The following is a 46,780-nucleotide window of genomic DNA, read 5'->3' as shown; positions in this document are numbered from 1 at the left end:
GCCCCCGAACCGCCCGCGCCAACGCCTCGTCCTCCACCGCCGCGGTGAACTCGATCCCGCCCTTGGCCGGATAGCAGAAGTCCACAGTGGACCGACGAACGGTCACGTGAGAGCACAGCAACGTAGCCACGCCGTGCGTGCCGTTGTCCGCCGCGTAAGTCTCACCCCCGACCCGGAACACCCCGCGCTCCAACACCGCCAACGCCACCGCCAGCACCCGCCGCCGTGACCGGCCCCGCCCGCCGAGCTCCCGCGCCACCTCCGCCCGGAACCCCGGCAGCAACGGCGCCAGCGCCAGCACCCGGTCGTGCTTCTCCTCGTCCCGGTCCTGCCGCCACCGCTCGTGGTACAGGTACTGCCGCCGCCCGGCCGCGTCCGTGCCCACGGCCTGGATGTGGCCGTTCGGGTGCGGGCACACCCACACGTCGCGCCACGCGGGCGGGATGACCAGCGACTTGATCCGCGCCACCGACTCGGCGTCGAGCGGCTCGCCGTCGGCGTCGGTGTAGCTGAACCCCCGACCGCGGGCACGGCGGCGCCAGCCGGGCCCGGACGGATCACTGCGGCGCAACCTCACAGCGGGCAGGTTCCCGCCCACGACCCCGTGAAACGCCACGACAGCGCCGTCGAACCGCCGAGAGAAACGCGCAAGAACCACCGCGAGGACGCACGCCCGGCAAACGATCGGCAACACCGTGGTTGAACCGGCGCCCGAGTGGGTATGGGACCGACATGACCAAGCCGTGGACCGTGGGCGTCGAACAGGAGTTCCTCCTCGTCGACCCCGAGACGCGCCGACCCGTGCCGCTGGCCGACTCGGTCGCGCAGCACGCCGGCGCGGGCCACGACGTGCAACGCGAGCTGACGCCGTTCCAGATCGAGGTCGCCACGCCGGTGTGCGCGACGGCCGAGGAGTTGGCGGAGCAGGTCCTCGGCGGTCGCGTCCACCTGGCGAAGGCCGCGCACGCGGCGGGCTGCCGGCTGCTGGCCTCGGCGATACCTCCGATCGGCACGCTGGGGCCGCCGCCGGGCACGGACGACCGCCGCTACCGGATGATGGAGCACTCGCACCGCGCGATCATCGGAGGTCAGGGCGTGTGCGGGATGCACGTCCACGTGGGCGTGCCGGACCGGGACGTCGCGGTCCGCGTCTCGAACGCCCTGCGGCCGTGGCTGCCGACGTTGCTGGCGCTGAGCGTGAACTCGCCGATCGAGCAAGCCGAGGACACGGGGTACGCGAGTTGGCGCACGATCGTGTGGTCGCGGTGGCCGATCAGCGGCCCGCCGCCGCACCTGGGGTCGGCCGCGGAGTACGACCGGCTGGTCGGCGCGCTGGAGTCGACCGAGGTGCTGCTCGACACCGGGATGGTCTACTGGGACGTGCGGCCGTCCGCGCAGCACCCCACCGTCGAGGTGCGGGTGGCGGACATCCCGATGACGGCGCGGGAGGCGGTCGTCATCGCCGAGATCATCCGGGCGTTCGCCCGCACGGCCGCCGAATCGGGTGAACCCGAACGAGTGGACGACGTGATGTTGCGCGCCGCGTACTGGCGGGCCGCGCGCGACGGTGTGGACGGCCTGGCGGTCGACCCGCGCACGGGCAACCTGGTGCCCGCCCGGGACCGGGCGGCGGAACTGGTGTCGTGGTGCGCGGACGCGCTCGAAGACGCCTCCGCGTTGTCCACTGTGGAGGATCACCTGGCGTGGCTCGGGGCGCACGGCAGCGGCGCCGCACGTCAGCGCCGCGCGTTCGGCGGTTCGCCCGACGCCCGCGGCCTGGTCGATCTGGTCTTGGCCGAAACGGTCGACGACGCCCGTTGAGGTCTACCGTGAGGATTTCGACGCCGCGCCGGCGTCGCTGAGTGAGAGGAGTACCGGCGTGCCAGAACCCGCGGCGACGCTCGCTTCCGTACGGGTCGACAGACCCGCGGACGGCGTGGTGGTGCTGCACGTGTCGGGAGAGTTGGACACGAGCAGCGCGGACGAGTTGACCAGGCCGCTCACCGAGCACCTGGTCGAGAACGTGCGGGGTGTGGTGGTGGACCTCGGCGGGGTGCGCTTCCTCGGCTCGGCCGGGTTGGAGTCGTTGGTGGTCGGCAGTCAGCGGGCGAGCGGTCTCGGCGTCCCGCTGGTGCTGGTGGCGACCAGTCGGGCGACGCAGCGGCCGATCGAGGCGACCGGGCTGAGCTCCGTGTTCACCGTCGTCGGTTCCGTGGAAGAGGCGTTGAGCCGCTTCTGATGCTTCACCAGAACCGGCGGACCGTCCTGATGGCGCAGCGCACCGCCCCCACCGGGGGCAGTGCGCCCGCCGGGGGCACCACCCACCGCGATTCGGCCGCCGGGATGTGGCGCGGGCCGTGCCAGTAGCGGACGTCGGGCGGCGGCACGTGCCGCGCCTCGGGTCCGGGGTCGGGTCTGGCGAGGAACAGCCAGCGGAGCCGGGGACCGGGGATGGCGAGGATCGGCCCGAGCGGTCCGGCGGAGCGGAGGTGGGTGCTGACCTCGGCGCCCCAGCTGGCCGGGACTTCTACCGCCACCGCGCCCTCGGCCAGCACCAGGGACGCCAGTGATTCGTCGACGTGCCACGGTTCCATGCCCGCCGATGGTGGCGTCGGTCCGTGTCGGGATTGTGTCCGCGCGCGGCGCGGCGCGTTAATCCTGGCCGATGTCCTCGAACCACAGCTCGGGCTTGGCGGCGATGAAGTCGGTCATCATCCGGACGCACGTCTGGTCGTCCAGGAGGGTGATCCGGACACCGTGTTCGGCGAGCCAGTCGTGACCGCCGTGGAACGTCCGGGCCTCGCCGATCACCACGCGGGGGATCCCGAACTGGCGAACGAGTCCGCTGCAGTACCAGCACGGTGACAGCGTGGTGACCATGACGGTGTCGCGGTAGGTCGCCCGGCGGCCGGCGGCGCGGAACGCGGCGGTCTCGGCGTGGGTGGACGCGTCGTCGTCCTGCACCCGCCGGTTGTGGCCGCGGCCCAGGAGGGTGCCGTCGGCGGCGAACAGGGCCGCGCCGATCGGGATGCCGCCCTCTGCGAGCCCGGCGCGCGCTTCGGCCACGGCCACCGCCAACATGTCCCGTTCGTCCACGTGTGCCAACCTACTTGGGCGGCAGGGTCTCGACGAACTCCCGCGCCCGGCCGATCCAGTCGGCCAGGCCGGAGTCCTCGTCGAGCACCGAGCCGTCGACGACGACCCAGCCGCGCATCACCTTGCCGGTGAAGTCGAAGACCCTGGTCCCGGGCAGGGCCAGGCACTCCTCCGCCGCGTCGGGGCCGACGCGGGCGATCATGTCGTCGCCGGTCACGCCGACGAGCATGGTGCCGTGCAGCAGGAACGCGACGCCGCCGAACATCCGCTTGGCGCTGATGCCGGGCAGGTCGCCGACCTCGTCGCGGATCCGTTCGGCCAGGTGTTCGTCGAACGCCATCTCCGGTTCCTCCTCGAACTGGGGTTCACGCGCCGAAGCACAGGAAGCCGGCGCTCGCGGCGAACGCGGCGTCGCCGTTCTCCCGGTGCGCCTGCTGCGCGTCCGCCAACGCGACGGAGGGCGGCCGGCCCGCGCCGAGCCGGCGGTGCAGGTCGACCATGAGCGGTGTGGTCACCTCGGCGGGCACGGGGATGACCGGCGCGATCAGGGTCCGCGTGCCGAGGCCGAGCAGTGCCGCGGTGAAGCCCATCAGCTCGTCGCCGGGCCGCACCGCGGACAGCCCGGAGTCGCACGCGGACAGCACGACCCGGGCGGGTGGTGTGCGCAGCCGTTCGAGGTCGTAGACGGTCAGCGGCCCGTCGGCCAGTTCCAGCGCCGAGAACAGCGGGTTGTCCGCGCGGAACGAGCCGTGCGCGGCCACGTGGGCCAGCGGCGCGCCGTCCATCGCCGACGCCACCGCGTCGACCGTCGCCGCGCCGCCCACGAGCACGGAGGCCGTGTCCGGGTCCAGCGACGAGATCGCCGAGATCTCCGTCGGCGCGGCCGGCAACCGCGGCCCCGCCGCCAAGACCACCCGGTCGTGTGACACGAGGGTGGAGGTCGTCGCGCGCAGCCACACCGTCGCCGACGGCACCACGGTCACCGCACGGCCGCGGCACGCGGGCAGCGCCGACCACGGCAGGCCGCCGAGCCTGCCGGTGGGCGCGAGCACGAGCGGCCGGTCGTCGAGGCGCCGCCGCAGCGGTTCCAGCAGCCGGTTCTGCAGCAGCACGGCGGCGTGCTCCGCGCCCGCGCGCACCGCCGTGCGGTCGACGTGATCGGGCAGCGTGACGAGCCGGTGCAGGGCGAACCGCAGCAACCGCAGCTCGCGCAGCGCGCCGTCGAGCGGACCGAGCCGGTGCAGCGACGCCCGGCCGCCCGCGACCACCACGGCCAGCAACTCGCCGTCGTGGTCGATGTACTCCACCAGCGCCGACGCGCCCAACGCCCGTGCCAGCTCCCCCACCGCCGGAGGCTGGAACACCGCGCCGCCGCCACCGGTCCGCCGGGTCAGCTCGCGCACCCGCTGCTCGCCCCGCACCTGCCACTGCCGCAACGCCGACGTGGGCCGACCCGCCGTGGACGCCGCCTCCAGGTCCGCGGTCACGGCACGCAGCTCCGCCAGCGCGTCGGCGAGCCCGGAGTCCTCCGGCGGCCGGGCGGGCGTCATCCGCAGCGCGCCCGCGCGCCACGCCTCCGCCCAGCTCAGCACCCGTCCGGCCCGACCGCCGGCGACGGCCGTGCGCAGTCCTTCCGACGCCAGCGCCGCGCCCTGCGCCCCGCTCAACGCCCGCAGCTCCGTCGCGCCGAGCGACACGCGGTACTCGTCCAGCAGCGCCAACCCGCGCCGCAACGCGATCTGCGCGCCGCGCGTGTTGCCGAGCAGGTCGCGCCGCAACGCCTCGGCGTACCAGCCCTGCACGCGGTGCGCCGCCGGTCCGCCGCGCCTGGCCGCGCCCGCCGCGGTCAGCTCGGCCACCGCGCGCGTGCGGTCGCCGAGGTCGCGGGCGACGAGCGCCGCGTCGACCCGCGCCTCCAGGCCCGCCATCCGCCAGCCCAGCGCGTCCAACCGGGTCGCGACCCGCGTCAACGCCGTCACGAGCGCCTTGGTCCGCCGCCCGCTCAGGTACGCGGCGCGCAGCTCCACGTGCCGCGCGCCTTCGGCCCACACCTCGCGCTTCTCGCGCCGGAAACCCTTGCGCGCCGCCACCGCCATCTCGACGGCCCGGTCCAGGTCGCCTTCCAGCAGCGCGATCCTGGCCCGGTAGAACAACGCCTCGGACCGGGCGAGCACCAGGTCGCCGCCCAGCTCCGCCAACGCCCGGTCGGCCGCCGCGCGCGCCTCCTCCAGCAGCGGCACGGACACCAGCAGCTCCAGCCGGTTGATCAGCAGCGCGGGCCGGGGCACCTCCAGCCGCCGGTACTCCCGCTCGGCCTCGGCGAACATCGTCAACGCCCGCGGCACGTCGCCCGCGCGCGACGCGGAGATGCCCGCGTTCCACCGCACGTCCGCCACGGCCAGCGACTGGTCCAGGTCCCGGTAGAGCACGGCCGCGCGGTCGAAGTCCTCGTCCGCCGCGCGCAGGCCGCCGGTGTAGGCGCGCAGCAGCCCGCGGTTGTTCAGCGCCCGCGCCTCGACCAGCCGCTCGCCGAACCGGCGCACCACCTCGATCGCGCCGTTGTACTCGCGCAACGCCTCGTCGTACCGGCACAGGTAGTGCAGCACCAGGCCCCGTTGCATCCGGCCGCTGCCCGCGTCCACGCCGCGCAGGTTCGGCAGCGCCGCGTTGATCGCGCGCAACGCCTGCGCGTGCCGCCCGGTGGTGGACAGCACGAACGCGAGGCTCATCCGGGCGAGTGCCGCCGACCGCGCCGACCCCGCCCGTTCGGCGACGCGCACGGAACGCCGCAAGTGGCGCAGCGCCGCGTCGAAGTCGTGCAGCTCGCGGAACGCGAGACCGATCGCGCGTTCCGCGGCGGAGGCCTCTTCGCCGTCGCCCGACGCCCGCGCCGCCCGCAGCGCGGACCGACCGATCTCGATGGCCGCGCGCGGATCCCGTTGCCGGGCTTCCAGCGCTGCGGCGGCGGAAACCCCTGCCACGAACCCACCTTATTACCAAGTCGGCTGTGGTAGCTTGCTCACGCCCAGCACCCGTCGACGCTGCTGTGAGGCCTCGGTGTCCGAACCATCGAATCGCTCCGGGCTCTACCAGGAAGCCTTCCAACAGGCCATCCGCGATCACAAGAGCTACCGCCTCCACGCCGAACGCGGCCGGGAATTCATCTTCGTCTCCGGTGAGCTGCTGACCATTCCCGAGGACGCCGAGCGGGTCGGCCGCAAGCTCGCGCAGAACAACATCGACAACGGCCGCGGCCGGGATTTCGCCGGCATGGCCCGGTTGACGCTGTCCCGCAACGCGGACGACATCCCGGAGGTCGTCCGGCTGCTGCGCGACCCGCAGCAGTGGCCCGGCGAGCGCACGCCGTACGTGCAGCCGCACCACGTGCTCGTCGGCCACGGCGGCAACATGCACGGCAACCCGGGCCAGCCGCCGCGCGTCGGCACGCCGCTGGCGGACCCGGACCCGGCGACCGCCGACCTCGGCCGCGGCGTCGTCGTCGCGATCGTCGACACGGGCATCTCGGCGACCGCCTCGACCGACCACCCGCGGTGGCTGGGCGACGCGTTCATCGCCAAGACCGACGAGGTCGACGCCGCGTACAAGCACTCCGACGTGTTCGCGCTCGAAGGCGGCCACGGCACGTTCGTCGCGGGCGTGGTCCGGCAGGCCGCGCCGGGCGTGCGGTTCGACCCGGAGAGGGCGCTGGACCCGAACGGGCTCGGCACCGAGGAGCAGTTCGTCCGGGCGTTGTCGTCGTTCGACGAGAAGGTCCAGGTCGTCAACATCTCGATGGGCTGCTTCACCCAGGACGACACCGCCTCCGAACCGATCCGCCGTGCGCTGGCGGCCCTGCCGCGCGACGTCGTCGTGGTGGCCTCCGCGGGCAACCAGGGCACCACCCGGCCGAGCTGGCCCGCGGCGCTGCCGGGCGTGGTCGCCGTGTCGGCGGTCGCCGAGGAGCGCGACGGCAGCCGTGCGCCCGCCTGCTACGCCAACCACGGGCACTGGGTCGACGCGTGCGCGGTCGGCAACCGGACCAGCACGTTCCTCAAGGGCCGGTGGGAGCTGCCGGGTCTGCCGGTGGACGTCTACGACCGGTTCGCGTACTGGCTGGGCACGTCGTTCGCCGCACCGCACGTGGCCGGGCGGATCGCCGCGACGATGACCGAACGCGGCCTGACCGCCGTCGAGGCCCGCGACCACCTGCTCGTCGGCCAACCGGAGTTCTTCCCCGGCTACGGCGTCTTCGTGTGACGGCCGCTGCTGCGCGGACGGCGGCGAGGCCGCATCGACCTCCCGAAGACCCGGCTTGACGTGTATCTGCGGACGGCGTGGCGCCTCCGTAGTGTGTGGCAGCGAAGAATCCGAAGTCCGTGACCCGGCTGGGGTCCGCGCCGGCGCAGACCGGGGCGGAGGCGCAGCATCCCCTGGACAAGAGGAGGGGACGTGACCCCTGCATCCCCGATCGGCGCGCTCGTGAGCGCGGCGGCGGAGGGCGACCAGCGCGCGTGGAACGAGATCGTCGCGCGCTTCACGCCCCTGGTGCTGGCGGTGGTGCACCGGCACCGGTTGCGTCACGCGGATGCGGCGGACGTGCACCAGACCGTGTGGTTGCGGCTGGTGGAGCAGTTGGGGCGGCTGCGCGAGGCGGACGCGCTGCCCGGTTGGATCGCCACGACGACCCGCAACGAGTGCCTGCGGATGCTGCGGATCCAGCAGCGCACCCAGCCGTACGACCCGCAGTCCGAGGACGAGCCGACGAGCCCGGACGACGCGATCGCGGACCTGGACGAGGAGTTGGAGGCCGCCCAGCGGCGGCAGGCGCTGCGCGAGGGCTTCCGCTCGTTGTCCGAGCAGTGCCGGGTGTTGCTGGCCAGGCTCATGGCCGACCCGCCGCCGAGCTACGCGGCGGTCGCCGAGCAGCTGGTGATGCCGGTGGGCAGCATCGGGCCCACCCGGATCAGGTGCCTGGAGAAGTTGCGCAAGACTCCCGCGGTGCTGAAGCTGGTCGAGCCGCGGCCGGCGGGCGGAGGAGGTGTGGTCGGTGTTGAGGGACGATCCGGGGTGGGAAAGCGATGAGGTGCTGCTGCGGGAGCTGGGCGCGGCGCTCGCCGAGGAGCGCGACGTGCCCGAGCACCTGCTCCAAGCCGCGCGGGCCGCGTTCACCTGGCGCACGGTCGACGCCGAGCTGATCGCCCTGACCAGCTACGACTCCGTGCTGGACGCGGAGCTGGCGGTGCGGGCGCGGGCGACGCAGACCGCGCGGCAGCTCGTGTTCGACGCCGAGGGCGTGTCCGTGCAGGTCGAGGTGACCGAGGCGGGTGTCGCGGGCCAGGTGCTGCCGGCGGGGCCGGGCCGGGTCTCGCTCGTCACCGCGACCGGGCCGGTGGAGGAGGCGGAGCTGGACGAGCTGGGCCTGTTCCTGCTCGGCCCGCCGCCGTCGGGCCCCATCCGGTTCCGCTGCGAGGTCGGCGGCACGACGGTGATGACCGACTGGGTATGTGTTTAACCCGATCCGGTGAAGCCTTGACGGCGGTGGCCGGTGGTCCGGAAGATGCGCGGTGACCTGATCTTCACCCACCGCCGCACACCCACCCATGACCGAGCCAGTCCGCGCCGCCGACGCCGAGGGAAGCGCTCCCACGGCGGTCGAGGCATGGGCGCTGCCGGAGCTGTTCCGGCAGGTCTTCGTCGGCTCGACGGCGGGCATCGCGATCTTCGACGCGCACGGCGCGCTGGTGGGCGCCAACCCGGCGCTGGAGGCGATGCTGCCGCCCGCGGACCTGGCGACCCTCTTCGCGGACACCCCGTTCGCCGCGGACGAGACCTCGACCAAGGTCACCGCGCACCGGCAGTTCACCGACGCGGCCGGCGAACCGATGTGGACCGAAGTGTCGCTGTCGGTGGTGCGGGACGCCGACGGCAGGCCCCGGTGGCACGTCGCCGTGGTCGAGGACACCACCGAGCAGCGGGTGCTGCGCGACTACCTGCGCCACCAGGCCCTGCACGACGTGCTGACCGGCCTGCCGAACCGGCAGAGCTTCCTGCCCCGGCTGGAGCAGGCGCTGAGCCGGCCGGGCTCCATCACGTTGTGCTACCTGGACGTGGACAGCGTCGCCATCGTCAACGACGGCCTCGGCTACGAGGCGGGCGACGAGCTGCTGAAGGTGGTGGCACGGCGGCTGACCGCGGTGGTGGAGGGCGAGAACGCCACGGTCGCGCGCATCGGCGGCGACGAGTTCGTCGTGCTGATCGAGGACTCGCCCACCACGCCGGGGATCTCGGCGCTGGCCGAGGCGATCGAGGCCGCGCTGGTCGAGCCGGTGCGGCTGGCCGGGCACGGCGTCGGCGTGTCCGCGGGCATGGGTTTCGTCCGCACGTCCGCGCGCGGGTCGGACGCGATGGCGCTGCTGCGCCAAGCGCACAGCACGCTGCGCCGCGCGGAGAGCGGCGGCAAGGGCCAGTGGGGCATCTACGACGCCGGGCAGGACGCCCGCGACCGCACCCGGTCGTCGCTGATCGCGACCATGCCCGGCGCGCTGCAGAACGGCGACATCGCGCTGGACTACCTGCCGGTCGACCGGGACGGCGACCAGGTGGCGGTGGCGGCCCGGCTGCGGTGGCACGAGGCGGAGTACGGCCCGGTGTCGCACCAGGAGTGCCTGCGGTTCGCCGACGAGCTCGGGCTCAGCGGCCAGCTGGCCGAGTGGGTGCTGGACGAGGCGTGCGCCTTCGCCGCGGCCGAGAGCCTGCCGGTGCTGGTGCGGCTGTCGCCGGACCAGTCGCGCGACCCGGACCTGACCGCGCTGGTCGCCGAGGCGTTGCGCGCGTCCGGGCTGCCGCCGGAGCTGCTGTGGCTGAGCCTGTCCGCCCGGTCCCTGTCCGCGCCGGACTCGGACGCGGCGGAGGACAACCTGACCGCGTTGGGGGACATGGGAGTCCGCCGCCTGCTGCACGACGTCACGTTCGCGCTGCCGGAACTGTCCGCTGTGGAGCGTCACGGGCTGCACGGCGTGGAACCGGCCGTGCCGCCGGGGGAAGCGTTGGCGCACAAGGCCTTGTCCGCCGTGCTGCCGCTGGTGCGGGCGGCCGGCGCGCTGGTGGTCAGCGACGGCGCCCTGCCGGAGGCGGACCTGGTCGTGCGATCGTGATGATCTCGCGGCTGGTGCCGGTCAGCGGGGTGCGGTCCCAGAAGCCGTAGCGCTCGGCCACGTCCAGCCCGGTTTCCCGCAGCAGCGCGTCGAGGTGGTCGGCGTCGGTGAACCGCAGCGTGCCGCGGTCGACGCGGGGTTCCGGCCAGTCCGGGCTGCTGAACGTCTCGGTCATCGTGACGAGCCCGTCCTCGACGCTCTCCACGAAGTGCTCGACGCGCACCCGCTCGCCGTCGGGGCCGACGATGTCGGTGCCGTTCTCGGGCGTCCACCGCTCCCACGCCCGCGCGCCGGGGTTGCGGGTCTCGAACGCGAACCGGCCGTCCGGCTTGAGCGCCCGCCGGATCGCGGTGAACTGGGCGCGGGCCTCGTCGTCGGTGAGGAAGACCTGGAACGCGTGCCCGGTCATCACGACCAGGTCGAACTCGCCGTCGAACGCGACCGTGCCGAGGTCGCCGCGGATCCACTCCACGCCCGGGTCGCGCCGCGCCTGCAGCAGCATGCCCTCGGCCGGGTCGAGCCCGACCAGCCGACCGGTGTGCCCGCTCGCGCGGGCGGCTTTGAGCAGCATCCCCGTGCCGCAGCCCACGTCGAGCACGGCGTCCGCGGCCTGCACGAGCCCGAGGTAGAAGCGGTCGTCCTCGCCGAACTCGTTGATCAGGTCGTAGTAGGCGGCCAGGTCGGGGTCCTCGAAAGCGTCTGCCACCCGCCCGAGTGTGGCCCGCACGGCGACGGGCCGCGACCGGATTTCCGGCCACGGCCCGTCGCACGGGTGGGTCAGGCGAACGTCGGCTGCCGCATCGCGTGCTGCACCAACGTGATCAGCGTCTGCTTGGTCGACTGCCGGTTGCGCGCGTCGCAGGGCACGATCGGCACCGACTGGTCGATCGTCAGCGCCTCCCGGATGTCCTCGATGCGGTGGTGCAGCAGGCCGTCGAAGCAGTTCACGCCCACCACGTAGGGCAGCTCGCGGTCCTCGAAGAAGTCGATCGAGGCGAACGCGTCCGACAGCCGGCGGGTGTCGACCAGCACGACCGCGCCGATCGCGCCGCGCACCAGGTCGTCCCACATGAACCAGAACCGGTGCTGACCGGGCGTGCCGAACAGGTAGAGGATGAGGTCGCTGTCCAACGACACCCGGCCGAAGTCCATGGCCACCGTGGTGGTCATCTTGTTGGGCGTGGCCGAGAGGTCGTCCACGCCGACGCTGGCCTCGGTCATCACCGCCTCGGTGGTCAGCGGCACGATTTCCGACACCGACCCGACGAAGGTCGTCTTGCCGACACCGAACCCGCCGGCCACCACGATCTTCGTCGACGTGACGGTCAGGCTCGCCGCGGGTGACCCCGGCCGGCCGGGAGCGCCACCGCTCATGTTGCTCTGCTTTCCCTAGTAGTAGGACCTCGCCGGGTGGTGGGACCTCAGCCGCGCATGGCGACGTGCAGCTGCGAGCGGATCTCCGGGGTGAGCTGGACGCCGACCCGCTCGACCAGTCGGGTCATCGCGTAGCCGATGAGGCCGATGTCGCAGTTCGGCGCCGCCAGCACGGCCAGGCACGAGCCGTCGCTGATGGACATCAGGAACAGGTAGCCCCGCTCCATCTCCACCACGGTCTGCTTGACGTCGCCCGCCTCGAAGCAGCGCGCCGCGCCGAGGTTCAGGCTGACCAGGCCCGACGCGACGGCCGCGAGCTGCTCGGCGCGGTCGATCGGCAACCGCTCCGAGGACGCGAGCAACAAGCCGTCCGCGGAGACCACGATCGCGTGTGCGACGCCCGCGACCCGGGCGACGAAGTCATCGACCAGCCAACTGAAGTTTTCGAGTTCCTCGGTTGCGGTGGTCACTTCTGCTCCTTGGTCTGATTGCCGCCCCTGGCGGCGGTCGTCTGGTTCCCGCCTCCGGCGGTGGTGTCCTCGAACGACACACCGTCCCACGGCATGCCGGTGTCGTCGCCCGCTTGACGGCCGAGTTGCACCCCTCGCTGGTAGGTGGCGAAGCGCTGGCGCAACCGGTCGGCGGAGCGGCGCGGCGGCGCGGCGGTCGCCACACCGGCCGACGTGGCGCCGTTCGCCGACGGCTGGGGTGCCGGAGCCGCACCGCGCGGCGAGGGCGCGGAGAGCGAGCCCGGCATCAGGCGTGCCTTGGGCACGCGCTTGGGCAGGCCGGCGGTGGTCGTGTCGTCCACCGGAGCCTTGAGCGCGCTGGTCGCCGTCGTCCAGCCGTCGTCCGCCGCCGCGCCCCAGCCGGGCGCCGACGACGCGCCGGACGAGGGGATCGCCGACGGCGCGGGCTCCCGCTTGGGCAGGCCCGCCGGGGTCGCGCCGCGCGGCTCGGGCGGCGTCGGCCTGCTCGCCGGCGCGGGCGGCGGCGTGATCAGGTCGGACCGGTCGGTGTACGCGGTCTGCTCCGACGCGGTGCCCACGTGGCCGTTGTCCGTGCCCATCAGCTCGGCGCGGTCGGCGAACATCGTCCGCTCGGACGCGGTCTCCGGCGGCACGGTGGACGACGGCTGGTGGTCGACCACCTCGCCGCGCACGACGCCGCCCTCGGCCTCGCCGCCCTGGAACCAGCGGGACAGCACGTCCTCGTAGATCGGCAGCCGCTGGGTGGAGGCGTCGTCCTCCACCGGCTCCACCACCACGACCGGCTCGGGCGCGGGGCGCGAGGGCGCGGACGGCGGGTACGAGTAGTCCGGCACCTCGTCGCCGGGCGGCGGCACGGTCTCGGTCACGGTGGCGGTGAACAGGTCGTCCACCGGGGTCTGCTCGACCTGGAAGTACCCGCCGGGCTCCGCCTCGTGCGTGTGCACGACCTGCGGTCCGGTCGAGGCGGGCAGCTCCAGCGGCGCGTAGCCGCCGGGCGCGATCTCCGGCGTCCACTTGGGCACGCCGGCCAGCACGCCGACACCGCTGTCCTCCAGGTGCGGCACGGCCTGGCGCTGCGGCAGCGCGGCGGGCGCGGGCCTGGCCGCGAGCGGCTCCGGGCCGCGGTGCAGCAGGTCCATCGGGAGCACGACCTGCGCCGTGACGCCACCCTCTATGTCGTCGTTGTTGCTCAACGTGACCCGGATGTTGTGCCGCTTGGCGAGCTGGCCGACCACGTACAGGCCCATCTCGCGGGCCACCGACACGTCGACCTCGGGCGGGTCGGCGAGCTTGGTGTTGGCCTCGACGACGTCCTGCTCCTGCATGCCGACACCGCGGTCGTGGATGCGGATCGACACCTCGCCGCGGCGGGTCTCGATGGCCCGCACGGTCACCTTGGTGGTGGGCTTGGAGAACGCGGTCGCGTTGTCCAGCAGCTCGGCGATGAGGTGCGCGAGGTCGTTGACCACGCGGCCCTGCACCTTGAGCTCCGGCGCGGGGGCGATCTGGATCCGGGCGTACTTCTCCACCTCGGACACCGCGGCGCCGAGCACCTCGGAGATCGGCACCGGCCGGGTGACGCGGCGGTTGACCGTGGTGCCGGAGAGCACCAGCAGGTTCTCGCTGTTGCGGCGCATCTGGGTGGCCAGGTGGTCCAGCTCGAACAGGCTGGCCAGCTGGTCGGGGTCCTGCTCGTCCTGCTCCAGCCGGTCGATGACGGTGATCTGCCGCTCGACCAGCGCCTGCGAGCGCCGGGACAGGTTGATGAACATGTCGTTGACGTTCGCGCGCAGCGCCACCTGCTCGACCGCGAGGCGGACGGCTTCGCGCTGCACGGCGTCGAACGCCCGCGCCACCTGGCCGACCTCTTCGGTCGTGTTGATCGGCACCGGCACCAGCGCCTCTTCCGCGGCGCGGGCCGGGTCGCGGTGCGTCCGGATCCGCTTGATCGCGTCCGGCAGGCGGTTGCGGGCCACGTCCAGCGCGGTGCGGCGCAGCACGCGCAGCGGCGTCAGCATCGAGCGGGCGACGAAGGCCATCAGGGCGAACGCGATCACCAGCGCCACGGCGACCAGCGCCGCGTCACGCCAGGCGGACGCGCGGGCCGCCTCGGTCAGGTCGATGGACGCCTGGTCGGCCTGCCGCTCCAGGTTCTGGGACACCTCGCGCAGCAGCGCCGCGGTCTGCTCGCCGACGGCCATGACGTCGCCGTCCGAAATGGACACCTCGCCGGCCTCGGCCTGCTGCACGAGCGCGAGCTGCACGAGGCTGTTGCGGGCGTCGACCGGCGTGCCGGTCACGGTGTCCGACAGCAGCTGGCGGTTCTCCTGGCTCGCGGTGACCGCGAAGTCGGCGAGCGCCGCGTCCAGTCGGGACTGCGCCGCGCGCAGCGCGTTGGCCTGGCCGGGCGCGAACTCGCCGCGCTTGGCCGTCGACAGCAGGATCGAGTTCTGCTGCGTCAGCTGCTCCTTCGCGGAGTAGAGCGCGAAGTTGGCGCCGGCCAGCGGGGTGATCGTCTCGTCGCTCAGGCTGCTCACGGTCGCGCGGTGCACCTGCGCCAGCGCGGCCAGCACCTGGCCGTAGGCGCTGTGCACCGAGATGTCCGGGTACTTGGTGGTGCTCACCGTGTTCCGCAGCGCGTTGAGGCCGTCCAGCGACTGCAACGACTTCTGGAACGCCTCGCGCACCCCGTCGTTGACGCCGGTCGTGGAGGCCGCGACGTCGCGCAGCCTGCCGACCTCGGTGTCGACCTTGCTGGAGCGCGCCGTGAACTCGGGGCTGTTCTCCACCCGGCCGGCCGCGACGAACGCGACCGCGGCGTCGCGTTCCAGCTGCAGGGCGTCCGACACCGCCGCCACCTGGGCGGACAGCTGGAGCTCCCGCTGGACCTGGCCGAACAGCTCCACGTCGTCCAGCTGGGTGTTCAGCCTCAGCCCGGCGAGGGTCAGCGTGCTCAGCGCGGGCACCAGGAGCACCACCGCCAGCTTGCTGCGCAGGCGCCAGTTCCGCAGGCGCCACCGGGACACTCCCCGGTCGCCGGGCACGGCGCCAGTGCTGGGCCCCGAGTCGGGTGGACCGCTTCCCGCGGCACCCGTGTCGAGTTGAATCCGCTCCGGATCTCTCCCGGAGGCGTGGTCGTCGTGACCGCGCACCGTCAGCACACTCCCCAGCCCGGTGAAACGACACTTCCCTACAAACCCGGTGGATCTTGGTGGAAAAATCCGCCGAGTCATACCGCCGTTCGGACGAGGAAGCCGGTAGTTTGCAAATCAACCATTGTCGCGCGGACCACACGTGGACGCGCTAAACGATCGCTAACCGGCGTTCATGGTTATTTCATGCCCTCGACCCGAGCGGGAAACACCCGAGGGGGAGCCCGGCGGACGGGCTCCCCCGTCGGATCAACCTGACGAGCTGACCAGCATCGGCTTGACGTCGAAGTCCTTCTCGAGCAGGCCGTAGGTTCGCATCAGGCCCGCCACGCGCTGCAAGCGGGTGGCGTCCAGCGTGGTCGGGAACTCGCCGAAGTGCACGAGGCTGGCGGTTTCCTTGTCGACCTTCGCGTACTCGACCAGCAGCGGCTCGACCGTGGGGCGGTCCGCCGCGTCGCGCTGGCCCTTCGCCATCGCCCGCTGGAACGCGGCGACGGTGTTCGGGTTCTCCTTCGCGAACTTGCCGGACGTGGCGTAGCCCGCGATCGGGATGTCCGCCGTCGGGCCGGACGCCGCGTCGAGCACGGTGATCTGGCCGCTGGTGCGCTGCGCCCGGCTGATGAACGGCTCGACCATGAACGCCGCGTCGACCGCGCCGTTCTGGACCGCGGCTTCCATGTCCCCGAACGGGAACTCCTTGAACGTCACCTTGGCGGGGTCGACGTCGTTGGCTTCCAGCGTGGCCTTCGCGGTGAGCTCGGCGATGTTCTTGAACGTGTTGATCGCGATCGTCTTGCCCTCGAGGTCCTTGGGCGACTTGATCGGCGAACCCGCCTTGGCGAGGATCAGGAACATCTCGGGCTTGGCCTGGTACCCGTCGCTGACCAGCTTCAAGCCGTCGACGGCCTTCGCGGCCCCCTTCGACTCGGCGGTGAAGAACGACACCCAGTTGCCGAACGTGAAGTCCAGCTCGCCGTTGATCAGACCCGGGATGGCCACCGCGCCACCCTGGAGGTACGAGACCTCGACTTCGAGGCCCTCCTCCTTGAAGTAGTCCTTCTTGATCGCGACGTGGACCGACGCGACGTCGAGGATGGGCAGCAGACCAAGCTTGATCTTGGCCTTCTCGACCTTGCCCGGCGCAGCGGCGGCGTCGGTGGGCTTCTCCTCGGAGCCACCGAGCAGACCGCAGCCGGAGACGACGGCGAGCATCGCGACAGCGGAGACAACGCCGAAGATCCTTCGTGCCGAGAGGCCGACTCTTCGAGACATGGGGGGCATCTCCTGTTGGAGTGACGACTTTGCGGGGGCAGGATGCACGAGCGACAGGGGCACCGCGGAACCACTCAAAGTGACACGAGTGGTTCGGCAAGACCCCAGTCGACCGACACTCGAAGGCTGATCCACTACCTTCGGTGAGCATCTTTGCACAGGCTGTCCAGAGGTTGGGGTATGCGGTGAGCGATCTTGACGCGGAATGGGCCGTACAGAGCAACCGGCGCCCGGTGGGCATCGTCGGAGCGGGCCCGGCGGGATTGACCTTGGGGAACCTGCTCCGCGAGGCCGGAATCCCCTGCGTGGTGCTGGAAAAAGGCACCCGCGACTACATCGAGACCCGGCCGCGCGCCGGGGTGCTGGAGCACCGCGCGGTGCAAATGTTGACAGAGCACGGGCTCGCGGACCGGTTGCTCCAAGAGGCGGATAGGCATGGCGCCTGCGAATTCCGCGTGAACGGCGAGGCGCACGAGGTGGACTACGCCACCCTGTACGACGGCCAGACGCACTACATCTACCCGCAGCAGGAGGTCGTCCAGGACCTCGTGCGGCACTACGTCGACGAGCGCGGCGGTGACGTGCGGTGGGGCGTCACGGAGGTCGAACTGTACGACATCGAGTCCGCCGAACCGGCTCTGACCTGGACGAACGCCGACGGCACGCGGGAGCGGCTCGACTGCTCGTTCATCGCGGGCGCGGACGGGTTCCACGGCGTGACGCGGCGCAGCATCCCGGCGGGAGCGGTGCAGGAGTTCACCCACCAGCACGGCATCGAGTGGCTGAGCATCCTGGCCGAGGCGCCGCCGTCCACGCACAAGGTGATTTATGCGCTTCACCCGGACGGATTCGCGGGTCATATGCTCCGCAGTTCGACGGTTTCGCGCTACTACCTCCAAGTGCCGGTGGACGACACCGTGGACAACTGGCCGGACGAGCGGGTGTGGGCGGAGCTGCACAAGCGGCTGGCGCTTCGGGACTCGGACTGGAAGCTCACCGAAGGGCGCATCGTCGAGAAGCGCATCCTGGACATGCGCAGCCACGTCATCGAACCGATGAACCACGGCAACCTGTACCTGCTCGGCGACGCCGCGCACATCATCACCCCGGTGGGGGCCAAGGGAATGAACCTCGCGTTGCACGACGCCGAGGTGCTCGCCGACGCCCTGACGCGCTACCACCGAACGGGTGATGAGACGGGGCTGCGGAGCTACTCCGAGGTGTGCCTGCGGCGCGTGTGGCGTGCGCAGGAGTTCTCGCAGTGGATGGTGTTCATGATCCACCGGTCGCCGGAGCCGTTCCTGAGCCGGTTGGGTCAAGCCAGACTCGAACACCTCATCGCCTCGCGGTCGTCCGCGGGCTATTTCGCCCAAAACTACGTGGGGCCCTAGGCAGAACACCTCACGATTAGCGGGGCCCTTTCACGGGGGAACACCCCGCGGTGACCGCGGTGCACCGACGCCTTGTTCTCCGCCACGGCATTCAGGCATGCCCGACCGGAGAACAAGGCGATGACCGGACGTGGTCGCCCGCACATTCGAAGTTCCGCTGAACGCGCCCATTCGCGACGGTGGCCCGCGGCATTCGCCGCCGATTCCGTTCGACGGACGGCCGAACGCGCCGGACGACATCTCCCCGGCGACGCCCCGGACCCGCCCGAATCACCGGCGGAATATTCCGCCGAGGTGCCCGGAAATACTCTCGGCGCACACGCCGCGTGATCAAGCGGCGACGGCGTGGTGATCATCCGGAAGCCCGTCCCGCGGCGGGAAAGATGTCGAATCGTTGTGAACGATCCCCATCGAAACCCGCGCCCGAAACCCGCGCGGAAACCGCTCCCGGATAGCCGCGCACGACAACGGGCGACCCACGGCGCCGGCCCCTGAGAGGGCCGACGAGCCGCGGATCGCCCGTCCGGCGTTCCTTATGCCCTGAGAGGGCGGATCAGGTCGTGGCGCGGTCCTCCGCCTCGGCGCGCGAGGCCTCCGCCCGCTCCGCCTCGGCCCACTTCGCCGCCTGCTGCTCGTTCGCCTTGCGCCGCGCCTTGACCTCCTCGGAGGTCTTGCCGACGTTCAGCAGCCGCGCCACCTCGCCGCGCAGCGCGACGAACGCCTCGGACTCGCGGGTGGTGATCTGGTCGCGCTGCGCGGGCAGGTCGACCTTGAGGTCGGCCACCACCGACGCGGGCGACGTGGAGAGGACCAGGATCCGGTCTCCCAGGTAGACGCTCTCGTCGATGTCGTGCGTCACCACGAGGACGGTGGTGTCCTGCTCGGTGCGGACCTTCAGCAGCAGGTCCTCCAGTTCGAACCGGGTCTGCGCGTCCACCGAGGCGAACGGCTCGTCCATCAGCAGCAGCGCGGGCCGGTAGGCCAGCGCCCTGGCGATCGCGACGCGCTGCTGCATGCCGCCGGACAGCTGCCACGGGTACTTGCGGCCCGCCTCCGACAGCCCGACCCACTCCAACGCCTCGGCCGCGCGGGCCCGGCGGTCGGCGCGGCCCAGGCTGCGGCGCAACGGGAACTCGACGTTCTTCTGCACCGTCAGCCAGGGGAACAGCGAGCGGCTGTAGTCCTGGAACACCACGGCGAGGTCGTCGGGCACGCCGCGGACCTCGTCGCCGTGCAGGCTGATCTCGCCGCGGGTCGGGCGGATCAGGCCGGAGATGGTGCGCAGCAGCGTCGACTTGCCGCAGCCGGACGGGCCGACCACGCACACCAGCTCTCCGGTGCCGACGGTGAACGACAGGTCGGCGATCGCGGTGTGCGCGCCGTCCTTCGCCTGGTAGGTGTGGCCGAGGTCGGCCACTTCGAGCATCGCGGTCATACTGCTTTTTCCTCCACCGTCGCGGGGGTGCGCTCCTGCTTCGGTTGCCACGCAAGGGCTTTGCGCTCGAAGACGAGGAGCACGGTGTTGAGGGCATAGCCGAGGACACCCAGCAGGATGATCCCGGCCCACATGTCGGGGAAGTCGAACTCCCGCTGTGCGACGAGGAGTTGCGACCCGATCCCGTTGTCGGTTCCGACGAGTTCGGACACGACCATGAGCACCAGCGACAGCGACAGGGAGACCCGCAACCCGGCGAAGATCTTCGGCGCCGCTGAGGGCAGGACGACACCGAGGATCCACTGTGGCTTGGGGATGCGGAACACCGCCGAGGTCTCGAACTTCGTGGCGTCGACGGAGCGGGCGCCGTCGATGCTGTTGAGCAGGATGGGCCACAGCACGCCGAAGACGATCGTGGCGAGCTGCATGGTGGTGCCGACGCTGAACACGAGCAGGAACACCGGCACCAGCAGGGGCGGCGGGATGGAGCGCATGAACGTCAGCAGCGGCCCGACGTACTCCGCGGCCGCCGGCGAGCGGCCGAGCGCGACGCCGAGCGAGATGCCGACGACGGCCGCGATGCCCCAGCCGGCGAGCAGCCGGCCGATGCTCGGGAACACGTGGTCGAACACCGTGTCGGTGAGGAAGAGGTCGCCGGCCGGGCCGGAGAACCACAACCCCTGCGCCGCCAGGGCGATCTCGGACGGCCGCGGGAAGAACGTGTCGTCGGCGTACCAGGTGGCCAGCTCCCAGACCACGACGAGGCCCACGAACACCGCCCACCGCTGCAGGAACCGGTTCACGACCGACCTCCGGTGACCGAGCTCCAACCGACCCAGCGTCGCTGGGCGCGGTCCAGCCCCTCGTTGAGCAGGTAGCCGATCACGCCCGCGACCACCGTGCCGGCCAGGACGATGTCCATCCGGCCCGTGCCGCTGCGCGCGATCGCGATGTACTGCCCGATGCCGCCGGAGCCGCCTTCCAGCAGCTCCACGCTGACGACCACGACCAGGCTCGTCGTGGCGGCGAGCCGGATGCCGGTCAGCACGAACGGCAGCGCGCTCGGCAGCGAGACCGACGCCAGCACGCGCACCCGGCCGGAGCCGAACGCGCGCGCGGTCTCGACCAGCAGGGGGTCGAGCTCGTCGAGCGCGTAGATGGTGTTGAACAGGATGGGCCAGATCGCCGCGTACACCGCGAGGGTGATCTTGGTTTCCGGTCCGAGGCCGAGCAGCAGCACCGCCAGCGGGATCAGCGCCACGGACGGGATGGGGCGCAGGAACTCGACCACGGCGCGGGTGGCGTGCCGGACGGACGCCACGCTGCCCAGGACGAGGCCGAGCGGGACGGCGATCCCGGCCGACAGCGCGATGGAGATGAGCACGGCGAGGACCGTCGCGACGACGTCCCGCAGGAAAGCCTCGTCCCCCAACAACTTCACGAGCTCCACCGCTACGACGGACGGCGGTGGCAGGTACTCCGGAGGAACCAGCCGGGACCGGCCGAACAGCTCCCAGATGACGAGGAACCCGGCCACACCGAGCAGTCCTCGGGTGAGCGCACGCACGCGCAAACGCCTCTTCCCAGTTGATCAACCCCAGCCAACCCGGCTCAATCTAGAGAGTGAAGTCCTCCGCCACAATGAGTGGCGGTAAAACTTCAGGATGTGATCTTGCAAATTGCTGTCAGCGGACGCTGAAGCGACCCGTGCGGGCGGACGAGGCGCCCCGTCGAGCGCCGGAACGCGCGGCGGAGGCCGCCGGTCACGGCACTAGGACCGGTCGCACGGCGGGTCGTACGGCAGGTCGGGGAAGTAGCCCGCCCACTGCCCGCCGGTGATCCCGGGGTGGGCGGTGGCGCAGATCCGGTCCACCACCGCGTCCAGGTCGGTCTCCCAGAACCGGAGCACCGAGTCGCCCGCGCTGACCAGCGTGTGCCGGTCGTGCGCGAACACCGCCGAGTTGGCGCCCGACGAGTGCGCGGCGAACACGGCCGACTGCCGGGCGGGCCCCTCGCCCGCCAGGTCGTACAGGCGCAGGTCGCCGTCGGAGCCGGCGAGCACCAGCAGGTCGTCGACGGCGGCGGCCGCGCGCACCGCCGACCCCAGCGTCTCGACGGAGGCGAACCGCACCGGCGAGTCCTCGTCGTCGGCGTCGCCCCTCGGCTCCGGGTGCCGCCACAGCACGGCCTCGCCGTTCGCCTCCACCGTCACCAGCCCGCCGTCGGGCACCGCCGCCAACGCCGTCGGGTACCGGATGTCCAACCCGTCGCGGCGCCGCCGCTCGGGCCACATCGGGACGGTCGTGTCCCACTCCTCGACCGACCCGCCGAGCTTGGTGACCACCAACCGGTTCCCGCTGTCGTCGAACGCGAGCGCGCCGGTCGGGACCTCCGGGTCGAACTTGTCGGTGAACTCGGCGGTCTTCGTCATGGTCGCGACGTTCCACAGGCGCGTGGCGCCGTCGGTGCCGCCGGTGGCGAAGTGCCCGTCCTTCGGGCTGAACACCACGATCCGCGCCCGCCCCGCCTCGCCGACCAGGTCGGGCGAGGCCAGGCTGGTGGTCCGCCACACCCGCACCCGTTCGTCTTCGGCGACGGTGACCAGGTGCTCGCCGTCCCGGCTGAGCGCGGCGGTGCGGACCCGGCCCGGGTGCGCGGTCAACGGCCAGGCGGTGCGCGGGCCACGCGGCTCGGAGATGTCGACGAGCCTCAGCACGCCCTCGACGTCGACCGTGGCGGCGAGGCCGCGGTCGGCGGCGACCACGACCGAGCGCAGCGCCGCCGGGTGCGCGACCGGCAGGTCGGTGAGGTCGGTGAGCCGGGCGGACCGGTCGCTGCCCGCGGTGACCAGGGCACGTCCCCCGGCGGCGAACGCCACCGCGGTGACCGCGGCGAGGTGGCCGTCGAACGCGGCGGCCTCGACCGGCAGGTGCCGGTCGGTGACGTCCCACAGCCCCGCGGACCGGTCGTCGCCCGCCGTGGCCAGCACCCGGGCGTCCTCGTTGAACGCCAAGGCGCGCACGCCGGCGCCGTGCCTCAGGGCGGCGGTCTGCCGGGCGGCCCCACCCCGGTCGGGGACCTCCCACAGCCGCACCACCCGGTCCTCCCCCGCCGTGGCGAGCACCCGGCCGCCGTCGCCGACCGCCAGCGCGGTGAGCACGCCGACGCCGTCGACCAGGACGCCGGACACCCCGGTGGCCAGGTCGACCGCGTGCACCCGGTCGCCGGAGCTGACCGCCACCACGTGCCCGGACAGGAACGCCACCTCGGGCGACGACGCGCCGGTCGCCGGCACCTCCGCCCGCACCCCGCCGGCGGCCAGGTCCCACGCCCGCGCCTGACCGGCGGCGAACCCGGCCACGAGGTAGCGGGCGTCGGGCGAGAACGCCAGGTCCAGCGTCGGCTCGTTCGACAGGTCGCTCAGCCGGTGCACGATCACGGGACGGCGGGGGTCCGTCACCCGCCACACCACGATGTAGTTGTCCTCCGCGCCGGCGATCCACTTGCCGTCGTCGGAGAACGCCAGCACCTTGGCCATGCTCAACCCGGTCAACTCGCCCACGTGCTCCGGGTGGTGCGGGTCGGCGATGTCGACCAGCCGCACCTCCTGGGTAGTGGTGTCGTCGACGACGGCGAGCAGCGAGGCCGCCGCGCTGACGGCCATCGCGCGCACCCCGCCGACCCGGGTCGCGTACGGCTCGGCGAACGCGGCGAACAACGCGTCCCGCGTCTCCGGCAGCGGCGCGAGCCGGTGCGCGGCCAGCGTGAGCTGCAGCGACAGCGCCGGGTCTGCGTCACGCAGCGCGGCGGCCTGGGTGATCACCTTGTGCGCCAGCGCGATGTTGCGCTGCTCGGTCGCGGACCGCTCGGCGTTGAACGCGAACACGATCGCGCTGGACGCCAGCACCAGCAGCACGGCCATCACCGACACCAGCTGCCGCAGCCTGCGGGTGCGGCCGTGCTCGATGGCGCGCACCGCGTCGTCCGCGGCGATGCTCGCCTCCAGGAACCGGATCTCGCCGGGCGTCAGCCCGCGCGTCCCGTCGACCCACTCGCGCACCAACGCCAGCCGGGTGCCCCGGTACAGCGCGCCGGGGTCGCGGTCCAGGGTCTCCCAGGTGTGCGCGGCCTCGGTCAGCATCCGCTGCACCCGCAGGCCCGCCCGGTCCTCGGCGATCCAGTCCCGCAGCCGCGGCCAGTTGCGGATCAACGCCTCGTGCGCCAGCTCCACCGTGTCCCGGTCCAGCACCACCAGCCGGGCCTGCGCCAACGCGGCCAGCACCTCCGCGCCGTCGCCGCCGGGGTGGTCCACCTCGTCGCGGGCGACGCGGCGCTTGGTGTCCTCGGTGCCCTCGCCGACCGCGATCAGCCGCAGGAACACCTGCTTGGCGACCAGCTGCCGGGCCGGGCTCATGGCGGTGTAGACGTGCTCGGCGCTGCGCGCGATCGAGTGCTCGACCCCGCCGACCTCCTCGTAGCCCGCGAGGGTCAACGCCACGCCGCGCCGCCGGCGCCACGTCTCCAGCAACGCGTGCGACACCAGCGGCAGCACCGCGGGCTGGCCCGCCGCGTCCGCGACCAGGCGCGTGACCAGCGCGGTCTCCACCTTGCAGCCGACCGCGACGGCGGGCGACACGATCGCCTCGCGCAGCTCGTCCGCCGCCATCGGCCCGATCAGGACGTGCCCGCCGCGCAGCGCCTCCACCAGTTCCGGGTACTGGCCGCAGTGGCCGAGGAAGTCGGCCCGGACACCCAGCACCACCCGCGTGCGGCTGGTCGGCGCGGACGTGGCCGTGGCCAGCGCGGCGATGAACGCGGCCCGTTCGGCGGGGTCCTGGCACAGCGTGAAGACCTCTTCGAACTGGTCGACCACGATCAGCAGGTCGTCGTCGCCGCCGACGAGCGCCTGCCGCACCCGCAGGTGCAGGTTCTCCGGGTAGGCGGCGAACTCGGCGGCCAGCGCGGGCGCGTCCCGGTCGATGCGCGCGGCGACCCGCACGGCCAGCTCCTCGACCGGCCGCGGGCCGGGCGTGAGCACGACCGCGGGCCGGCTCCACGTGGCCACCAGGCCGGCGCGCAGCACCGACGACTTGCCCGAGCCGGACGCGCCGAACACCCCGGCGAACCGGCGCTGCGCGACCAGGCCCAGCAGCTCGCGCACCACGCGGTCGCGGCCGAAGAACCGGTCCGCGTCACGCACCTGGAACGCCGCCAGCCCCGTGTACGGCGCCTCGGTCGCCCCCGGCGGCGTGCGCGGGTTCGCGTCGGCCACCCGTTCGGCCAGCGCCCGCCAGCGCGACTCCCACGTCACGGCGTCACCGCCGCAGGCGCGCACGTACGCCAACGTGACCGCGAGGCTCGGCAGCTTCCGGCCGTTCGCGGCTTCCGACAGGGCCGCCGGCGAGTAGTGGGCGTCCCGGGCGAGCCGCCGGTAGGTGGGGCTGCCCGCGCGTTCCCGCAGGGCCCTCAGGTCGGCGGCGAACTCGCCGAGGTCACGGCTGTCCGCCCGTAACGGGCCCTCCGGTCTGGCCATCGTCGCCCTCCCCTTCGACGAGGGCGATTGTTCAGAAAAGCCTGTTCAGCGTCCACGCGCTGACACTGAACAACCCGTCTGCCGTAGGAATGGCGGTGGAACCGCGTACGGGTTCCGCAGGGGGGAGGGGCGCTTGGTGGTGAAGGGGGACTCCACCAAGCGCCTGCCCCCGGCTACAGCCCGACGGCCTTGTAGAGGGAGCCGACTTCCTGCCGGTTGAGCACCCGCATCGAGCCGGGGCGCTGGTTGCCGAGGCGCACGTCGCCGACGGCGGTGCGGACCAGGTGCTCGACGGGGTGGCCGACGTGGTCGAGCAGGCGGCGCACGATGTGCTTGCGGCCCTCGTGCAGGACCACCTCGACCAGCGCCTTGCCCGGCATCGACGAGATCAGCTTGAACGAGTCGACCGCGATCGGGCCGTCCTCCAGCTCCACGCCCGCGCGCAGCCGCTTGCCCAGGTCCTTCGGGATCGGGCCGGGCACCTCGGCGAGGTAGGTCTTGGTGATCTCGTAGGACGGGTGCATCAGCCGGTGCGCGAGGTCGCCGTCGTTGGTCAGCAGCAGCAGGCCCTCGGTGTCGGCGTCGAGCCTGCCGACGTGGAACAGGCGTTCCTTGCGGTTGTGCAGGTAGTCGCCGACGCACGGGCGGTGCGCGTCGTCGTGCATGGTGGACAGCACACCGCGCGGCTTGTTGAACGCGATGGTGACCACGTCTTCCTTGAGCACCACGCGCACGCCGTCGACGTGCACGACCGCGGTGTCCGGGTCGACGCGGCGGCCCTGCTCGCGGACCACCTCGCCGTCGACCTGGACGCGGCCGAGTTCGATCAGCTCCTCGGCGACCCGCCGCGAGGCGATGCCCGCCTTGGCGAGCACCTTCTGGAGCCGGATCCCCTCGGGGTTGTGGTCCTGGTCAGACATCGTCGATCGCATCCACTTCGGGCAGGAGGGGGGCGATCGGCGGCAGGTCGCCCAACGACGACAGCCCCAACCGCTCCAGGAACAGTTCGGTCGTGCGGTAAAGGATGCCACCCGTGTCGGAGTCCGTGCCCGTCTCGGCGATCAGGCCGCGCGCGACGAGCGTGCGGATGACACCGTCCACGTTCACCCCGCGCACCGCCGCGATCCGGGCCCTGGTCACGGGCTGCCGATAGGCGATGACCGCGAGTGTCTCCAACGCGGCCCGGGTGAGCTTGGCGCGCTGCCCGTCGAGCAGCAGCTTCTCCACGAATGGCGCGAAGCGGTCCCGAGTGTAGAACCGCCAGCCGTCACCGATTCTACGCAGGTCGATGCCGCTGCCCTGCTCGGTGTACCGGGCGGCCAGCCGGTGCAGGGCGGCCGTGACGCGCTTCACGGACTGGTCGAGCACGCCCGCGAGCTGCTCCTCCGCGATCGGGCTGTCCACGACGAGCAGGATCGACTCCAGCGCGCCGTCGAACTCGGCCTCGTCGGAGAGGTCCGGCAGCCCGCCCGCCTCGGCCTCGTCGTCGGGCACGTCCGGGCCCGCGACCGCGGCGGGTCCAGGCACGTCCGCGACCTGCGCGAACCCGGGCACGGCGACGTCCTGCTCGAACCCGGCCGCGACCGACTCCACCGCCACGTCGGGCCCGGTGGGCTCGGCGCCGGTCGCTCCGTGGTCGCTCACCCGTACTCCTCGTCCTCGTCGCGGGCGTGTGCCTGCGCCTGTTCGATCGTGCCGCCGACCCACGTGATGCGCAGCTCGCCGAGCGGGTCCGGCTGCTCGAAGGCCAGCGACTGCTCCCGGTACAGCTCCAGCAGCGCCAGGAACCGCGCCACGACCTCCATCGTCTCCGTGCACTCGGCGATCAGCTCGGCGAACGTCGCCGTGCCCGCCTCCGCCAGCCGTGCCCGCAGCATGTCCGCGTGCTCGCGCACCGACACCCGGTGCTGGTGGATGTGCGACGTCGACACCGTCGGCGGCGGCTTGGGCCGGAACACGACCGCGGCGATCTCGCTGAACCGCCGGGCGTCCACCCCCAGCATCACCTCGGGCAACAGCCCCTCGTACCGCTGCTCCAACGCCACCGACCGCGGGTAGCGCCGGTACGCGCCCCGCTCCAGCTCCGCGAACAGCGCCGCGACCTGCTTGTACGCCCGGTACTGCAGCAGCCGCGCGAACAGCAGGTCCCGCGCCTCCAGCAGCGCCAGGTCGTCCTCGTCCTCCACGTCGCCCGAGGGCAGCAGGCGGGCCGCCTTCAGGTCGAGCAGGGTCGCCGCGATGACCAAGAACTCGGTCGTCTCGTCCAGGTCCCACTGGTCGCCCAGCGCCCGGATGTAGGCGATGAAGTCGTCGGTGACGGTGTGCAGCGCCACCTCGGTCACGTCGAGCGTGTGCTGCGAGATCAGCTGCAGCAGCAGGTCGAACGGTCCCTCGAAGTTGGTCAGCTTGACCTTGAACCGGCCGTCGCCCGGAGCCTCGGGCTCCACCGCCTCGACCGGCGCGGCCACTTCGGGTTCGGTCTCGGGTGCGTCACCGCTCACTGCTCGCGCAACCTACGCACCAGCAGCGAGTCCCCGCCGTGCCCTTCGAGGTCGTCCAGCACGATCGCGATCGCCTCGCGCACCACGCGGCCGCGGTCGACCGCCAGGCCGTGCTCGCCGCGCAACGCCAGCCGCGCGTGCTCCAGCGCCAGCAGCTCCTCGTCGGACACGTACACGGTGATCTTCGTCGAGTGCTTCTGCCGCCCGGTGCCGCGCCGCTGCGCCGACGGCTCCTGGGCGGGCACGTCGGCGTCGGCGGCAGCACCGGTCGTGAGGCGGAACAGCTCGGACGCGCCCGGCAGTGATGGGCGTCGGGTCACCGGGCGATCACCTCGCGCGCCAACGCGCGGTAGGCCTTCGCGCCCGCCGAGCGCGGCGCCCAGCTGGTGATCGGCTCGCCGGCGACGGTCGTCTCCGGGAACCGGACGGTGCGGTTGATCACCGTGTCGAACACGACGTCGCCGAACGCCTCGACCACGCGCGCCATCACCTCGCGGGAGTGCAGCGTGCGCGGGTCGTACATGGTGGCGAGGATCCCGGTGATCTCCAGCTTCGGGTTCAACCGCTCCCTGACCTTCTCGATGGTGTCTATCAACAGGGCGACCCCGCGCAGGCTGAAGAACTCGCACTCCAGCGGGATGAGGACGCCGTCAGCCGCCGCGAGGGCGTTGACCGTGAGCAGGCCGAGCGACGGCTGGCAGTCCACCAGCACGTAGTCGTAGTGCTCGATGACCGGGCGCAGCGTGCGGACCAGCGTGTGCTCCCGGCCCACCTCGGAGACCAGCTGGATCTCCGCGGCGGACAGGTCGATGTTGCTGGGCAGCAGGTCCATGCCCTCGACCGGAGTGCGCATGATCACGTCGTCCACGCCGACGTCGCGCTCCATGATCACGTTGTAGATCGTCTGGTCGAGCTGGTGCGGGTGCACGCCGAGGCCCACCGACAGCGCGCCCTGCGGGTCGAAGTCGACCAGCAGCACCTTCCGGCCGTACTCGGTGAGCGCCGCGCCGAGGTTGATGGTGGACGTGGTCTTGCCGACCCCGCCCTTCTGGTTGCACACCGCCAGGATCTTCGCCGGGCCGTGCCGCGCGACCAGCGGTGGGTCGGCGACGAAGCGCAACGGGCGCCCCGTCGGCCCGATGTCGCCCGCGACCTGCTCGGTCGCGTCTTCGTCCGCGGGTGCGGCGTGCGGGGCGAGGCTCAGCTCGACCGAGGCGCGCGGCACACCGGACGGTGGCGGGGGTGGTGGGGGTGCGCCCCACGCCTGACCCGCGTGCTCCGGTGTCGACATCGCCTTCCCGATTCCTAGTCCTCTGCCTGGGCGCAGCCTAAGCACACCGGGGTCCACCGGCAACGCGCCCCGCCGAAGCGCGGCCGATCGTTCTCAGCGCGTTTCCGGCGCCGGCGTGGGCTCAGGGCGTCGCGCCCGCCGGGGCGTCCGCCCGGTCGGCGGGGTGGCCGGCGGCGTTGCGGCAGTGCCGCTCGGCCGCGCGGAGCACCACGTCGAGCAGTCCGGGGAACAGCTCGTCGAGGTCGTCGCGGCGCAGCGACACCCACCGCTGGTTGCCGCGGGCCCTGGTGCGGGTGATGCCCGCTTCCCGCAGCACGCGCAGGTGCTGCGACAGCGTGGACTTGGCGACCTCCACCATCAGCGCGCCGCACAGGCGCTCGCCGTCGGATTCGATCTGCCGCACCACCGCCAGCCGGGTGGGGTCGCTCAACGCGTGCAGCACCGCGCCCAGCTCGATCTCGCTGCGCTCGGGCTCGTCCAAGTTCGGCACCGGGTCGGCACCTCCAGCTCGTCGGGCTCGTCGGGACTGGGTGGGCCCCCGATCGGGCGAGCGACACGGTACCCGTGGGCCGCTCATGTTCCACCCGCTGCGCGAGGATGGGCGGTCGCATAGACCTCGCGCAAGGTGTTGACGGTGACCAGTGTGTAGACCTGCGTCGTCGTCACGGAGGCGTGACCGAGCAACTCCTGCACCACGCGCACGTCCGCGCCCCCTTCCAGCAGGTGGGTCGCGAACGAGTGCCGCAGCGTGTGCGGCGAGACCTCCGCCGCGATGCCCGCGCGTTCGGCCGCCGTCTTCAGCACCTGCCACGCCGTCTGCCGGGTCAACCTGCCGCCCCGGGCGTTGAGGAAGAGCGCGGGCGTGCCGCGCTTGGCCAGCACCGGGCGGGCTCGCACGAGGTAGGCCTCCAGCGCCGCGAGCGCCGGGCGGCCGACCGGGACGATGCGCTGCTTGCCGCCCTTGCCGTCGAGCAGCACGGTGCGTTCGGCGGCGTCCACGTCGTCCACGTCGAGCCCGACGACCTCGGAGATCCGCGCGCCGCTGGAGTACAGCAGCTCCAGCAGGGCGCGGTCGCGCAGGTGGGCGGGGGTGTCGGTGGGGCCGTCGAGGAGCTTCAGCACGTCGTCGACGGGCAGTGCCTTGGGCAGCCGGCGCGGCGGTGTCGGCGGGTGGACGGCGCGGGCGGGGTCGTGCGCGGTGATGCCTTCGAGGTGCGCGAAGCGGTGCAACCCCCGGACCGCGACCAGGGTGCGTGCGGCGGAGGAGGCGGCCAGCCCGGCTTCGCGCAACGTCGCCAGGAAGTCGCCGACCAGTGCCTCGGTGACGTCGGCGAGGTCGTCCACCCCCTTGGCCGCCAGGTGCGCGGCGTACCGGCGCAGGTCCCGGCCGTAGGAGTCGAGCGTGTTGCGCGCCGTGCCCCGCTCGACCGCCAGGTGGTCCAGGTACGCCCTCATCGCCCGCGCCGCCGGGGTCGCCGCGTCGAGCACCCGCCCTGCCTGCGTCCCCACCTCAGCCCCACCCACCACCGGGCCCACCGCCTCAGCCTCACCTGCCGCCTGGCCCGTCGTTCCAGCTTCACCTGCCGCCGCGTCCACCGCCCCAGCCTCACCAGCCGCCAGGTCCACCGCCCCAGCTTCACCTGCCGCCAGGTCCGCCACCTCAGCCCCACCTGCCGCCGGGCCCACCGTCCCAGCCTCACCAGCCGGGGTCTCCACCTCAGCCTCACCCACTGCTGGGCTCACCGTCCCAGCCTCACCCACCGCCGAGGTCGCCGCCCCACCCTCACGCGCCGCAGGCGCATGCCCTGCAGGGGTCCCCGCCAGGGGGTCCCCTGCTTTCATTCTCTCAGAGGGGTCCGACAATTCCGGCGTTCCGCCGCCACCCGCCGCGGCCGGACCGCTCCCCCGACCACGGCTCACAGCCGGTCCAGCGGGACGTGCCGCATCCCGTGCGCCTTCGCCACCTCGGCCTGCACGACCGCACCCCGCACCGCGTTCACGCCCTTCGCCAGCGCCGGGTCGTCGCTGATCGCCCGCCGGAAACCCTTGTCCGCCAACGCCGTCACGTAGGGCAGTGTGACGTTCGTGAGCGCCCACGTCGAGGTGTGCGGCACCGCGCCCGGCATGTTCGCCACGCAGTAGAACACCGAACCGTGCACCCGGTACGTCGGGTCGTCGTGCGTGGTCGGCCGCGAGTCGGCGAAGCAGCCGCCCTGGTCGATGGCGATGTCGACGAGCACCGAGCCCGACCGCATCGTCGACACCAGCTCGTCGCTCACCAACGTCGGCGCCTTGGCGCCGGGCACGAGCACCGCGCCGATCACCAGGTCCGCCCACCGGCACGCCTTCTCCACCTCGTACGAGTTGCTCGCCACCGTCTGCAGGTGCCCCCGGTACGCGAAGTCGATCTGCCGCAGCCGGTTGACGTTGGTGTCCAGCACGACCACCTCGGCCTGCATGCCCAGCGCGACCGCGGCGGCGTTCATGCCGGCCACCCCCGCGCCGAGCACCGCCACCTTCCCCGCCGGCACGCCGGGCACGCCCCCGAGCAGCACACCGCGCCCACCCTGGTTGCGCTCCAGGCAGTGCGCACCGACCTGCGCCGCCATCCGCCCCGCGACCTCGCTCATCGGCGCGAGCAACGGCAGCGAGCCGTCCGCCAGCTGCACGGTCTCGTAGGCGATGGCGTCGATGCCGGAGTTGACGATGGCACGCGTGCAGCGGGCGTCCGCGGCGAGGTGCAGGTAGGTGAACAGGGTCTGCCCCGGCCGCATCCGGTGGAACTCCTCGGCCACCGGCTCCTTCACCTTGAGCACCAGCTCGGCGTCGCCCCACAGGTCGTCGGCGTCGGGCACGATCTCGGCGCCGGCCGCGACGAACTCGCGGTCCGGGATGGACGAACCGCCGCCGGCGCCCGCCTCGACCAGCACGCGGTGTCCCCGGCGCACCAGCTCCACCACACCCGCGGGGGTGATGGCGACCCGGTGCTCGTGGTTCTTCACCTCTCGGGGAACTCCGACCAGCACCCTCGAAGCGTAGGTCGACCAGCGCGTTCCGGCTCGGCCGGCGCCCGGCGGCTGTTAGCGTTTACGTGTGTCGGAACCACACCAGGTGCGCATCGGCGACCAGCAGCGCGAAGAGGCGATCAGCGCGCTGAACGACCACTTCGCGGCCGGTCGCCTGGAGATCGGCGAGTACGAGCAGCGCGTCGGCTACGCGTCCGCGGCCCAGTCCGCGCAGGAGCTGGCCGCGCTGTTCCACGACCTGCCGCAGCCGCACCCGGTGTTCCTGCCGCCCGGCTACCCGCCGACCGCGACGTACCCGCCGCCCGCGCCGCCGCCGCCCGGTTACGCCGCCACGCCCGGTCAGGGCATCCCCGGCTACCCGCCGCCCGGCTACGCGGACCCGTCCCAGCCCTACGGCACGGCGTACGGCTACCCGCCCGGGTTCAACCCGAACGCGCCGTACGGCCTGGACCCGATGACCGGCCAGCCGCTGTCGGACAAGTCGCGCATCGCGGCGGGCGTGCTGCAACTGGCGCTGCCGTTCGGCATCGGCCGGTTCTACATCGGTGACACGGCGATCGGCATCGCACAACTGCTGACCTGCGGCGGGTGCGGCATCTGGTCGTTGATCGACGGGATCATCCTGCTGGTCAACGGCGGCACCGACAGCCAGGGCCGCAAGCTACGCGACTAGGTTCCGCGCGACCATCCACGTGACGGCGAGCGCCACCACCGGCACGCCGACCTTCCGCGACACGGGCGGCGACGGGCGGCCCTGCCTGGCCGCCCGGAACCACCGCACCCACAGCCAGGCCAGCAACGGCAGCCCGGCCACCAGCATGACGGCGTTGAACTGCCAGGCGCCGACCAGGTCGCCGTGCAGCAGGGCGTGCACCATCCGCGTCGACCCGCAGGCCGGGCACTGGATGCCGGTCAGCACGTAGAGCGGGCACGGCGGCAGCAGCGACCCGGGCTGGTTGGGGTCCACGAACAACAGCACCCCGCACCCGCCCACCGCCGCCGCGGCCACCGCCAACGGCCATCTCACGCCCACGTGCCCCATTATCCGCTTCCCACCACGGCACCACGACGTTCGACCGCGAGCACGAGCACCCGACCTGCACCTGAACGCAGAACTCACCGGTCCTGAGCGTTCGACACGCACGTTCTGAGCGTTCGACACGCACGTTCTAAACGTAGGACACGCGTGTTCTGAGCGTTCGACACGCGCGTTCTGAACGTAGGACACGCGTGACGCGAACGTAGGACACGCGTGGTGTGAGCGTTCGACACGCGGGGCCGGAGGTAGGGCTCTGGCGAGTCCTACGGCCGGCGCCCGCGTGTCGAACGCACGGGCTCCGCGAGTTCCCGGTCAGGAACCGCGGGCGGCGAAGCGGGTCGGGCGGTCGGTGAACGGGGCGTCGGAGGGGCGCCCCGTTCCGCCGCCGGTGACCACGGCGTGCGCGGCGAGCAGCCCGGACACGGCGGGGCCGTTGACGATCTCCCCGGCCAGGACCATGTCCACCGCCTCGGCCAACGGGAAGCTCTTCGCCTCCAGGTCGGCCTCCTCCTCGCCCTGCACTTCGCGGTGCACCTCGGTGAGCCCACGAGCCAGGAACACCCGCACCACCTCGTCGGTGAACCCGGGTGACACGGCGACGTCCACCAACGTCACCCACTCCGACGCCGCCAGCCCGACCTCCTCGGCCAGTTCCCGCTCCGCGGCGGCCAGCGGCGTCTCGTCACCCCCGTCCAACAACCCGGCCGGCAGCTCCCAGAGCCGCCGGCCCAACGGGTGCCGGTACTGGTGGATCAACCTCACCGCACCGGCCTCGTCCAAGGCCACCACCGCCACCGCGCCGAGGTGTTCCACCACCTCGCGCGATGCCGTACCGCCACCAGGCATGGCGACCTCGTCCACCCGCAACGCGACGACGCGCCCGACGTGCACGTCCCGCGACGAAACTGTTCCGAACTCGTGCCGAGGAGTCACTGCGCGGCCCCCGCCGTCTCGGGGAGCGGCAGCCGGTCGGCCAGCCGGTAGTCCAACGCCGCCTTCACGAACGCCGCGAACAGCGGGTGCGGGCGGGTCGGACGGGACTTCAGCTCCGGGTGCGCCTGCGTGGCCACGTAGAACGGGTGCACGTCGGCAGGCAGCTCGACGAACTCCACCAGCCGCCCGTCCGGCGACGTCCCGGAGAACACCAACCCCGCCTCGCCGAGCTGCGCCCGGTAGGCGTTGTTGACCTCGTACCGGTGCCGGTGCCGCTCGGACACCTCCAGCGACCCGTAGGCCGCGGCCACCTGCGAACCCGGCAGCAACGACGCCGGGTAGGCGCCGAGCCGCATCGTGCCGCCCATGTCCCGCTGCCCGGAGACGACGTCCTCCTGGTCGGCCATGGTGCTGATCACCGGCGACCCGGTGTCCTCGAACTCCGACGAGTTCGCGTCCGCGATGCCCGCCAGGTTCCGCGCCGCCTCGATGACCAGGCACTGCAACCCCAGGCACAGGCCCAGCAGCGGGATGCCGCGGGTCCGGGCGTAGGTGATGGCGCCGATCTTGCCCTCGATGCCGCGCACCCCGAACCCGCCGGGGATGAGGATCGCGTCGAGCCCGCCCAGGGCGTGTGCCGCGCCGGACGGCGTCTGGCACTCGTCGGACGGCACCCACACGATCTCGACCTTGGTGCGGTGCGCGAACCCGCCCGCGCGCAGCGCCTCGGTCACCGACAGGTACGCGTCGGGCAGGTCGACGTACTTGCCGACCAACCCGATCCGGACCTTCTCGGACGGGTTGTGCACGCGGTCGAGCAGGTCGCCCCACACGGTCCAGTCGACGTCGCGGAACGGCAGGTCCAGCCGCCGCACCACGTACGCGTCCAGCCCTTCGCCGTGCAGCACCTTGGGGATGTCGTAGATGGACCGCGCGTCCACCGCCGCCACCACGGCCTCGTTGTCCACGTCGCACATGAGGCCGATCTTGCGCTTCAACGCGTCCGGGATCTCCCGGTCGGCCCGGCACACGATGGCGTCGGGCTGGATGCCGATGTTGCGCAGCGCGGCCACGGAGTGCTGCGTCGGCTTGGTCTTCAGCTCACCGGACGGCGCGAGGTAGGGCACCAGCGACACGTGCAGGAAGAACACGTTGTCCCGGCCCACGTCGTGGCGCACCTGCCGGCACGCCTCCAGGAACGGCAGCGACTCGATGTCGCCGACCGTGCCGCCGACCTCGGTGATCACCACGTCCGGGATGACGCCGTCGGGGCCCGGCTCGGCCATGGCCCGGATGCGCCGCTTGATCTCGTCGGTGATGTGCGGGATCACCTGGACGGTGTCGCCCAGGTACTCGCCGCGCCGCTCCTTGGCGATGACCTCGGAGTACACCTGCCCGGTGGTGACGTTCGCGTCACCGGAGAGGTCCCGCGCCAGGAACCGCTCGTAGTGGCCGATGTCGAGGTCGGTCTCCGCGCCGTCGTCGGTGACGAACACCTCGCCGTGCTGGAACGGGTTCATCGTGCCCGGGTCCACGTTCAGGTAAGGGTCGAGCTTCTGCATGGTCACCCGGAGACCACGAGAGGTGAGCAGCTGTCCGAGGCTGGACGCGGTCAACCCCTTGCCGAGGGACGACGCGACACCCCCGGTGACGAAAACGTGCTTGGTCGTACGTGCCTGCTGCACCAAGGAGGCTCCCCGTGGTCTGGATGTCCGCTAGGGCCAGGCTGCGGTGGTTCCGCACAGCTCAGCGCCCTGTCCACGGGCCCTAACGCTAACACGCCGCCGGTCACCCAGCGCGCCGGCGGGCACCCAAGCGTGTCACTCGGATGGCCTAGGGGGGTTCGAACAGGCGACCGCGGGCCCGCGAACCACGCGAAAACCGGGTGCGAACGCCTGGTTGCCGGGCCGGAACCGACCGGGGAACCCGGCTCCCGGACGAGTGCCCCCACGGTCGGTGCCGCACCGGGAAGTCCCAGGCCACGACCGGGTGGCTCAGCCTTCCGTGCCCGGCGCGGGACCTTCGGCGTTGCCCGCCACCCCGTACCGGCCGGCCTTGCCGTCCAGCTGCTCACGCAGCGCGAGCACCACGACCACGCGCCCGGCCGCCGTGCCCGCGTGGTCCACGGTGGACAGCACGGAGGTCGCCGCCGTGTCCGCCCGCACGACGCCGACCGCGCCCGTGCCGTCGGCCGACCCGGCGCCGCCCGCCAGCACCGCGCCCGCGCCGGACCGGTCGAGCTGGGTGGCGAACCGCGCCACCACCGCCGCCCGGTCGGCCGCCGAGTCGCCCGTCACCGCGCCGCCGGTGAGCACCACGGCGAGCTGCGCGGGCCGCAAACCCTGCCCCGCCTTGACGAAACCCGCGCTGGACAGCCCGCCGAGCGCCGCCGCCAGCTCGTCCGGCGTGGACTTCGGCTGGTTGTCGTCCTGGTTCAGCAGCAGCACGGAGCCGAACAGCCCGCCCGCCCTGGTGCCGGGGTCGCCGCCGGTGGGCAGCCGGGTGCCCGCAGGCTGCAGCCGGGCGACCAGGTCGAGCAGCTGGTCGGCCTTGTCCGGGTCGGTGAACGACTCGGTGAGCTGGAGTTCGCCGGTGACCTCGGCGCCCGCCGAGCGCAGCAGCGCGGTCACCGCGTCCCGGTCGTCCGGCGCGGCGTCGGCGGTGGTGACCAGCAGGACGGTCCGGTCGGTCAGCTGCCCGTTCACGGCCAGCGGCCCGACGGTGCCCGCGAACCGGTCCGCGTCGGCGAGCCGGGCGTCCAGGCCGTTGCGCTCCGCCTGCAGCGCGGCGACCTCCCGGCCCAGCGCGCCGTTGTCGTCGTTGAGCCCGGACAGCAGCCTGCCGCTGATCGCGGTGGAGCCGAGCACCACCCCCACGGCCAGCGACAGGAACACCGCGGTGATGGAGACGATGTGGTAGCGCAGCGAGATCATCCGAACAACCCCCTGAACCAGTCGACGGCGGAGCGGAACGCGTCGGCCGCGAGGTCGACGTAGACCTGGCCGACACCGGACACCGCCAGCGCGGCGGCCATCGCCACGACGGCGGCCAGCACGAGCAGGGCGATCAGCCCCAGCGACACGCGGCTGCGGTGCAGGGTCGCGACGGCGTGCCCGTCGACCAGCTTGTTGCCCAGCTTGAGGCGGGTGAGGAACGTCGAGGGGGTGGACCCGGCGTTGCCCCGGTCCAGGAACTCCCGCAGACCGGCCTGCAGCCCGACGGTCACCACCAGGGACGCGCCGTGCGCCTCGGCCAGCAGCAGCGCCAGGTCCTCGGAGTTGCCCGTCGCGGGGAACGTCACCGCGCCGATGCCCAGGTCCTGGATGCGTTCCAGGCCGGGCGCGTGGCCGTCGACCTGCGCGGGCACCACGACCTCCGAGCCGGACCGCAACGTCGCGGTGGCGATGGTGTCCGGGTCGCCGACGATGACGTCCGGGTCGAACCCGGCGTCGTGCAGGGTGTCCGCGCCCGCGTCCACGCCGACGAGCACCGGCCGGTACTCGCGGATGTAGCGGCGCAGCTTGCGCAGCTCCTCGGCGTGCCGGGGACCGCCCGCGACGACCAGCACCTGCCGGTCGCGCATCGGCACCAGCAGCTCGGGCACGCCCACGCCGTCGAGGAGCAGCGCGCGTTCCCGGCGCAGGAACTCGATCGTGTTCGCGGAGAACGCCTCCAGCTGCGCGGCCATGCCCGCCTTGGCCTCGATCATCGCGTCGGCGATCGACTCGGCGTCCTGCTCGACGCCGCGCGCGACCTCCTTGTCGCCGACGAACACCGCGCCGTCGTGCAGCCGCAGCTTCGTGCCGTCCCTGATGTCGCGCAGCACCGCCGTGCCGACGCCGTCGATCAGCGGGATGCCCGCCTCGACCAGCAGCTCCGGGCCGAGGTTCGGGAACCGGCCGGAGATGGACGTCGACGCGTTGACCACGCCCACCACGCCCGCGTGCACCAGGGCCTCGGCGGTGCGGCGGTCGATGTCGACGTGGTCGAGGACCGCGACGTCACCGGGACTCAGCCGGCGCAGCAGCTCGCCCGAGTGGCGATCGACCCGCGCCACACCGGTGACGCCTGGCAGTTCGTGGTGCGCGCGGCCGAGCAACCCGGAGAGCTTCATGACCCGATGGTGACTCACGTCGCGCGCGGTCGGCGGCCAACACGCCGAGCCGATCCGGGCTGGTCAGTGACACCGCTAATCCACAGTGGACGGATTACCCCCGGTAGGGTGACGCCGTTCGTCGGCCGCCGGGTCCGGTGCGCCGTGCGGTCGTGGCAGGTCGACCAGGGGCGGCAGCTCGGCCACCGGCGGCGCCACGGGACCGGCCGGCGGGGCGGGATCACCCGGTGGGACGTCCAGCTCGGACACGGGGATGGCGATGCCGAACGGCGGCGTGTCGTCGTCGTCCACCTGGTACACCGACACACCGGTGGGCCGCGGCACGCGCGCCGGCCAGTCGTGCGCCGCCACCGCGCCGACGAGCATCGCCAGCGCCGACGCGCCCATCAGCCACGTGCCCGTGCCGACGAACTCGTCGGTGGTGACCGAGACCGACGTCGCGTTGATGCCGAACAGCGTCCGCAACGTCTCCAGCGCCGCCCACAGCGTGCCGACGACCACCCCGACCGCCGCGAGCACGCCGAACCGGCCGATCGCGGCGAGCAGCGGCGAGCGCAGTTGCAGCAGGGCGCCCACACCGGCGAGGACGGCGGCGAAGACCACGCCGTACCCGTAGACGGGGAACTCGAAGTCGGTGCCGGCCGGCCTCGGCTGCGGGGGCGGCTCCTGCACGTACTCCCACCCGGTGAGCGCCACCAGCCGCTGCACACCGCCCGAGAGCGAACCCTCCACCCCGGGACGGATGAAGGTCTCCACCCCGTACAGCGGGAACAACGAGCCCAGCACCACCATGAGCGCGCCCGCGCCGATGGTCAGGACGGCGAACGCGCGCCGGGTCATGTGGCCTTCTCCTCCGTGCACCGTGGCGTGCCGCGGCCCGGCGGGCCGACCACTCCACCTCTACCAGCAAAGCGGGGCCGGACGCCGCCGCCAACGGCCGACCGGGTGCGGCTTACCCCCGGCCCGGCCGCGCGACCGTCACGTGCCGTCGGCGCGGCGGTCGTACGGGGAGTCCGGGAGCTGCGCGACCTCGACCTCGGCCACGGGGATGCCGAACGGCGGGGTGTCCGTGTCGTCGTCGTCCTCGACGCCGTCCACCCGGTAGACCACGGGTCCTTCGGGGCGGGGCCGGGCCCGCCGGGCGTGCAGCAGCACGACGCCGATCACCGCGATCACCACCGACGCGCCCAGCACCACGATGCCCTCGCCGACCTCCGTCCGGTAGCCGGTGTCCTCGGGCTCCCGCGACGCGTTGCCGACCGCCGAGACGATGGACGCCGCCACCGCCCACACCGCGCCGGTGAGCAGGCCCGTCCCGGCGATCGCCGTGTAGCGGGCGGCCAGGCGCTGGGTCTCCGGCAGGAACGCCAGGGCCACCGCGATCGCCAGCAGCACCGCCGCGACCACGATCGGCACCCCGTACTGGGGGCTCTGCACGGTGCCGAAGTCCAGGCCCTCCGGCACGTTGGAGAAGGTGAACTCCCACGAGGTCACGGTGGTGGTCGGCCCCGAGTCCAGGTCCCCGGCGCTTCTGCTCCCGAAGTCCAAGCTCTGCACGTACAGCGGCAGGAACGTCCCGATGACGGCCGCGACGCCGGCCACCACCAGCAGCACCGCGCCGAGCAGCCGTCTGCTCACTTCTTCTTCGCCTTGCGCCGCACCACGGGCACGCTGTCCTTGTCGGCCTTCGCCGCCGCCAGCAGCTCCTCGGCGTGCGCGCGGCCCGTGTCGGTGGAGTCCATGCCCGCGAGCATCCGCGCCAGCTCCACCACGCGCTGCGACTCGTCCAGCTTCCGCACGCCGCTGCGGGTCAGCACGCCGTCCGCGGTCTTGTCCACGACCAGGTGCCGGTCGGCGAACGCGGCGACCTGCGGCAGGTGCGTGACCACGATGACCTGGTGGGTGCGCGCCAACCGGGCCAGCCTGCGGCCCACCTCGACCGCCGCCCGGCCGCCGACACCGGCGTCGACCTCGTCGAACACCAGCGTGGGCACCGGGTCGGAGTGCGACAGCACGACCTCCAGCGCCAGCATCACCCGCGACAGCTCACCGCCGGACGCGCCCTTGTGCACCGGCAGCGCGGGCGCGCCGGGGTGCGCGATCAGGCGCAGCTCCACGTCGTCCACCCCGCTGGCGCCGGCGTGCAGCAGCTGCGACCCCACCTTCAACGCCTGCGCGTCGCCCTGCTCGGCCACCCGGGGCCGCACCGCGACCTCGACCGTGGCGTGCGGCATGGCCAGGCCGGTCAGCTCGTCCGACACCGCCTTGCCCAGCTCCTCGGCCGCGGCGATCCGTTCGGCGGTCACCTGCCGCGCGTACGTGGCCAGCTCGACGGCCAACTCGTCGCGCCGCGCCGCCAACGCCGCCAACGCCTCGTCCGACGTGTCGAGCCCGGCCAGCCGCGACGACGCGTCCTGCGCCCACGCGATCACGCCGTCCACGTCGGCCGCGTACTTGCGGGTCAACGACTTCAGCTCGGCCTGGCGGGCGAGCACCTGCTCCAGCCTCGCCGGGTCCGCGTCCAAGTGCTCCAGGTAGGAGGCGATCTCCGCGCCCACGTCGGCCAGCAACGTCTCCGCCTCCACCAGCCGCGGCTCCAGGTCGCGCAGCTTCGGGTCGTCCGACGCCGTCAGCCGCCGCCGCGCCTCGCCGATCAGCCCCAGCGCGCCGGGCACGTCCGGGTCGCCGTCGGGCGAGCCCGCCACCGCGTACTGCGCGCCGGACGCGGCCTCCCGCAACTGGTCGGCGTCGGCGAGCCGGCGCGCCTCGGCGACCAGCTCCTCGTCCTCGCCGGGCTTCGGGTCGACCGACCCGATCTCGGTCAGGCCGTGCCGCAGCATCTCGGCCTCACGGGCCAGCTCGTGCGACCGCGCGGTGCGCTCGGTCAGCTCCGTCGCCACCCGCAGCCACTCGTCCCGGACCTTCCGGTAGGACCGCAGCGGCTCGGCGACCTCGTCACCGGCGAACCGGTCCAGCACGGCCCGCTGCTCGGCGGGCCGCAGCAGCCGCAGCTGGTCGTTCTGCCCGTGCACCGCGATCAGCTGCTCGGCCAGCTCGGACAGCACGCCGACCGGCACGGAACGGCCGCCGAGGTGGGCCCGGGACCGCCCGTCGGCGCCGACGGTGCGGATCGCGATCACGCTGCCGTCGTCGTCGGGCTCGCCGCCGACCTCCTCGGCGACCTTCGCCGCCGGACTGCCCGCGGGCGCCTGGAACCGCCCCTCGACCACCGCCTTGTCCGCGCCGTTGCGCACGCGGGACGCCTCGGCCCGACCACCGCTCAACAGGTGGAGCCCGGTCACGACCATCGTCTTGCCCGCGCCGGTCTCGCCCGTCACCACGGTGAAACCGGCATCGAGCTCAAGGGTGGCCTCGTCGATCACACCGAGGCCCTGGATGCGCATCTCGGCCAGCACGCACGGAACACTACTGGGCGACGCGGACAAAGCGTGTGCTCGGGGGAGGGTGTCCCGCTGTCGATCAAGGAGGTGTCACTTGGCCGACGGGCCGCGCCACCCCTGCACCGGCAGCTCGAACTTCTCCACCAGCCGGTCGGTGAACGGACCGGGCCGCAACCGGACCAGCCGCAACGGCGTGCGCCCGCCGACCACCTCGACCCGCGCCCCCGGCGGCAGGTTCACCGTGCGGCGACCGTCCGCGCACAACACCGCCGGATGCCCCTCCGGGTCGACCTCCAACGCCACCACGGACGCCGGCGACACCACCAGGGGCCGGGCGAACAGGGCGTGCGCGTTGCTCGGCACCACCAGCAGCGCCTGCACGTCCGGCCACACCACCGGGCCGCCCGCGGAGAACGCGTACGCCGTCGACCCGGTCGGGGTCGCCACCAGCACGCCGTCGCAGCCGAACGCCGACACCGGCCGCCCGTCCACCTCCACCACGACGTCCAGGATCCGTTCCCGGGTGCTCTTCTCCACGCTGGCCTCGTTGAGCGCCCACGTGCCCTCCAGCACCGCGCCGTCGACCGACGCGGTGATGTCGAGCGTCATCCGCTCCTCGACCTCGTAGTCGCGGTCGACGACGTGCTTGATCGCCTCGTACAGCGCGTCGGAGTCGGCCTCGGCCAGGAAACCGACCCGGCCCAGGTTCACCCCGAGCACCGGCACGCCCGCCGACCGCGCCAACTCGGCGGCGCGCAGCAGCGTGCCGTCACCGCCGAGCACGAACACCAGCTCGGTGCCCTCGGCGGCCTTCTCGTCGGCCAGCACGACCTGCGTGAAGCACGACGGGTCCAGCTCCGGCGCCTCGTCCTCCAGCACCCGCAGCTTCACCCCGCCCGCCGCGAACCTCGCCGCGACCTCCTGCGCCACCAACACGTTGCTGCGCCGCCCGGTGTGGACGACCAGCAGGATCTCCCTCGTCACCGGGTCCTTGGTCACTGCGGTCCTTCCGCTACGGCGGCGCGCACGAGCGCGGTGGCGTCGGCCGCGTCGAGGGGCTCGCCCCGGCGCAGCCAGACGAAGAACTCGACGTTGCCCGACGGACCGGGCAGCGGGCTCGCGGTGACGCCGTGCAGGCGCAGGCCGAGCCCGGCGGCGGACGCGACCACGTCCAGCACCGCCTCCGCCCGCAACTCCGGGTCGCGCACCACACCACCCGAGCCGAGGCGTTCCTTCCCCACCTCGAACTGGGGTTTCACCATCGGCAGCAAGTCGCCCTCCTCGTCGAGGCACGCGGCCAGCGCGGGCAGCACCAGCCTCAACGAGATGAACGAGAGATCGGCCACCACCAGTTCAACCGGACCACCGATGTCTTCGGGCGTCAACGAACGCACGTTCGTCTTGTCCTTGACCACGACCCGGTCGTCGGTGCGCAACCGCCAGTCCAGCAGGCCGCGGCCGACGTCGGCCGCGACGACCTCCCGCGCACCCGCGCGCAGCAGCACGTCGGTGAACCCGCCGGTGGACGCGCCCGCGTCCAGGCACCGCCTGCCCTTGACGTCCACCCCGTCGAACGCCTCCAGCGCGCCGACCAGCTTGTGCGCGCCCCGCGAGGCGTAGTTCGGGTCGTCCGTCTCGCGGACCACCAGCGCGGTGTCCAGTTCCACGGCCGTGGCGGGTTTCGTGGCCACGGTGCCGCGCACGGTCACCCGACCCTCGGCGACGAGTTGGCTCGCGTGCTCCCGTGACCTGGCCAGCCCGCGGCGGACCAGTTCGGCGTCCAGCCGAGCCCTGCGCGGCACCGGTCAGACCTTGTCGATGGTGGAGAGCGCGGCCGTCAACGCCGTGTGCGCGTCGTCGAACCGGGCCACGTGCTCGACCACGTCCAGCGCGTCCAGCCCGTCGAGACCGGCCAGGGCGTCGTCGATCCCGGCCACGGGATCGCGCGGCGGGCCGGGGAGGGGAACCTCGAAGCTCACAGGATTCAAGGTAGCCGATAGAGCACGGACAGGTCGGCAGCCACATAGGTGGGCCGGCGGTCCGGCGGCAGCTCGTTCGCCTCCGCCTCGGTGGACACGCCGGTGAGCACCAGCAGCGAGTCCATGCCCGCGTTGACCGCGCCCGCGATGTCGGTGTCCAGCCGGTCGCCGACCACCAGCGGCCGTTGCGCTCCCGCCGACTTCGCCGCCTGCTCCAGCAGCGGCGTGGCCGGCTTGCCCGCCACCAGCGGTTCCGTCCCGGTCGCCGTCCGCAGCGCGGCGACCAGCGAGCCGTTGCCGGGCAGCAGGCCGCGTTCGGTGGGCAGGGTGGCGTCCACGTTGCAGGCGATCCAGTGCGCGCCGCCCTGGCGGATCGCGACGCACGCCTCGGCCAGCTCGCGCCAGCTCAGGTCCTGCGACAGGCCCTGGACGACCGCTCGGGCGTGCTCGGCGGTGCGGGTCGGCAGGTAGCCGCGCAGCCGCACCTGCTCGGCCAGCGCGTCCGTGCCGAGGACCAGCACGTGCGCGCCCTGCGGCACCAGGTCCAGCAGCATCGCCGCACCCGCCTGGGCGCTCGTGCTGACCTCGTCCAGCGCGGCGTCGAAGCCGAGTTCGACGAGGTGCTCGGCCACCGTCTCCGGCGACCGGGAGGCGTTGTTGGTGACGAACCGGATGCCGGTGCCGTGCTCGCGGGCGGCGGCGACCGCCTCGACGGCGCCGGGCACGGCCTCCTGCCCCCGGTAGACCGTGCCGTCGAGGTCGAGCAGCAGGGCGTCGTAACGGTCCAGCAGCACAGGCGTCTCCGTTCGGGGAGTTCTCCGGTCGGAAACAGTCTGAAGGCTCGGCACCGGATGGCGCCGAGCCTTCAGCTGTGACTTCGGTCTTGCCCAGTCCCGCGGCGTTCCCGGGAACTCAGTCCTGCGTGATCTCAGTCCTGCGGGCTGAGGTCGAACGCGCGCTCGGCGGCGTCCGTCTCGTTGTCGTCGTCGGCCTGGGCGGCGTTGAGGAACCACTTCACGGCTTCCTCGGTGCGACCGGCGGCCTCCAGGTTGTCGGCGTAGGCGTAGAACAGGCGCGCGCTCCACGGGTCACGCCGCTTCTCGTCCAGGTCGTCGCCCTGCAACGCCACCACGGCCGCGTCCAGCTGGCCCATGTCCCGCCGGGCGCCGGCCGCGACGATCCGCAGCTCCACCGCCTCGTCCGGGGACAGCAGCGACACCTGCGCCTCGCGTGCCAGCTCGATGGCCCGCTCGGGACGCCCCAGCGCCCGCTCGCAGTCGGCCATCACGGCGACGTGCCCGGTGCCGTGCGACATGCGCCGTGCGGCCCGCAGCTCGGACAACGCCTCGGCCCACTCGCCGGCGTGGTAGGCGGCCAGCCCGGCGGCCTCCCGGACCACCGCGACCCGCGCCGCCTTGGACCGCGCGTACCGCGCGTGCTCCAGCGCCAACTCCGGCTCGCTGTCGATGAGCATGCCCGCCGCCGCCAGGTGCCGGCCCACGATCTCGGCCAGGCCCTTGGGCAGCCCGCGCAGCTCCTGCTTCACGTCGGGGTCGAGGATGGAGATGTCGGCGTCCTCGGGCAGCTCCGGCGTCCGGGCCCGGGTGAACACCCGCTCCTCGGACTCGCCCTCACCGGACGCCACCACGTCGGACTCCGGCGCGTCGACGGCCGCCTCGGTCCCGACAGCCTCAGGCTCGTCGGACTCCGCGGCAGCCTCGGACTCGTCGCCCGCCGCCTCGACCTCGGACTCGACCTCAGCCGTCACCGACTCCTCGGCGACAACCGCCACCGCGTCAGCCGCAACGCCCTCGACCGCTACCGCGTCGACCTCGACGGCAGTCGCCTCGACCTCGACCGAGGTGCCCTCGGTGACCTGCTGCTCGTCGGTCTGGGCAACCCGCTCCTGGAACCGGGCGGCCCGATCACGACTGCGCGAATCCCGCTTGTCGCTGCCGGCCTTGTCGTGCGCGGTCTTGTCGTGACCGGCCTTGTCGTGGCGCGGCTTCTCGTGGCGGGGCTTGTCGTGCCCCGGCTTCTCGTACCGAGGCCGGTCGTCCCGCCGCTGGGGCCCACCGCGGTCACCACTGGGCCGATCGTCCCGACGCGGGTAGCTGGAACGCTCCCCACCCCGGTCATCCCGCTTGGGGTAGCTCGGCCGGTCACCACTGGGCCGGTCATCGCGCCGCTGGTAGCCACCAGCCCGGTCGTCCCGACGCGGGTAGCTGGGCCGGTCGCCGCCGGAACGGTCGTCACGCGGCCGGTACTCACGACGCTCGCCGCCGCGCTCACCGCCACGGTCATCACGCTTGGGGTAGCCGGGCCGGTCACCGCTCGGCCGGTCGTCCCGGCGCTGGTAGCCACCGCGGTCCCCGCTCGGGCGGTCGTCCCGACGGGGGTAGCTGGGGCGGTCACCACCGGAACGGTCGTCACGACGCGGGTAGCCGCCACGGTCGCCACTCGGCCGGTCATCGCGACGCGGGTAGCTGGAACGCTCCCCACCGCGGTCACTGCCGGACCGGTCGCCGCCGGGCCTGTCATCACGTCGCTGGTAACCGCCACGGTCCCCGCCGCGGTCGTCCCTGCGCTGGTACCCGCCGCGGTCGCTGCCGCCCCGGTCGTCCCGACGCGGATAGCCGCCGCGGTCGCCACTGGGCCGGTCGCCACCGGAACGGTTCGGCCGGTCACTGCCGGCACGGTCATCCCTGCGCGGGTAGCTCGGCCGGTCACCACTGGGCCGGTCATCGCGCCGCTGGTAACCGCCGCGCTCGCCACCCCGGTCACTGCCCGAGCGGTCATCGCGCCGCGGGTAGCTGGGCCGGTCGCCGCCGGAGCGGTCGTCCCGGCGGGGGTAGCTCGGACGGTCGCTGCCGGAACGGTCGTCACGGCGCGGGTAGCTGGGGCGCTCACCCCGGTCGGCACCTCGAGCAGCGCCGCGGTCGTCCCGCCGGTCGTAGCGGGGACGTTCGCCACCACGGCTGTCATCGCGCCGGAACCCGCCCCGGTCACCGGTGCGGTCGTCGCGACGAGGTGCGCCACCGCGGTCATCGCGGCGCGGGTAGCTGGGTCGGTCGCCGGAATCGCGGCGGAAGCCGCCACCCCGGTTGTCATCACGTCGTGGAGCTGCGCCACGGTCGTCACGGGGCTTGTCGTAGCGAGGACGCTCGCCTCGGTTGTTGTCGCGCCGGTCGCCACCGCGAGGCTTGTCGCCACTGGTGTACCGGTCGTTGCCGGGTCGGTCGTCCCGACGCGGGCCACCGGTCGACCGTTCACCCGACCCGCGGGCGTCACGGCCACCACCATTGCCGGTGGACGGCTTACGAGTTCCCTGGGCACGGCCACCGTCATCGGATCGGCGCGGTCGGTCTCCCTGGCCACGCTGACGGTCGCCGGGTCGATCCCCGAACCTGGGCACTAGCTCCTCCTACTGTGGACACGCCGAAAGGGCTTGTGGTTTGAAGCACAAATCAATGTGCCCCCACCACAAGCCCTTTCAGGGAAGAATTGTTCGGCGGCGTCCTACTCTCCCACACCCTCACGAGTGCAGTACCATCGGCGCTGGAAGGCTTAACTACCGGGTTCGGAATGGGACCGGGTG

The 46,780-nt window shown here is 72.8% G+C and carries 43 protein-coding genes, 1 rRNA gene and 1 pseudogene; 9 read left to right on the top strand and 36 right to left on the bottom strand.

Annotated elements, in window-relative coordinates:
* Window positions 1-577 (bottom strand): annotated as a pseudogene (locus ADK67_RS36650) (DNA topoisomerase IB); the annotation flags it as partial.
* A 155-nt stretch (window positions 578-732) separates the two neighbouring features.
* On the opposite strand from ADK67_RS36650, the gene ADK67_RS36645 reads away from it, so the two are divergent.
* Both ADK67_RS36645 and ADK67_RS52920 read left to right on the top strand, forming a co-directional pair.
* The gene (locus tag ADK67_RS36645; protein ID WP_053721154.1) at window positions 733-1,821 is read left to right on the top strand and encodes a carboxylate-amine ligase; all 1,089 of its coding nucleotides are present in this window, start codon (window positions 733-735) and stop codon (window positions 1,819-1,821) included.
* Between the two features lie 58 nt (window positions 1,822-1,879).
* On the top strand, window positions 1,880-2,239 hold the full coding sequence (locus tag ADK67_RS52920) for an STAS domain-containing protein (protein ID WP_063797855.1): 360 nt from the start codon (window positions 1,880-1,882) through the stop codon (window positions 2,237-2,239).
* A 4-nt stretch (window positions 2,240-2,243) separates the two neighbouring features.
* Here the strand turns inward: ADK67_RS52920 and ADK67_RS36635 are convergent, their stop codons facing one another.
* Genes ADK67_RS36635 through ADK67_RS36620 form a run of 4 tightly spaced genes read right to left on the bottom strand, consistent with a single transcriptional unit; the run spans window position 2,244 to window position 6,077 of the window.
* Window positions 2,244-2,594 carry a hypothetical protein gene (locus ADK67_RS36635; protein ID WP_053721152.1) on the bottom strand — a complete coding sequence of 117 codons (351 nt, stop codon included), beginning with the start codon at window positions 2,592-2,594 and terminating at the stop codon, window positions 2,244-2,246.
* Between the two features lie 58 nt (window positions 2,595-2,652).
* On the bottom strand, window positions 2,653-3,081 hold the full coding sequence (locus ADK67_RS36630; RefSeq protein ID WP_053721164.1) for a nucleoside deaminase: 429 nt from the start codon (window positions 3,079-3,081) through the stop codon (window positions 2,653-2,655).
* Between the two features lie 25 nt (window positions 3,082-3,106).
* Complete coding sequence (locus ADK67_RS36625; RefSeq protein WP_053721151.1) at window positions 3,107-3,436, bottom strand: TfoX/Sxy family protein; 330 nt, start codon at window positions 3,434-3,436, stop codon at window positions 3,107-3,109.
* A 25-nt stretch (window positions 3,437-3,461) separates the two neighbouring features.
* Window positions 3,462-6,077: a CHAT domain-containing protein gene (locus ADK67_RS36620; RefSeq protein WP_053721150.1), complete on the bottom strand. Its 2,616-nt coding sequence runs from the start codon at window positions 6,075-6,077 to the stop codon at window positions 3,462-3,464.
* Between the two features lie 76 nt (window positions 6,078-6,153).
* On the opposite strand from ADK67_RS36620, the gene ADK67_RS36615 reads away from it, so the two are divergent.
* The 4 genes from ADK67_RS36615 (at window position 6,154) to ADK67_RS36600 (ending at window position 10,250) form a co-directional block, all read left to right on the top strand.
* Entirely contained in the window at window positions 6,154-7,353 is a 1,200-nt protein-coding gene (locus ADK67_RS36615) for a S8 family peptidase (protein ID WP_053721149.1), read from the top strand.
* Window positions 7,354-7,545: 192 nt separating this feature from the next.
* On the top strand, window positions 7,546-8,178 hold the full coding sequence (locus ADK67_RS36610) for an RNA polymerase sigma factor (protein ID WP_063797854.1): 633 nt from the start codon (window positions 7,546-7,548) through the stop codon (window positions 8,176-8,178).
* Window positions 8,144-8,608 (top strand): hypothetical protein, encoded by a 465-nt coding sequence (locus ADK67_RS36605; protein ID WP_231648529.1) that lies wholly within the window; start codon window positions 8,144-8,146, stop codon window positions 8,606-8,608. The genes ADK67_RS36610 and ADK67_RS36605 overlap by 35 nt, the downstream gene beginning before the upstream one ends.
* Before the next feature lie 88 nt (window positions 8,609-8,696).
* Complete coding sequence (locus tag ADK67_RS36600) at window positions 8,697-10,250, top strand: diguanylate cyclase domain-containing protein (protein WP_053721148.1); 1,554 nt, start codon at window positions 8,697-8,699, stop codon at window positions 10,248-10,250.
* Here ADK67_RS36600 and ADK67_RS36595 read toward each other — a convergent pair.
* The 5 genes from ADK67_RS36595 to ADK67_RS36575 form a co-directional block, all read right to left on the bottom strand.
* Window positions 10,204-10,956: a class I SAM-dependent methyltransferase gene (locus ADK67_RS36595; protein ID WP_053721147.1), complete on the bottom strand. Its 753-nt coding sequence runs from the start codon at window positions 10,954-10,956 to the stop codon at window positions 10,204-10,206. The genes ADK67_RS36600 and ADK67_RS36595 overlap by 47 nt on opposite strands.
* 71 nt (window positions 10,957-11,027) lie before the next feature.
* Window positions 11,028-11,624, bottom strand: coding sequence for a GTP-binding protein (locus tag ADK67_RS36590; RefSeq protein WP_053721146.1), 597 nt, complete (start codon window positions 11,622-11,624; stop codon window positions 11,028-11,030).
* 47 nt (window positions 11,625-11,671) lie between these two features.
* On the bottom strand, window positions 11,672-12,094 hold the full coding sequence (locus ADK67_RS36585; RefSeq protein ID WP_053721145.1) for a roadblock/LC7 domain-containing protein: 423 nt from the start codon (window positions 12,092-12,094) through the stop codon (window positions 11,672-11,674).
* On the bottom strand, window positions 12,091-15,267 hold the full coding sequence (locus ADK67_RS36580; protein ID WP_082404344.1) for a nitrate- and nitrite sensing domain-containing protein: 3,177 nt from the start codon (window positions 15,265-15,267) through the stop codon (window positions 12,091-12,093). Before ADK67_RS36580 ends, ADK67_RS36585 begins: the two co-directional genes overlap by 4 nt.
* A gap of 249 nt (window positions 15,268-15,516) precedes the next feature.
* The gene (locus ADK67_RS36575; RefSeq protein WP_053721144.1) at window positions 15,517-16,539 is read right to left on the bottom strand and encodes an ABC transporter substrate-binding protein; all 1,023 of its coding nucleotides are present in this window, start codon (window positions 16,537-16,539) and stop codon (window positions 15,517-15,519) included.
* A 143-nt stretch (window positions 16,540-16,682) separates the two neighbouring features.
* Here ADK67_RS36575 and ADK67_RS36570 point away from each other — a divergent pair, with 143 nt between their 5' ends.
* Window positions 16,683-17,930 carry a 4-hydroxybenzoate 3-monooxygenase gene (locus ADK67_RS36570; protein ID WP_331459357.1) on the top strand — a complete coding sequence of 416 codons (1,248 nt, stop codon included), beginning with the start codon at window positions 16,683-16,685 and terminating at the stop codon, window positions 17,928-17,930.
* Between the two features lie 553 nt (window positions 17,931-18,483).
* Here ADK67_RS36570 and ADK67_RS36565 read toward each other — a convergent pair.
* From ADK67_RS36565 to ald, 12 genes are all read right to left on the bottom strand, one after another.
* On the bottom strand, window positions 18,484-19,365 hold the full coding sequence (locus ADK67_RS36565) for an ABC transporter ATP-binding protein (protein ID WP_053721142.1): 882 nt from the start codon (window positions 19,363-19,365) through the stop codon (window positions 18,484-18,486).
* Entirely contained in the window at window positions 19,362-20,168 is an 807-nt protein-coding gene (locus ADK67_RS36560) for an ABC transporter permease (RefSeq protein WP_082404330.1), read from the bottom strand. Before ADK67_RS36560 ends, ADK67_RS36565 begins: the two co-directional genes overlap by 4 nt.
* Entirely contained in the window at window positions 20,165-20,932 is a 768-nt protein-coding gene (locus tag ADK67_RS36555) for an ABC transporter permease (protein ID WP_053721140.1), read from the bottom strand. The genes ADK67_RS36560 and ADK67_RS36555 overlap by 4 nt, the downstream gene beginning before the upstream one ends.
* A 204-nt stretch (window positions 20,933-21,136) precedes the next feature.
* Window positions 21,137-24,898: an nSTAND1 domain-containing NTPase gene (locus ADK67_RS36550; RefSeq protein WP_053721139.1), complete on the bottom strand. Its 3,762-nt coding sequence runs from the start codon at window positions 24,896-24,898 to the stop codon at window positions 21,137-21,139.
* A 173-nt stretch (window positions 24,899-25,071) separates the two neighbouring features.
* Window positions 25,072-25,818: a pseudouridine synthase gene (locus ADK67_RS36545; protein WP_197289789.1), complete on the bottom strand. Its 747-nt coding sequence runs from the start codon at window positions 25,816-25,818 to the stop codon at window positions 25,072-25,074.
* A complete protein-coding gene (gene scpB, locus ADK67_RS36540) occupies window positions 25,811-26,542 on the bottom strand; it encodes an SMC-Scp complex subunit ScpB (protein ID WP_331459356.1) in 732 nt (243 codons plus the stop codon). Before scpB ends, ADK67_RS36545 begins: the two co-directional genes overlap by 8 nt.
* Complete coding sequence (locus ADK67_RS36535) at window positions 26,539-27,399, bottom strand: segregation/condensation protein A (protein ID WP_082404327.1); 861 nt, start codon at window positions 27,397-27,399, stop codon at window positions 26,539-26,541. The genes scpB and ADK67_RS36535 overlap by 4 nt, the downstream gene beginning before the upstream one ends.
* Complete coding sequence (locus tag ADK67_RS36530; protein ID WP_053721137.1) at window positions 27,396-27,719, bottom strand: hypothetical protein; 324 nt, start codon at window positions 27,717-27,719, stop codon at window positions 27,396-27,398. The genes ADK67_RS36535 and ADK67_RS36530 overlap by 4 nt, the downstream gene beginning before the upstream one ends.
* The gene (locus ADK67_RS36525; protein ID WP_197289788.1) at window positions 27,716-28,690 is read right to left on the bottom strand and encodes a ParA family protein; all 975 of its coding nucleotides are present in this window, start codon (window positions 28,688-28,690) and stop codon (window positions 27,716-27,718) included. Before ADK67_RS36525 ends, ADK67_RS36530 begins: the two co-directional genes overlap by 4 nt.
* A 121-nt stretch (window positions 28,691-28,811) precedes the next feature.
* On the bottom strand, window positions 28,812-29,180 hold the full coding sequence (locus tag ADK67_RS36520; protein ID WP_231648526.1) for an ArsR/SmtB family transcription factor: 369 nt from the start codon (window positions 29,178-29,180) through the stop codon (window positions 28,812-28,814).
* A gap of 83 nt (window positions 29,181-29,263) precedes the next feature.
* Window positions 29,264-30,145, bottom strand: a complete 882-nt coding sequence (xerD, locus tag ADK67_RS36515; protein ID WP_053721159.1) for a site-specific tyrosine recombinase XerD — start codon at window positions 30,143-30,145, stop codon at window positions 29,264-29,266.
* Window positions 30,146-30,606: 461 nt separating this feature from the next.
* Window positions 30,607-31,716 (bottom strand): alanine dehydrogenase, encoded by a 1,110-nt coding sequence (gene ald / locus ADK67_RS36510; RefSeq protein ID WP_053721135.1) that lies wholly within the window; start codon window positions 31,714-31,716, stop codon window positions 30,607-30,609.
* A 67-nt stretch (window positions 31,717-31,783) separates the two neighbouring features.
* Between ald and ADK67_RS36505 the strand changes: the two genes are divergently transcribed.
* Window positions 31,784-32,389 carry a DUF1707 domain-containing protein gene (locus ADK67_RS36505; protein ID WP_053721134.1) on the top strand — a complete coding sequence of 202 codons (606 nt, stop codon included), beginning with the start codon at window positions 31,784-31,786 and terminating at the stop codon, window positions 32,387-32,389.
* On the opposite strand, the gene ADK67_RS36500 is transcribed toward ADK67_RS36505, so the two are convergent.
* The 13 genes from ADK67_RS36500 to ADK67_RS36445 all read right to left on the bottom strand — a co-directional run bounded on the left by ADK67_RS36500 (window position 32,378) and on the right by ADK67_RS36445 (window position 44,950).
* Entirely contained in the window at window positions 32,378-32,758 is a 381-nt protein-coding gene (locus tag ADK67_RS36500) for a DUF2752 domain-containing protein (protein WP_063797853.1), read from the bottom strand. The two genes, ADK67_RS36505 and ADK67_RS36500, sit on opposite strands and share 12 nt — an antisense overlap.
* Window positions 32,759-33,067: 309 nt before the next feature.
* Complete coding sequence (locus ADK67_RS36495) at window positions 33,068-33,646, bottom strand: NUDIX domain-containing protein (RefSeq protein WP_269436119.1); 579 nt, start codon at window positions 33,644-33,646, stop codon at window positions 33,068-33,070.
* Window positions 33,647-33,684: 38 nt separating this feature from the next.
* A complete protein-coding gene (locus ADK67_RS36490) occupies window positions 33,685-35,376 on the bottom strand; it encodes a CTP synthase (RefSeq protein WP_157621222.1) in 1,692 nt (563 codons plus the stop codon).
* Window positions 35,377-35,682: 306 nt separating this feature from the next.
* Window positions 35,683-36,621, bottom strand: a complete 939-nt coding sequence (locus ADK67_RS36485; RefSeq protein ID WP_053721132.1) for a copper transporter — start codon at window positions 36,619-36,621, stop codon at window positions 35,683-35,685.
* Window positions 36,618-37,802 (bottom strand): putative cytokinetic ring protein SteA, encoded by a 1,185-nt coding sequence (steA, locus tag ADK67_RS36480; RefSeq protein ID WP_053721131.1) that lies wholly within the window; start codon window positions 37,800-37,802, stop codon window positions 36,618-36,620. Before steA ends, ADK67_RS36485 begins: the two co-directional genes overlap by 4 nt.
* A 75-nt stretch (window positions 37,803-37,877) precedes the next feature.
* Window positions 37,878-38,642, bottom strand: a complete 765-nt coding sequence (locus ADK67_RS36475; protein ID WP_053721130.1) for a hypothetical protein — start codon at window positions 38,640-38,642, stop codon at window positions 37,878-37,880.
* Window positions 38,643-38,780: 138 nt separating this feature from the next.
* Window positions 38,781-39,440: a hypothetical protein gene (locus ADK67_RS36470; RefSeq protein ID WP_053721129.1), complete on the bottom strand. Its 660-nt coding sequence runs from the start codon at window positions 39,438-39,440 to the stop codon at window positions 38,781-38,783.
* Window positions 39,437-41,218, bottom strand: coding sequence for a DNA repair protein RecN (gene recN / locus ADK67_RS36465; RefSeq protein WP_053721128.1), 1,782 nt, complete (start codon window positions 41,216-41,218; stop codon window positions 39,437-39,439). Before recN ends, ADK67_RS36470 begins: the two co-directional genes overlap by 4 nt.
* Window positions 41,219-41,293: 75 nt before the next feature.
* Window positions 41,294-42,202 (bottom strand): NAD kinase, encoded by a 909-nt coding sequence (locus ADK67_RS36460; RefSeq protein WP_231648525.1) that lies wholly within the window; start codon window positions 42,200-42,202, stop codon window positions 41,294-41,296.
* Window positions 42,199-43,005 carry a TlyA family RNA methyltransferase gene (locus tag ADK67_RS36455; protein ID WP_053721127.1) on the bottom strand — a complete coding sequence of 269 codons (807 nt, stop codon included), beginning with the start codon at window positions 43,003-43,005 and terminating at the stop codon, window positions 42,199-42,201. The genes ADK67_RS36460 and ADK67_RS36455 overlap by 4 nt, the downstream gene beginning before the upstream one ends.
* A 3-nt stretch (window positions 43,006-43,008) precedes the next feature.
* On the bottom strand, window positions 43,009-43,182 hold the full coding sequence (locus ADK67_RS52915) for a hypothetical protein (RefSeq protein ID WP_197289787.1): 174 nt from the start codon (window positions 43,180-43,182) through the stop codon (window positions 43,009-43,011).
* Window positions 43,183-43,187: 5 nt separating this feature from the next.
* The gene (locus tag ADK67_RS36450; RefSeq protein WP_053721126.1) at window positions 43,188-43,976 is read right to left on the bottom strand and encodes an HAD-IIA family hydrolase; all 789 of its coding nucleotides are present in this window, start codon (window positions 43,974-43,976) and stop codon (window positions 43,188-43,190) included.
* A gap of 134 nt (window positions 43,977-44,110) precedes the next feature.
* A complete protein-coding gene (locus ADK67_RS36445; protein WP_231648524.1) occupies window positions 44,111-44,950 on the bottom strand; it encodes a hypothetical protein in 840 nt (279 codons plus the stop codon).
* Between the two features lie 213 nt (window positions 44,951-45,163).
* Here ADK67_RS36445 and ADK67_RS36440 point away from each other — a divergent pair, with 213 nt between their 5' ends.
* The gene (locus ADK67_RS36440) at window positions 45,164-46,600 is read left to right on the top strand and encodes a hypothetical protein (protein ID WP_157621219.1); all 1,437 of its coding nucleotides are present in this window, start codon (window positions 45,164-45,166) and stop codon (window positions 46,598-46,600) included.
* Window positions 46,601-46,688: 88 nt separating this feature from the next.
* Here the strand turns inward: ADK67_RS36440 and rrf are convergent.
* Window positions 46,689-46,780, bottom strand: a 5S ribosomal RNA gene (gene rrf, locus ADK67_RS36435); the annotation flags it as partial.

The organism is Saccharothrix sp. NRRL B-16348, from assembly GCF_001280085.1.
Taxonomy (GTDB): Bacteria; Actinomycetota; Actinomycetes; order Mycobacteriales; family Pseudonocardiaceae; genus Actinosynnema.
Note: the sequence above shows the minus strand (reverse complement) of the source record. Positions and strands in the feature narration are given on the sequence as shown.

Excerpts from the sequence above, each read along its gene's own strand:
- ADK67_RS36625 (WP_053721151.1), bottom strand. The coding sequence starts at position 3,436 with ATGGCGTTCGACGAACACCTGGCCGAACGGATCCGCGACGAGGTCGGC.
- ADK67_RS36590 (WP_053721146.1), bottom strand. The coding sequence starts at position 11,624 with ATGAGCGGTGGCGCTCCCGGCCGGCCGGGGTCACCCGCGGCGAGCCTG.
- ADK67_RS36550 (WP_053721139.1), bottom strand. The coding sequence starts at position 24,898 with ATGGCCAGACCGGAGGGCCCGTTACGGGCGGACAGCCGTGACCTCGGC.
- ADK67_RS36575 (WP_053721144.1), bottom strand. The coding sequence starts at position 16,539 with ATGTCTCGAAGAGTCGGCCTCTCGGCACGAAGGATCTTCGGCGTTGTC.
- steA (WP_053721131.1), bottom strand. The coding sequence starts at position 37,802 with ATGAAGCTCTCCGGGTTGCTCGGCCGCGCGCACCACGAACTGCCAGGC.
- xerD (WP_053721159.1), bottom strand. The coding sequence starts at position 30,145 with ATGAGGGCGTACCTGGACCACCTGGCGGTCGAGCGGGGCACGGCGCGC.
- ADK67_RS36600 (WP_053721148.1), top strand. The coding sequence starts at position 8,697 with ATGACCGAGCCAGTCCGCGCCGCCGACGCCGAGGGAAGCGCTCCCACG.
- ADK67_RS36500 (WP_063797853.1), bottom strand. The coding sequence starts at position 32,758 with ATGGGGCACGTGGGCGTGAGATGGCCGTTGGCGGTGGCCGCGGCGGCG.
- ADK67_RS36630 (WP_053721164.1), bottom strand. The coding sequence starts at position 3,081 with ATGTTGGCGGTGGCCGTGGCCGAAGCGCGCGCCGGGCTCGCAGAGGGC.
- ADK67_RS36635 (WP_053721152.1), bottom strand. The coding sequence starts at position 2,594 with ATGGAACCGTGGCACGTCGACGAATCACTGGCGTCCCTGGTGCTGGCC.
- ADK67_RS36565 (WP_053721142.1), bottom strand. The coding sequence starts at position 19,365 with ATGACCGCGATGCTCGAAGTGGCCGACCTCGGCCACACCTACCAGGCG.
- ADK67_RS36475 (WP_053721130.1), bottom strand. The coding sequence starts at position 38,642 with ATGACCCGGCGCGCGTTCGCCGTCCTGACCATCGGCGCGGGCGCGCTC.
- ADK67_RS36525 (WP_197289788.1), bottom strand. The coding sequence starts at position 28,690 with ATGTCGACACCGGAGCACGCGGGTCAGGCGTGGGGCGCACCCCCACCA.
- ADK67_RS36485 (WP_053721132.1), bottom strand. The coding sequence starts at position 36,621 with ATGATCTCGCTGCGCTACCACATCGTCTCCATCACCGCGGTGTTCCTG.
- ADK67_RS36645 (WP_053721154.1), top strand. The coding sequence starts at position 733 with ATGACCAAGCCGTGGACCGTGGGCGTCGAACAGGAGTTCCTCCTCGTC.
- ADK67_RS36545 (WP_197289789.1), bottom strand. The coding sequence starts at position 25,818 with ATGTCTGACCAGGACCACAACCCCGAGGGGATCCGGCTCCAGAAGGTG.